We start from the raw sequence: 57,671 nt of genomic DNA on the forward strand, positions 1-57,671 counted from the left end.
TGTCCAGGGATTTTCCTGAAAAATGTGCCTTCCCATTGTACCAAACGCAACACGCCCGGATTATGCCGTGGGCTGACGGCCCATCCGGTGCAGCAACACCATGGTCCTGCGCCAAATGGCACAGTTAGGGCCAGCCAACTGAACCATCTGACGCATATGCACCATGATCCTGCATCATTGGGCACAGTTTGGGCCGGGCATCTGACCCTTTTAACGCAGTATGCCTGTAATCCTGCCGCACATGGGCCAGTTGGACGCCGCGCGCCGCTTCTCCCTACGCACGGCTAGACTGGGGGACATTATGGCAGCGTTTAGTTCTTTGACAGACAGGCTCTCGAATGCCTTCAAGCATCTGAAGAGCAAAGGCAAGCTTTCCGAGGCGGATATCGACGGCACGATCCGCGAGATCCGCCGCGCCCTGCTCGACGCCGACGTGGCGCTCGAGGTGGTGCGCTCCTTCACCGGCCGCATCCGCGAGCGCGCGCTCGGCACCGAGGTCTCCGAGGCGCTCAACCCGGCCCAGCAGGTCGTCAAGATCGTCTATGACGAGCTGACCGGCGTGCTCGGCCAGGGTGTGGACCGTCCGCTAAACTTCGCCAAGAATCCGCCGACGATCATCATGCTCGCCGGCCTGCAGGGTGCCGGTAAGACCACGCTCGCCGGCAAGCTCGGCTATTGGCTCAAGGATGCCGGTCATACGCCGCTGCTGGTGGCGGCCGATCTGCAGCGTCCGAACGCGGTGACGCAGCTGCAGGTAGTAGGCGAGCGCGCCGGCGTGCCGGTGTACGCGCCGGAGAAGGGCGTGCAGTCGGACGGCGGCGACGAGGTCTCCGCCCCGGGCATGACCACCGGCGACCCGGTGAAGGTGGCCCGTGATTCGATTGCGCTGGCCAAGCAGAAGCTGTATGACACGGTGATCATCGATACTGCCGGCCGCTTGGGTGTGGACGAGGTGCTGATGCAGCAGGCGCGCGACATCCGCGATGCCGTGCAGCCCGATGAGATCCTGTTCGTCATCGACGCGATGATCGGCCAGGATGCGGTGCGCACCGCCAAGGCCTTCGACGAGGGCGTGGACTTCACCGGCGTGGTGCTCTCCAAGCTGGATGGCGACGCCCGTGGCGGTGCCGCGCTGTCCGTGGCGAGCGTGACCGGCAAGCCGATCCTGTTCGCCTCGACCGGCGAGGGATTGAAGGATTTCGAGGTCTTCCACCCGGACCGTATGGCCTCGCGCATCCTGGATATGGGCGATATCCTGACCCTGATCGAGCAGGCGCAGAAGCAGTTCGACGAGGAGGAGGCCCGCAAGGCCGCCCAGAAGATGGCCGAGGGCGAGTTCGGTCTGGACGACTTCCTCGAGCAGCTGCAGCAGGTGCGCAAGCTGGGGTCGATGAAGAGCCTGCTCGGCATGATTCCGGGCATGGCACAGCATCGCCAGGCGTTGGAGCAGTTCGACGAGCGCGAGATCGACCGCACCGAGGCGATCATCCGTTCGATGACGCCGGCGGAGCGGCGCAACCCGAAGATCATCGACGGTTCGCGCCGCGCCCGTATCGCCTATGGTTCCGGCGTGACGGTCTCGCAGGTCAACGCGCTGCTGCAGCGTTTCGAGCAGGCCGCCAAGATGATGAAGCGCATGTCGAACAAGGCCGGCATGGGCGGCATCCCCGGTTTCGGCGGTCCTGCGATGGGCGGTAAGAAAGGCAAGAAGGGCGGCAAGAAGAAGGGTTCCAAGTCGGGCAATCCGATGAAGCGCGAGGCCGAGGAGAAGGCCTTGCGCGACCGTCTGGCCGGCAAGGGCGGCGGTTCGGCGTTCGCCAAGAAGCCGCAGAATCCGGCGCTGCCGGCCGGTCTGCAGGAGATGCTCGGCGAGAACGGCGCCCCGGATGTGCCGCCGAATCTCGGCGCCGGTTTGGGTGGTCTGTTCGGCCGCTGATCGATCCGATTGTTCATGTCCCGCAGTCCGCCTTGGATTGCGGGACATTTCGTTCATCTGTTGCGTATAGCGGAAAAGGATTTGCTGTGGGTGTTGCGATTGGCATCGTGCTGGCGATTACCGTGCTGTGGTGGGCGCTGCGGTTCCTGCCCGCCGGCGCGGAGGGGCATCTGCCGCTGCCGTATCTGATTGCGCTGATTCCGTTTCTGTGGATTCCGGCGCTCATACTCGCCGTCGCCGCCATTGCAGTCGGCGACTGGTGGCTCGCCGGCATCGCCGCGGTCCTCGCCATCGTCGTCCTGCTGCGGGTGCCGCTGTATCGACTGCATCATCATCGTGAAACAGCGCGTGGAACATTGCGTGAAACGGCGCGTGAAACAGACCGCACCCTCACCGTGATGACGCTCAACTGCCGGTACGGTCGCGCGGATGCGCGCACGATCGCCGACGCGGTGCGCGATCGTCACGTCGATATCCTCGCTCTGCAGGAACTCACGCAGGGACTCGTCACCGCCCTCGACGATGCGGGTATCCGCGAGACCCTCCCCCACCGTCAGCTCGGCGAAGACCGTCCCACCGACAACGGCGGATTCAACGGCCTGTGGACACGACTTACGCCCGTCTCCTCCGAATCATCCTCCGTCGAGATCCCCGCCGCCGACGTTCCGATGGTCGTCGCCACGCCCGCCGCGGACGCCACCGTCGCGTTCGCCTCGGCACACACCAAGTCCCCGATGCGGGGTTGCCGCGCCTGGTCGCAGGGCATCATCGGACTGGGCCGGCTGGTACGCCGACATCAGAGCGCGGCGGCCCCCGGCGACGCCGTCGTGGTGCTGGGCGACCTTAACTGCGGCATCGACCATCCGAGTTTCCGCAGGCTGCTGGCGTCCGGATTCCGAGACGCCAGCATGAGCGCCACGCGCAAGCCGTCGGTGTCGTTCCCCTCATGGATCGTCTGGCCGCGCATCGAACTCGATCACGTGCTGCTGAGCGGCGGTATCACAGCCGGCCGCATCGAGACCTTCATCGTCCCCGGTACCGATCACCTGGCCACGGTCGCGACGCTCCGCATGCCGTAGCCACTTATGTCGTGGCGGGACCGGAATCCGTATGGCGGCACGCCACCCGACGACACCGGCGACCGATCCCCGCAACACGGCGTGTCGCGGGGATGGGGTTATAATCATCAGGTTATTCATGGGCGCGGTGCCCTCTACTCCCGCGCTGCATGAGGAACGCGTGGGTTCTCGGATTCCGTGCCCCACACCGAAACCGAAAACCCGCACCCCTAGTGATACAAGGAGAGCCATTTTGGCAACCAAGATTCGTCTGAAGCGCATGGGCAAGAAGTTCTACGCCTTCTACCGCGTGGTCATCACCGATTCCCGCAACAAGCGTGACGGCAAGGCCATCGAGGAGATCGGCGTCTACGATCCGAACAAGCAGCCCTCGCTGATCCAGATCGATTCCGAGCGCGCTCAGTATTGGCTGGGTGTCGGCGCGCAGCCGACCGAGCCGGTGCTGAACCTGCTCAAGATCACCGGCGACTGGCAGAAGTTCAAGGGCATCGACGGTGCCGAAGGCACGCTGAAGACCGCCGAGGCCGGCCCGGACGCGCAGGCTCGCGTCGAGGCCGTCGAGGCTCAGGCCCAGAAGCTGAAGGCCGCCAAGTCCGAGGCCGCCGCCAAGGCTGCTGCCGAGGCTGAGGCCCAGGCCGCCGAGGAAGAGGCTCCGGCTGAGGAAGCCCCCGCAGAGGAAGCTGAGTGATCATGCTCGCCCAGGCTGTTGAACATCTCATCAAGAACATCGTCGATTTTCCGGACGATGTGTCCGTCAAGTCGCATGAGAACGCGCGCGGCGAACTGCTGCGCGTGCGCGTGAACCCCGAGGACATCGGCCGCGTGATCGGCCGCAACGGGCGTACGGCAAACGCGATTCGCACCGTGGTGCAGGCGCTGTCCGACCACAAGGTGCGCGTCGATATCATGGACGTGCGTCGGTAAGAGAGTTCCGTAGCGTGGAGCGTCAACAACACTCTGACGACCCGCAGCAGCTCGACCTGCTGCGGGTCTGTCGTATCGGTCGCGCGCAGGGGCTCAAGGGGGAAGTCACCGTGCGCCTGTATACGGACGAACCGGATTACCGGTTCGCTCCCGGTTCCGTGCTGTATGCCCGTGACGGCTCGCAGGAGTATGTCGTCGAACGGTCGCGCACGTTCAAGGATCGTTGGATCATCAAGTTCGAGGGCGTCGACGATCGCGACGCCTCCGAAGCGTTGAACGGGGTGGAGCTGTACGGCGAGGCCGACGACCCCGACCTCATGCTCGAGGAGGACGCCTGGTATCCCCGCGATCTGGTCGGTCTCGAGGCCCGCATGGCCGAGGGCAACGGGCTCGGCGTGCGGCCCGGGTTGGTGATCGGCAAGGTTGTGGACGTGATCGACGGCGCGCAGTCGCTGCTCAAGATCCGGCTGTCCGACACCTATCTGGCGTCGTTGGGTGCGGACGGACAGCCCGCCGATGTCGCGGATGGCGAATCGTCCCCCGCACCCGCTCCGACCGCGAACGACGATGGCGAATCGGACGCGCCGCGCATCGAAAAGACCGCGCTGGTGCCGTTCGTGGAACAGCTGGTGCCCGACATCGACCTTGGCGAGGGATATCTGACCCTCGATCCGCCCGGCGGCCTGATTCCCGGCCTCAACTGACGAAGACGACCCAGGCGTGCCGCCATCCGACAACCCGCTGGGAAGGCGCGATGGCATCGCCGTGACTATGGCATGGAGTGGTTATCCGCATGAAGATCGACATCGTTTCCGTGTTCCCCGAGTACTTCGAAGTGCTGAATCTGAGCCTGTTCGGCAAGGCCCAGGCCAAGGGACTCGTCGAGGTGCACGCGCACAACCTGCGCGATTGGACGCACGACGTGCATCATTCCGTGGATGACACCCCGGTCGGCGGCGGCGCAGGCATGGTGATGAAGCCCGAGGTCTGGGCCGAATGCCTCGACGACCTGCTGGGGCTGGCTCCCGTGGAAGTGGGCACGGATACGCCTGCCACCGCCGCATCGTCTCCTGCCGGGGTTGCCCCCATGTTGTCCGAATCGGGGGATTCTTTCCATTGCAACGTTGCGTATGACGGCAAAACGCAAGAATCCCCCGATTCGGACACGACGGCGGACGCCACCGTGCTCATCTTCCCGAACCCCTCCGCGCCCCTGTTCACCCAGCGCGACGCCACCGAGCTGAGCCGCGCCGGCCGTCTGGTCTTCGGCTGCGGCCGCTATGAGGGATACGACGCGCGCATCCCCGCGTACTACCGCGCCCAGGGTGTGGACGTGCGCGAATATTCAATCGGCGACTACGTGCTCAACGGCGGCGAGGTAGCCGTGTCGGTGATGCTCGAGGCCATCACCCGTCTGCTGCCCGGATTCATGGGCAATCCGGATTCCATCGTGGAGGAGTCCTATACGGGAGGCAACGCGCTGCTCGAACACCGCCAGTACACGAAACCGGCCACCTGGCGGGGCATGGCAGTCCCGGACATCCTGCTGTCCGGCGACCACGGCAAGGTGGACCGCTTCCGCCGCGACGAGGCCCTGGCCCGCACCAATGAAATCCGCCCGGACCTCATTGAGCGTCTCGATTGCAGAGCGCTCGACAAGGCCGACCGCAAGACGCTGATGGCGCTGGGATGGGAGGTCTCCGGCGAGCATCCGCGTCACTTGGGATGACGGGCTAGACGGCCTCGATATAGTGGACCGCGGTTTCGCCGTAATCGCGTCGGTCGGTGATCCGCCATCCCGCGGGAGGCTTCGGCTCGTCGCTGCGGGTCGACCGTTCCAGCACGATCACCGTGCCCGATACCGCCAATCCCGACGTCGCCAGATCCGCAAGCAGACGGTTGCAGGCCTCCGTGGTGAACGCGTAGGGCGGGTCGATGAAGATCACGTCAAAGGGCTGGACCGAACCGGTCTCGCCGACCGCTTCGGGCTGAGGCCCCGGAGCCGCGTCTCCGGGGACCATGGTCTCGTGTCGCGGCAGCCTCGTGTAGCCGGCCACGTACTGTTCGGCGCGTTTGCGCACCAACCGCACGCTCATGCCGGGCTCCCAGGCATTGTTGCGACGCAGCTGCGCGAACGTCCCGGAGATCAGCGATGCCGCCGGCGCCGCCGATTCGATCGAAACCAGTTCCTTCGCACCGCGCGACAACGCCTCGATGCCCAACGCGCCGGTTCCCGCGAACAGATCGAGCACGCGGGCGTCCTCCAACACATTCCAGGATTCCAGCCTGGAGAAGATGGCCTCCTTGGTACGGTCGGTCGTCGGCCGCGTGCCGCTCTTCGCCGCCTTGAGCTCCAAACCTTTGAATCGTCCTGCAATCACACGCATATCTTCCATTATCCATACACGCGCGTCCGTGTTGGCGGCCGAGGCGTCGCTTCCGTGCGACAGCAGATCGCCGCCGTTCTGCGCCGCGGCGCTTTCCATCTGGTTGATGCGCTCGCTCATCGTCAGGATCCGTTTTTCCAACGTGCGCAACCGACTCTCGTACTGCGTCAGTAGCAGTCCGCTGACATCCTGCACCGAACGATTGGAACGCATCCCTCCGGCCCAGCGCTCCGCCCGGTACGGAGCAGGCGTCGCCCCGACCAGTCCGTCCACCACCGAATCGCCGGTTTCATACCCGATATCGAGGCGACCGGCCCGTTCGTCGGCGCGCCACCGCGCGATGCACCGTTCGATGCGCTTGTATCCGATCAACGATGAGTTGAGCCCCGCATCGTTGAAGATCTTCGTCGGCGACTCGCCGGCATGGTAGCGGCGCATGCATTCGGCCTTGAAGCGCTCCGAATAGAAGATGCGCTCCTGCGTCACCGACTCGACCGCCGGCAACGTCATCAGATACGCCCGCTCCTTGGTGGTGAATTTTCCTTGTCTCATTGCGATTCTTTCCTGACCGTGTCCCGGTCCCGTCATATCGGGAAGCCGTCCGCATATCGGTATGCGGCTATCCCATGTCTGTCATTGCATTGTTTCTGTTCGAATCAGACGGCCGTCGCCGCCTCGGACCGGGGGAACAACTCGCCTAGGGGCCGGTCCGCGCATTCTGGGTTCTGTTTCGAAAAACCTCCCGTCCGGTACGGATGGAGGTCGGTTGGTCTCCATTACACGCCGCCGCGGCGCGGGAGTAAAGGGCGTTCAGCCTCGGGCTGAGGTTATTCGTCATTCGGCACGGTTCTGTCCTCCAACATCATCCGGACGCAGCCTCGCTGCTGTCCGACCGACGTCCACGAATCCGGACGTGAGATGCCTCAAGTGTATCGGGGGCGGCACGTGCCAAATCCCAAGGACCGAGGGACCCGTTGCCATCATTGGGAAAAACGATGGGGGGAGGGCACGGGCGGCACCCCGACGTCAATTGCTGGTCAGATACGTCTCGTTGCCCCGGGTGAAGTCCAACACGGCCCCCGCCAACTGCACGTCACCGGAGAGTTCCGGATCGTCCCGCAACAGCGTACGCGCCCTGTTCCGGGCGTCCTCGATCAGCGGCGCATCCTTGACCACACGCAGCAGTTTCAGGCTCGACCTGCCGCCGGATTGCGCATCCCCCAACACATCGCCGGCCCCGCGCAGCAGCAGGTCCGCCTCGGCGATCGCCGCACCGTCGGTCGTGTCGCGAATCACCGTGAGTCTGCGCTCCCCCAAGCTCCCCGGTTGCGCCTGCGAGACCAGAAACGCCCAGCTCGCAGTCCCGCCACGGCCCACGCGACCACGCAGCTGATGCAGCTGGGACAGGCCGAACCGGTCGGCATCGAACACCACCATGCAACTGGCCTGCGGCACGTCCACCCCCACTTCGATCACCGTCGTCGATACCAGTATCGGGGTCTCGCCGTTCGCGAACCCCGCCATCACCTGTTGCTTGGTCGTATCGTCATCACGGCCGGTCAACGTGGCGAACCGGATACCCGCGAACTGGGGCAGCTTCGCCAACCGCTCGGCGATCTGCATCACCGTATGCAACGGGCGCGGGGGGACGCCGCCCGGCGCCGTCGACGAAACAGCCGACACGGAATCCACATCATCCAGCAGATCGCCGTCTGCGGCCTCATCGGATTCGTCGATGCGGGCGCACACCACATACGCGCGCTCCCCCGCGTCGATACGCTGGCGGATATGCGCGAACATCGAGCCCATCAGACGGCCGTCGGATTCCGGAATCACGAACGTGCGGATCGGCTTGCGCCCTCCGGGCAGTTCGGACAGCCAGGAGAGGTCCAGATCACCGAACCAGGTCATCGCGGCGGTGCGGGGAATCGGGGTGGCGGTCATGAACAACAGGTGCGGGGCCTTGCCGGACAGCGATTTGCCGCGCAGGCTCTCACGCTGCTCCACGCCGAACCGGTGCTGTTCGTCGATGACGGCAAGCGCCAGGTTCGGCGCCTGAAAGTGCTTGGAAAACGCGGCATGCGTGGCCACCACGATGCACGGCTCGCCGCTGGCGGCGGCCGCGAGCGCGCGGCGGCGGGCGGCCAGCTTCATGCCACCGGTCAGCAGAATCACGGGCGGGACGGTTTCACCCTCCACGTGTTCGGCCAGACGTCCCATCATGTCGGACAGCGTGCGGTGGTGCTGTTCGGCGAGCACCTGCGTCGGCGCCACCAGCACGGCCTGTCTACCGGAACCGACCGCCTGCAGCATGGCGGCGAGCGCCACCACCGTCTTGCCGGAACCGACCTCGCCCTGCAGCAGACGCTGCATCGGGCGGTCCTTTTCCATATCGGCGGCGATGGTGTCGATGACCTCGCGCTGGCCGTCGGTCAGGTCGAACGGCAGTGAGGCGATCATGGCGTCGCGCAGGGCGGTGTCAGGGCAGGGTTCGGCGGTCGAATGGCTGGCGTGGGCGCGGGCCTGCAGCAAGGCGGTCTGGCAGATGAACGCCTCCTCGTAGCGCAGGGTGGCGATGGCCCGGTGGAAGTCCTCGGTGGAGATCGGGTTGTGGATGTTCAGGAACGCCTCGGCGCGGTGCATGAGGCCCCTGTCCGCTCGGATCGGTTCGGGCAGGATGTCGGGGATGGCGCGGGCCAGGCCGGCCAGCAGGCGGGCGCGGTCCTCCGCGGAATCCAGCGCATTGGTCTCATCCGACGCGGCATCCTTCCCGGAGCCTGACACATTCGGAGCGGCCCCACCCGGCACAGTCACGTTTCCGGACTCTGACACATTCACACCGGCCTCACCCGGTACGGACTCAGACACATTCGGAGCGGGGATCTCGTCGTCACATTCGGCCAGTAATCGCAGAAAACCGAGGATCGAGTCGTGGATGTGCTCGCTGGAGATGCGGGAGCTCGCATGGTAGACCGAGCGGGGGCGGCAGACACGCGTCAGCCCCTCTTCGACGGTTTCCACGTCATGTCTCGCAGACCCCGGTTCGCACAAACTGGCGTTTGCCGAATCGAAGGGTTGATTTTCCGTAAGTACAAATTTGTACCTCGAAGTAGTGCGAACCGCCACCGTCAACACTTCGGGGTGGGTGAACTGCAATTGGTCGTTGAACACGCTCGGAGTGCCGGCGATCACCACAACGGCGCCCTGGTGCAGCCGGCCCTTCATCCATTCCAGGTACTGCTTCTTATGGGAGAAGAACACCAGTCGGGCCACGGCACCGGGTTGGCGGCGTGAGGCGGCGAACGCCGAATCGTCGACGACGACCTCCAGCCGGCCGTTTCCCCGCGCGCCCGACGTGGCCACGCGCACGCCGCGGACCTCCGCCGCGAACGCCATCGGTTCACCGACCTTGGCTTCACGGACCGCGCGCAACGGCACCGGGTCGGTCACACGGAACGGGTAATAGGTCAGCGCGTCACCTACGGTGAGCACGCCGAGCGATTTGAGCGCACCCACACGCCGCTTGTTCGTCATCACCGACGCGATCGGAGTGTTCAGGGTAACGTTCATAACCATCCATTCTCCCCACCCAGGCCGACACCCCGCGCTCCATCCTCCCACCCCGTCCTTCCGGACTCCGGCACATCGTGACCGTGACGCAATTCCCCAAACGTCGAGATTCCGAGGATTCGCAACATCACGGCGAAGGCCGGAAATGTCACTGTCCAGCGGCCAGGCTTCCTAGACTCCGGAACATCGTGACGACCTTTGGGATACCGCCACTCCTGTGAATAGATCAGAGTCACGATGGTTCAGCGTCACAAAACGGGGACGGAACGGGCGTGACCGGACGGGGCGGGATATGCGAAGCCCCGGAGCGCTTGGAGCTGCTCCGGGGCTTCAGAAGCGTTAGCGCGTGATTCACGCGGCGACGCGAGCGACCTTACCGGCCTTCAGGCACTTGGCGCACACGCGGACGCGGACGTTCTCGCCGTCGACCGTGGTGCGAACCGGCTGCAGGTTCGGACGGAAGGTGCGCTTATTGCGGATATGCGAATGCGACACGGTGTAACCGGTCTGCGGTCCCTTGCCGCACACTGCGCAACGAGCTGCCATAATGGACTCCCTTAATACTTGCTTGCAAGTCTTTGTTCAGGCACGTCTGCCAGAACACAACTTCACTAATATAGCCCCTATATCCGACAAATCGCAAACACAGCGTGTATCATGCCCCACCCGCCGAACGGCTCCGGCACGGGCGTCAATCCGCCCGTCATCCCCATCGGTAGCCGGAAAGGCGCGGCATCCGACAAACTCAGCCCTTGGTGAATCAACCTTCAGAACGAGTGCAGTCCGGCAGCGACACGCTAATATCAAAACAACGGCAGCGTCTTTTCAGGGAATATTCATGCAACGGCGATACAACAGATGAAATCAGCGCGAAGGGGTGCCCGGGTAAGGAGGCAACGATGTTCGACATTCGCACGGCGTGGCGGCGACTGGCCACGAAGCTCTCCGACAAGCCTGACGATTCAGGCGTCACGGCGGAGCCCGTCCCTGCCGACGGGCAGACGCCCCCGGACGAGCCCCATGCCGCACGGGTCGTCTCGCTCGGCGAGGTGTGGGTGGACATCATGATGGAGGTCGACACGCTGCCCGTAACCGGCGGGTTCGCCGCGGCGCGCAGCACCGTCCCCACCGTGGACGGCTCATACCGCGCGCTACTCGCCTCGCGCCTGATGGGAACACCGACCGCCCACGCCGGTATCATCGGCGCCGGTCCTTGGGCCTCCATGGTCCGGCACGCCTTCTACGAGCATGACATCACGCATATCGGCCCCGACCTGCTCGACACCGACACCGGGTTCCGCCTGGTGCTCAACGACGCCAACGGCGGCAAGACGTTCATCGCCACGTACGGCGCGGAATCGCAGGGCGGTGCGGACACCTTCGACCACGTGGACCCGCAGTCCGGGGACGTGATCTCGATCAGCAGCAACTCGCTGATGGACGCCACGGCCGAGGGCGTCGACGCGTTCGTCCGCAACGCCGGCAACAACCCCGACCAGCGGCCGTACCAGATCGTGGTCAGCCCGACCAGCGCCCTGGACCGGGTCAACGACCGGCTGCTCGAGGATCTGGTGCTGGCCAGGCCGATCTGGACGTGCAACCGTCAGGCCGCGGCCAAGCTGGCCGAACGGCTGGGCGCGCCGTTGGACGAGGTGCCGGTGACCGTGGGTGGCACGTTCGACAACGAGATGAAGGCGCTGTGCGACAATCTCGGCACGACGCTGCGCGCACCGCTCGTCATCCGCGCGGGAGCCCGCGGCGCCTGGGTGCGCCTGCCCGGCGGCGAGGTGACGCATGTCGACGGATTCCCGACCAAGGCCGTGCATAAGCGGTCGGCCGGCACCGTACATACCGGTGTGATGTGCGCCATGCTCGCGGCGGGCAGGACCCTGGTCGAAGCGACGCGGGTCGCGAACGCGGCGGCATCGCTGTCGATCGAACACAGCGAGAATGGCGTACCCGTCCCGCCGACGCGCGACGAGGTGATGGCGCTCGTCGAACGCGGCGCCGAGTAAGGTGCGCCTGTTGCACCGTTCAACAGTTGAACAGCGTGCGGAAACAGCCCACTTTCCGCCACCTTTGCAACAGGGCCACCGATTCAACAGTTGAACAACGTGCGGAAACAGCCCACTTTCCGCCACCTTTGCAACAGTTGATTACCGTCAACCGCGGCAGAGTGCGGCCGGTTCCACGGCGTCCAAGGATCATCCGGCACGAAGGCTGGCGGCCAGGGAGTCGAAGACGTCGCTGCCACGCAGGTGACGGCCCATGAACCATACCGCCTCATGCGCGAGCATCGGCACACCGGCGTCCGTCAATCCGACCGCGACCTGAGCCAGCACATCCAACGTGCGCTCGGTCGGCGCGACCGGAATGGCGGCGGCGCGCAGCACCTGTTCGGCCTCGCCCACCGCCATCGGCGGGCGCATATCGCCGGTCTGCCGGCGCAGCTCCGCCAATTCGTCGCGGGCGGTCTCTGTCAGGGCGGAGTTCGGATCGCGCGCGGCCATGGTGTAGCAGGCCACCGCCTCGTTCGTCCGCCCGATGCGCCACAGCGGATACGCCAGCCGGTAGTACATGTACGAGATGTCGCCTGGCATCAGCGCCACCTGGAGCCCCCGAGCCAACGTCTCCACCGCCTGCGCGTATTGCTCCCGTTCGGCATGGCACACCGCCACCTCGACGTACGCCCGTGCCGTGGTCGGCGCAAGCGCCAGGCACTGCAACGCCTCGGCTAATCCGCGGTCCGCGTCACCCTCCTGCCTCGCGAACCTCGAGAGCCACAGATGCGCCCCGTACGCCGCATCAGGCGCCTTCCAATACCGGGTGTCGGCCGACCGCAATGGTTCCGTATCCGGCAGGACCGCATCGCCGCCCATGCCGGAATCCAAAGACACAATCAGCCGGTCCAGAGGGGAGGCGCAGTACAACGGCAGCCGCCCCCGCTCATCCAAACCGATCTCGCCGATGCGGCTCAGCACCGCCTCCAACTGCACCGACGCGACCAGCGGCGAGTCCTTGTTCTCCTGCAGGATCGCCCGCACCTCGTCGTTGCCGACGGGCGCATCGTCGTGCATCACATCCAGCTCATCCACCGTGTCGGCGCGTAGCAGTCCCCGCAGCGGCTCGGGCAACGGACGACGGTCGTTCCACACCTCCCCGCGGCGCTCCGCCGATGAGGGATGCGACGGAAGCGGCGTGATATCGCACAACCCGCGATCGTTCCCGAACCGTACCGCATGACGGATGGGTCGCAGCGCGTTCAGCACAGCCAGCGGATCATCGTCGAACGCCGGACGGTCGAGGCGTCCGTCCTTCAACGGCGGCAGCGCCTCCATCATGAACGGGGTGCGGTCGAATCCCAGCGACAGCACCGGCCGCCCCCGCAGGTCCCCTTCGTGCGCGGTCACGTCCACGGCCATCACGCGCACGCTGGAGGCGAATGCGACCTGCGCCATCAGACCGGCCAATCGCACGGCATAGGCCGCCGCACAGGCCGGACGTCCGGCGCGGGCGTCGTACCAGCCCTGTTCCCCCATGCGGGAAGCGGGGAAGACGTTCGGCGATGGTACGGTGAACCGCAGCGTCATCACCCCGGCGTCGAGATCCATATCGAACCGGTATTCCAGCCGGAACGGCAGCTGCAACCGTTCACAAGCGTCAACGAATCGCGTGGAAACATCCCAGATGCCACCGCGGACGCCTTCCGCGTCCCGAATGGTACGGTACGGGTTGTCGGCGCGCCCGCGCTGCGACACCACCCCCGCATTGCGCGAAATCTCGCGCAGCGCCCCTTGGGCGGCCTGCGCGCAGAACCGTTCGTCGAACGCGTGGAGCATGCCGGTGCCGCCGTCGGCCGCCCCCGCCGCCCACTCCACGAACCACAGGCGGTTCAGCGCCGCTTCAACGGCGAGCAGCGTGGCCCGCTGCCCCGGGGATACGTCGTCGTCGAACCGCAACCAGAACAGCGATGTGGAGCCCAGTCGAATCAGCGTCACGTTGTGTTCCGCGGCGATGGCACGCACGTCGGCCGCCCCCGCTTCCACCAGCTGGCGGGCGGCGAATCGCTCGAACCCGCTCGCCTGCCCCTGCTGGGTGGTGCCGCGCCAGATCAACGCGTCGAGCGCGTCGGGCAGCGGACCGTCCAGCAGGTTGAGGATGACCTCGCCGATACGGCCGCCTCCCGTGCCGGCCGCGACGCCCTGCGTCTGCGGGATATGGACGAAGGTGAGCCAGCTGACCGCCAGGAAGTAGCGCAGCTCCCAGTTGCGGGCGAGGAAGAATCGCCCCGGATCACGCGTGGGGTTGACGAAACCGTATCTCATGTCCCATGTCGTCTGGTATTCGCCCACGATCACGGGTTTGCCGCCGCCGTCCGGAGCCGGGACGCGAATGGCACCCTGCCCCTTCCGATCCCGCCATTGGGCCAGTTCCAGCGACGGGCGCAGACCAGCAAGACCGGGCAGCGGACGGTCGCACGAATAGACCTTGCCGCCGGCGGCCAGCCATGCAAGCAGCCGTACGCGACGGCCGGGCAGCAGCTCGGCCACATAGCCGAAGCCGTGCCCGGGATCGCGGCAGGCGTTCCACACCACGCCATAGGTCACGCCTTCGGGCTGGCCGGGGATGGCGGCCAGCTTGCTCGTCCTGGAGAACAACGGCAGTTTGATGACGGCGGGATCCTGGTCCATGACGACCTCCTTGTCCTCGTATGATGTTCCATCCTAGCCAGTTCCAGCCCACTTGGCGGGCGTCCGACCAACCCGCTCGGCCGAAGGCGGACCGGGAATTCATCCGGCGTTCATGTTCGGACATGCGCGGCGTCGGCGCACCATTTAGGATGAGCAGTGACAAAGGAGCGTTATGGAACAGAACACGCAAGGTGCCGGCAATCTGGCCGGTGCCATCAAGGGACAGGATGCGCCCGAGGCCCTGTCGACCGGCGAATTCCCGGTGCAGCCGGCCGGCAAACTCACCCGCCGCGAAAAGCAGTGGATCGTGTATGACGTCGGCAATTCGGCGTTCGTGCTGCTGTCGACCGCGGTGGTGCCGATCTACGCGAACTCGCTGCTGGAGGCCGCCGGCCAGGACAACATCGTGTCGACGTGGGGGTATGCGCAGACGATCGCTTCGCTGGTGATCGCGCTGCTCATGCCGGTCCTGGGGTCGATCGCCGACGTGCAGGGCATGAAGATCAGGTTCTTCCTCGGGTTCTTCCTGACCGGCGTGGTGATGTGCCTGGGCATGTCGCTGCCACTGGGGTGGCTCGCGTTCCTGATCGTGTACGTGCTGGCCACGATCGGCCTGAACGGCTCGCTCACGTTCTACGATTCGATGCTGATCGACACCACATCGAACGATCGGATGGACAAGGTGTCCTCGCACGGGTACGCGTGGGGCTACGTGGGGTCCACGGTCCCGTTCATCGTGTGCATCGCGGTGATCTTCGGCGGTCCGGCGCTGCTGGGACTGGACACGGCCACCTGCACGCGCGTCTCGTTCCTCATCACCGCCGTGTGGTGGGTGGCGTTCACCATACCGCTGCTGCGCAGCTACCGGCAGATCCACTACCGCACGACCGCCGACCACACGGCCGAGGCGGTGCGCGGCACGTTCCGCGAGCTGGCCGGCACGTTCGGCAAAATCGCGCGCAACAAGTCGCTGCTGCTGTTCATGATCGCGTTCTTCTTCTACATCGACGCGGTGAACACCGTCATCTCCATGTCGACCTCGTACGGCACGCAACTGGGCATCGACTCCACACAGCTGGTGGTGGCGTTGCTGGTCACGCAGTTCGTGGCGTTCCCGTGCGCGATCCTGTACGGGCGGCTGGCCGGACGGTTCGGTGCCAAGACGATGATTGTGATCGCGGTGATCGCGTATCTCGGCATCGTGATGTTCGCCGCGTTCTTCCTCAAGTCGGCCGTGGAGTTCTGGATTCTGGCGATTCTGGTCGGCATGTTCCAGGGCGGCATCCAGGCGCTGTCGCGCTCGTACTACGGCAAGATCATTCCGAAGGACCACGCGAACGAGTACTACGGCTTCTACGACATCTTCGGCAAGACCGCCTCGGTGCTGGGCACGTTCCTGGTGGCCACGACCACGGCCGTGACGGGCAACGCGTCGGTCGGCGTGCTGTCGATCGCGGTGCTGCTGGTGGCGGCGCTGGCCCTGCTGCTCATACAGAAGGACCCGACGGCCAAGTAGCCGTGGCAGCCAGCTCAATCCTAGGATGGTGTACCCGCCGTGGCAGCCAGCCGACCAAACCAACCGGCCGCTCACTTTTTGCTTGTCAGATGTCAAGTACTTGACGATCGGCACGTAAAAAGTGGGTGACAGCAAGCACACGGAACCGCACACCCAAAGAAACGTACTTGACAATCGGCAAGTAAACAGTGAGTGGTCGATTCATGCGATATGGACCGGGGTGCCGGCGGGAAGATGATCGTACAGCCACTTGGCATCGCTGACGGTCAGGCGCACGCAGCCGTGCGAGGCCGGCTCGCCCAGCTTGCGGGCCTCGGATTCGATGTAATCCCCCGCGGTTTCGGTGGTGGGGACGGTGTGGAACAGGTACGTGGTGCCGATGAACGCCACCCACCAATCGGCGCCCTGCTTCTCCTCGGCGTTGTAGAAGTGTTCGCCGCGGGTCAGGATCGTGAAATCGCCGGTCGGCGTGCTGTCGTCCATGCCCGTGCTGGCGAGCATGGTGTAGATGGTGTCCTTCCCGGATTTGAGATATACGCGCTGGTCGGCGATGCTCACGGTCACGGCGGTGATCGGGGTGACGGAAGTGTCCGGATACTCCCCGCCGGAAGGCCCGCGCCAGTCCACGATCCGCTGACCGATGACGCCGTCCGCGTCCATGACGCCATGCTCGGAGGTCTCCCAACTGCCGACCGCGTTCGTCGCCACCGCCGCGGTTCGTTCATCCCCCTCCACGTTCCCCGTATTCGGCACGGCCAGCACGGAGGCGACCGCGGCGACGGCGCACAGCACGGACGCAACCGACAACGCACCGACCGCGCGGCGCGTGACGCGGCTGGTCACGGTGGTCAGATCCGTCATACTATGCGGCCTTCCGAATCAACGGTTGAGGGATTGGGGTCTCATCATATCCCACGTCATTGAGAATCCTCGGCCCGCTCCCCAGCTCTCGGCGTAATCCCCGTTTCGGTGGCTTTTTGCGCGTTTTCGGGCCATGATTGATACAGACGAAACCCATCAGGAGACGCTATGACAGACGCAACCTACCGCATCGAACACGACTCGTTGGGCGAGCTGCCCGTGCCCGCCGACGCCTACTGGGGCATCAACACGCAGCGAGCCATCGGCAACTTCCCGGTCTCCGGCGTCACCGATTCGCAACATCCCAGCCTGATCCGCTCCTACGCCACCATCAAGCGCGCCTGCGCCGAAGCCAACGACGAGCTCGGCCTGCTCGACCACGAGCGCGCACGGCTCATCACGGCCGCATGTCTGGAAATCGAGGCGGGCGAACTCGCCGACCAGTTCCCCGTCGACGTGCTGCAGGGCGGCGCCGGCACCTCCACGAACATGAACATCAACGAAGTCATCGCCAATCGCGCGCTCGAACTAGCCGGCCACCCGCGCGGCGACTACGCGTTCATCCACCCCAACGACCACGTCAACCACTCGCAGTCCACGAACGACACGTATCCGGCGGCCTGCAAACTGGCGATCATCGACGCGCTCGGCCCGCTGACCGAGCAGTGCCGCAAACTGGCCCGCGCCTTCCACGACCTGGCCGACAAACACATCCACGACGTCACCATCGGCCGCACCCAACTGCAGGATGCGGTGCCGATGACCTTCGGCCAGGAGTTCCACACCTTCGCCACGTTCCTGAAGATGGACGTGGCCGCGCTCGAATCACTGGTGCCGCAGCTGGCCGTGCTCAATCTGGGCGGCACCGCCATCGGCACCGGCATCTGCGCCGACCTGCGGTTCCGAGAGGCCTCCATCGCCCATCTGGCGCGCATCACCGGACTGCCGGTGACCGCCGCACCCGACCCGCTGGCCGCCGTGACCGACATGAGCGCGTACATCGCCGCGTCGGCCGCACTGAAGAACCTGGCGATCCACCTGAAGAAGGCGGCGGACGACCTGCGTCTGCTCAACTCGGGCCCGCGCTCCGGCTTCGGCGACCTGCGCGTGCCGCCACGGCAGGCCGGTTCCAGCATCATGCCCGCTAAGGTGAACCCGGTGATCCCCGAATGCGTGGACCAGTGCTGCTTCGTGATCTTCGGCATGGACGTGACCGTGAACTGGGCGGCGGCCGAAGGGCAGCTGCAGCTCAACGCGTTCGACCCGGTGATGACGCACGAAATTCTGACCGGCATGGAGCTGATGGACAACGCGATGCGCATCTTCCGCGAGAACTGCGTGGAGGGCATCGAGGTGAACCTGGAGACCGGACGCCGGTACGCGGAGGGCTCGCCGTCCATCTCGGCGGCGCTGAACGACGCAATCGGCTACGAACGCGCGTCGGCAATCGCCAAGGAGGCCGTGGCGACGAATCGCACGGTGCGCGAGGTGGCCGGTAAGCGCACGGATCTGCCGGCGGAGCAGTTGGACGCCCTGTTGGACCCGATTGCTCTTTCCCGCCGCCTGGGCCAAACCTGCCGCGAGCGCCGCGGCTGAGGCCGGCGGACGGATGGCCGACCTCACCTGTTCAACCGTTGACTTACGCGCTTAGCCGGGCCTTCTGACGCCACCTTTTCAACAGGACCACCATTCAACCGTTGACTTACGCGCTTAACGGCCCCTCTGACGCCACCTTTTCAACGGTAACGGTTTTCAGCTGTTGACTTACGCGCTTAGCCGGACCTTTTGGCACCACCTTTTCAACAGGACCACCATTCAACCGTTGACTTACGCGCTTAACGGCCCCTCCTGGCGCCAACTCTTCAACTGTTGAAAAGTTGGCGGCTCAGGCGGCCAGCTTCAGCCCGACCACACAGCCGACAAGTCCGAGAATCAGCAGCATCTTGACCCACGAGAACGATTCCGCCCCCGTGATCATGCTGTAGCACACCGTAATCGTGGCCCCGATACCGACCCACACGGCGTAGGACGTGCCGACGCCGATGTCGCGCATCGCATAGGACAGCCCGCCCATGCTCAGCACCAGCGCAACCACGAACACAATGACCGGAACAGGCTTGGTGAATCCTTCGGAATGGTCCAACGCGATGGCCCACACCGATTCGAACACTCCAGACACCACCAGCACAATCCATGACATGGCACACACTCCTGGCAAGTCTTGTCGCACACCGGGTACTTGACCATCGTCCGGGAGCCAGAAAAGCTCTGTCCACAGAGTAACACGGTTACGCTGCGAGCGCCCTCGACAGCCGCCACAGACGCGGGGAACCCGAATGCATCAGGGGCTGGAAACGACCGGACACGCGCGCGAATCCGTGCGCACACGGAAGCGCCGCCACTAAGATGGTGGGTTGGAAGGAGGCCGCCATGGCAGGTCAGCCCGGCAACATCATCGACTACGTGCGCACGCGCACGGGGTCGTTCGACGAGCGCCCGTTCAACGACGTGGACGCACTGGTGCTGGCCTCGCTGGCCTACCAGACGATGCCGGACGTGGTGCCCACGCTGGTCGATTGGGAGCGCCGCTACGGCACGCTCTCCGCACGCCTGCATACGCTGACGGCCGACATGTCACATGCCCTGACCGCTCCATTCGCCTCGCTGCGCACGCTCCGGCACCCTCCGTTCCCGGACGCGACGCTGGCCGACGCGGCCGCTGCGCTCAGCCCGCAGGATTTCGACTACAACGCGGGCTATACCGGCCTGGCCGATCCGAAACTGACCGAGATGCTGTTCGCGCAAGCGGCGCGCAACCCCCGGTTCTCGTCGATCCGCGTGGGGGCGGTCGACGAGCAGTTCAGCCGCGAGCATCAGACGCAGTTCGCGGCGATGACGTTCCTCCTGCCCGACGGTACGCTGGCGGTGGCGTTCCGCGGCACCGACACCTCGTTCGTCGGCTGGAAGGAGGACTTCAACATGGCCTTCCAGTACCCGGTGCCGGCCCAGCGGCTCGCGGCCGAGTACGTGGCGCGCGTGGCGCGGCTGTGGCGGGGAGATCTGATGCTGTTGGGACATTCGAAGGGCGGGAATCTGGCCGTGTATGCGGCCGTGGAGTCCGATGACGCCGTGCGCGACAGGATCCGCCGCATCTATTCGTTGGATGGACCGGGATTCCCCGCCGAGGTGGTGCAGGGTGACCGGTATCGCGCCATGGCCGACCGGATCGTCAAGATCATTCCGGATTCGTCGATCGTGGGCATGATCCTGGATTCGCCGGAGGATTGCGTGGTGGTCAAGTCGAGCGAGTACGGCCCGATGCAGCATCTGGCGTTCTCATGGCAGGTGGACCGCGACGGGTTCGTGACCGTGCCGGAGGTTTCGGTGACGTCCCGCGAGTTCAAACGTTCGCTCGACGCGATGCTGGCCGATATGACGCCCGAGCAGTGCGAACGTGCGGTGGACGCGATGTTCAAGGTGCTGGCCGCCAGCGACGAGCACGGTCTGATCGGCCTGGTGGAGGCCGGTCCGAAGACGATCCCAGCCATGTTCGGCGCATTCGTGGATCTGAGCGACGAGGAGCGGCAGCATATCCTGGAGGCCGCCGGTATCCTGCTCAAGGCGTCCTTCCCTCTGCCCTGGCAGTCCGCCTGACGGCCCCGCGGGGCCTACACCTCCCGAGGCCCGAACGGCGCGTTGATCACACGGTCACGCCAGTAATACATGTCGTCATGCTCGCCGATTTCACGGGCCACCCGGCACGGGCTGCCGTAGGCCACAACATTCGCCGGGATGTCCTTGGTGACGACCGACCCTGCGCCGATCACACTGTTCTCGCCGATGGTCACGCCGGGCAGGATCGTCACGTTCGCCCCGATCCACACGCCATTGCCGATGGTGACGGGCAGCGAGTACTGGGTGACGGTCGGCGCCTTGCGCAGGTCGGGGCGGACCGGATGCCCGGTGGTCACAATCGTCACGTTCGGGCCGATCATCACGTCATCGCCGATGATCACAACGCCATCGTCGACCAGGGTCAGATTGAAGTTCGCATAGAACCGTTCGCCGATGAACGTGTTGCACCCCCAGTTCGCGCGCAGCGGCGGCTCGATGTAGGAGCCCTCGCCGATGCCGCCGAGCAGCCGCTGCAGCAGGGTGGCGCGGCGACCGGCCTCGCCCGGGCGGGTGGCGTTGAAGTCGTACAGGAGTTCCAGCTGGGCGCGCTGGGCGTCGAGCATCTCCTCGTCATCGCACAGGTACACATCTCCGGACTGCATGATGTCCAGCACTCGTTGCGGAACCGCCATGGCAACCTCCTTGTCAGCGGGATTGTGCCCATCTTACCCCGCACGACGCCGGGCGGGTTCGCCGTCAGCCGAGCGAAGCCGACGGCTTCGGATATCATATAGACAGCGCGTCTAATTAATATCCAGGTTGGAGATGATGCCATGTCACGACCACGTCACGATTCCGAACTGCTGCCCGCCAAGGAAAGGGTGGAGAACGCGTTCTGGGCGTTGCTGGAGAATCGGGAGTATCGAAAAATCACCGTTACGGACATCGTGCGCGAGGCGCAGGTGAACCGCAACTCGTTCTACTACCATTTCGGCAGCCTCGCCGAGCTCGCCGACGCGGCCATCCTGCGGGAGGTGGAAAACACCTCGATCGCCCAGCTGGTCGACGAAACCATCGACGATGACGGCACCCCCGTCATGAACGACGACGCAGTGCGCGAGCACTGGAGCAAACGCATCAGCGCAGCCCTGAACTCGCCCGAGCACCGCACCAGGCTCAACCATCTGGCGCTACTGGCCGGCCCGCACAGTTCCCCCGAACTCATGGAATCCCTGCGCGACTTCACACGCATGACGCTGATCAGCGCGCTGAAACTCACGCCAGAGGAACTCACGCTGCGCAGCGACCTGACCATCGACTTCGCCGTGGGCGGGATTCTGGCGATTCTCCGCCGATGGCCGGAACTGCGCATGATGAACGTGGCACAGACCCTGTATGACGACGACATCGCCGCCATGGCCATCGGGCTGTACCTGTCGATGTCGGGTGAAGAGGTCCGCGAATCCTGGAAGCGCATCTTCCGACCGGCGAACCGGTAGGGACACGCGCCGGCACAGAGCCAGGCCCGTCCGCCACCTTTCAACACCAGGCAGGCGAGACTGTTGAAAAGGTGGCGCCAGAAGGCCCGGCTAAGCGCGTAAGTCAACGGTTAAATAGTGAGTCCTGTTGAAAAGGTGGCGCCACAAGGCCCGGCTAAGCGCGTAAGCCAACAGTTGAAAACCGTTACCGTTGAAAAGGTTGCGCCAGAGGGGTTGGTTAAGCGCGTAAGTCAACGGTTGAAAAGTGGTCCTGTTGAAAAGGTGGCGCCACAAGGCCCGGCTAAGCGCGTAAGCCAACAGTTGAAAAGTGGTCCTGTTGAAAAGGTGGCGCCACAAGGCCCGGCTACGCGCGTAAGTCAACGGTTGAAAAGTGGTCCTGTTGAAAAGGTTGCGACAGAAGGGCCGGCTAAGCGCGTAAGTCAACAGTTGAACGCGTGAGGCCGGCCGCCGTTGCTTGGGAGCGGAACAACGCCCCGATCACCGCCGACCACGGCGGCACCGTTGCAGCCACGACCATACCCGCCGCCCGATCACCCTGCCGGATTCAAACTGTCGCCAAAGGAACACCGGCACGGGAGAGTTTGGCGAACAGGCCGGAACCTTGGCGCACCTCACGGTAGTCGGTGCGCAGGATCACGGTCACACCGGCCTTCTTCAACGACTCCTCGCGTCGACGCTCATCCAGCACCACCCGCTGCACATCACGGCCATTCGTCATCGACGGATCCACATACTTCCGCATCCCGTCGAATTCCAACACAATCATCCCGCCATCCGGCGTGCGCCACAGGAAGTCGACGCGAATCACATTCGCCGGCGCGTCCGGGTCACGGAACTCCACCTGCAACTGCGGCGGTTCGAACCCCAATTCGATGATCACCGCACGGCAGTAGGATTCGCCGCCATTCTCGCTGGCCGGATCCGCATATTCAAGCAGCTTACGCACCGGCGTGCAGTCCTGACGTAAGGCGTTGCAAATCGCCTCGACCTCCTCTTTGGTCACCAGCTGCTTGCGCAAGGCCGAGTCGAAGATGGCCAGCGCATCCACGAACGACAGCCGCAATCCGCAATCGACCAACGTGCGGGCGGGCGAAGTCACGCGGATGCCGCCCTGATCCCTGACATCCGCCCAATCCGACTCGCGGACATAGATACGCTGCAGTTTCCCGTAGGTGTGGCCGCCGGTGGTGTTGCGGGTGGCGATGGTGACCATGCCATTGCTGTGCAGCGACCACGAATGTTCCAAGTCATACACCGTGGCCGCGCTCAATCCCGCGAACACGCGATGGGGCTTGCGTTTGGCCAGCGTGCGAATGACGTGCATCGCCTGCTCGGTGAGGTTCAGCTTGCGCCAATACTCCGCTTCCGCATACATGCCGCGGAAGGGATTGGCCAGGCTGCCTTCCTTCACGCGGCGACGGATGGCATACAAGTCCGCCGGTTCGTCCACATAGACGCACCGCCGTTCCTGTTCGGCCAGCTCAATCAGCCTGGCCAACCCGTCATGCCTTCTCATGGAGCCGACGCTAGTTGATAGCGAGCCGCGGGGGAACCGATTTCGGGGAATGTGGTCGAAGGCTTGCCGATTCGGGCGTGTCTGTGGATAACTTGGCGGGAACGGTACGGCTAGTGCCAACTATTTAACAGCTGAAAAAGCAGCATCCGAACGCCCAGCTAAGCGCGTAAGTCAACAGTTGAACAGGGATACTGTAGAAAAGGTGGCGGCAAAAGGTCCGGCTAAGCGCGTAACGCAACAGTTGAAAAGCGGAACTGTTGAAAACCTTGCACCCAAAAGCCCATTTGCGCGCGTAAGTCAACAGTTGAAAAAGGATACTGTTAAAAAGGTGACGCCAGAAGGCCCAGCTAAGCGCGTAAACCAACAGTTGAAAAGTGAGACTGTTGAAAAGGTGGCGCCAAGAGGCCAGCTAAGCGTGTAAGTCAACAGTTGAATCCGGCAGAGTCCCCGGCGACCGGTCAGGCCAGTAGGATGTGAATAGGAGAACCGACGGAAATGGGGCATGCGATGGATATGGTGACGAACTGGCTGCAACAGCACGCGGGCAAAGTCATCCTGCTGCTGATCGTAATGGCGGTCGCGGTGGTGGCCACCAAGGTCGTGGCCCGCATCACCGAGGAGGTGCTGGACCGGGCGAATGTGCCGAACGCGTCGATCTTCGTGAACATCCTGCGCGTCGTCATCTGGGCGGCTGCCATCGCCATCGTATTGCAGCCGGTATTCGGCATCAACCCCACCACCATCCTGGCGGCGCTCGGCGTCGGCGGCGTCGCGATCTCCCTCGGCATGCAGGACACGATCGCCAACATCATCAGCGGTTTCGGCCTCATGCTCGGCAAGGTGATCCAACCCGGCGACCTGGTGCGCATCCAGGGCACCACCGGCGTGGTGCAGGACATCACCTGGCGGCAGACCGTGATCCTGGAACGCGGCGGCAGCCAGATGGTCATCCCCAACTCCGTGCTCAACACGTCGTCCCTGGAAAAACTGACGCCGACGGCCGAAGGCTACGTGCCCGTGCCGTTCACGGTGGCCGCGGGCAGCGATCTCAAAGAGGTCGAACGGCGGGCGCTGGAAGTGGTCAATAAGGCGACCGAAGGCATGCGGTTGGAGAATGCGCCCACGCTCGTGAAGTTCACCGGGTTCACGCCTTACGGCATCACCGCAGAGGTGCAGGTGTACGCACGGTTCGACGTCTTCCCCTCCACCGCGGCCGACGCGGCGGCGCGGGCGCTGGCCGGCGCCGATTTCATCGAGCAGCACGCGGCGCTGGGCACGGTGGAATAGCGCGGCCAGCCGCCATCATCGGGGTTGCACCGCCTCCTAGAACAGGCCGTACACCGACAGGGCCATCAGTACGACGCATACGGCGATGTAGACCACCATGCCAGGGTTGCCGAACGCCACCTGACCACCCAGCCCCTTCGGCAGCTGCTCGGGTGTGACATAGAACTCGAACGCACGCCGCTTGGCGATCAGCAATACCACGCCGGCAATCGTCAAACCGATCAGCAGCAGCCCATAGCCGGTCACCAGCATCATGCCGGCGCCGTTCTGCGCCAACAGCGCCTGGGCCGCCGCCGGATCGGTGGGGTCGGCGTTGGCGAGCGCCTCCAGATCCACCTGCGAGATGACCCATGGGGCCAGCACGGAACCGTTGAAGTTGACAATCATGTGCATCGCGATCGAGTACCGCAGCTGGCTTGTGCGCATATACACATAGCCGAACATCAGCCCCAGCCCGAACGCATAGAAGAACTGGAACAGATTCAGGTGGAACAGGCCGAACATCAGGGCCGACAACAGGATCGACAGCTTCTCGCCGTAGCGCCGGGTGCGGCTGATGATCTGCTTGCGGAACATCCACTCCTCGAAGATCGGCGCCAGAATCACGCCGAAAACGAGCATCGCCGGATCATTGGCCATGGCCAAGTTGGCCACGCTGTTCTCCGCCGCGCCTCCGGACAGGACCGCCGACAGCACGGTGCCGATGATATTGCCTCCGTACATGATCGGCAGACACATCAGCAGCAACGTCACGAACCTGCCCGGGGTCATGCCGAACCTGCGGGTCGGCAGCTCCGGCACCGCCCGCATCAGCATCAGTCCCGCTGGCATGGCGATTAGATACAACGGACCGCTCGAGATGAGGAACATCAGCCACAGCGGCGCATTCGCCGCCCCCTCGCCCATTATCCGCACCAGTATCACGCTCAACGCCACGTTCAGCACCACCCACGCGGCCAGCATCACGCATGCGCCCGCGCCGATGCGGCCGAACCGCCACCGCGCCTGAGTCAGCCAATCCATTGCCGTTCCTTTCCCCAAAACGGTCCAGTCCAGCCCTAGTCTAACCTACGTCCCCTAAGCCGGCGTCCCTCCTTAAGTCAACAGTTGAGAAGGTGGCGGAAACCACCCCGGTTACGCGCGTAAGTCAACAGTTGGATAGTGGGACTGTTGAAAACCTTGCGCCCACGGCCCCATCTGCGCGCGTAAACCAACAGTTGAAAAGCGGCCCTGTAGAAAAGGTTGCGGAAACAGGCATGGTTACGCGCGTAAGTCAACAGTTGAACAGTGGGACTGTAGGAAACCTTGCGCAAAGGACCCCATCTGCGCGCATAAGTCAACAGTTGAATAGTGAGGCTGTAGGAAACCTTGCGTCCAAAAGCACGCTTACGCGCGTAAGTCAACAGTTGAATAGTGGATGGCGGACCCGTCACCAGACCCCGGCCACCGGGGTGCCGCAATCCGGACAGACGCCAACCGTTTCGTCACCGCCATGGTTCCGGGACAACCGGTCCAGCTCGATCCGGTACCAGTCGCGTTGGATCAGCACGGCATGGCAGTCCGGGTTCGGGCAGACCGTCGCATCACCCTCACGATGGTGCACATTGCCGGTGTACACGTACCGCAGCCCTTCCTCCATCGCGATCCGCCGCGCCCGGATCAGCGTGTCCAGCGGCGTCGCCGGCACGTCCATCATCCGGTACGCCGGATGGAACGCGGAGAAGTGCAGCGGCACGTCCACGCCGCAGTGCTCGCGGATCCACACGCATTCGGCGTGCAACTGCGCATCGTCGTCATTGTGGCCCGGAATCAGCAGCGTCGTCAGTTCCACCCACGCCGGAGTCTCGACCACCGCATACTCGATCGTGTCCAGCACGTCCCGCAGGTGGGTGCCGGTCACCGACCAGTAGAACGACTCCGTGAACCCCTTCAGGTCGATGTTCGCCGCGTCCATCGCCGCATAGAAGTCGGGGCGGGCCGCGGCGGACATGTACCCGGCCGTCACTGCGATCGGATGGAGGCCCAGCTCCCGGCAGGCCGCGGCCGTGTCGATCGCGTACTCGGCGAACACAATCGAGTCGTTATAGGTGAACGCCACCGACTCCACACCGTAGTCGGCCGCCACCTGCGCTATCCGCTCGGGCGGGGCCTGAACGCCGACGCGGTCCCAGTCGCGGGCGCGCGAGATGTCCCAGTTCTGGCAGAACCGGCAGGCCGAATTGCAACCCGCCGTGCCGAAGCTCAGCACGCGCGAACCGGGCAGGAAATGGTTGAGCGGCTTCTTCTCGACCGGGTCGATGGCGAAGCCTGAGCTGCGGCCGTACGTGTCGAGGACGATGCGGCCGCCGTGATTCGCGCGCACGAAGCAGAAACCGCGTTGTCCTTCGCGCAGTCGGCAGGCGCGCGGGCACAGGTCGCATTGGACACGGCCGTCGGGGAGGGCGTGCTGCCAGCGGCCGACCGCGGGGTCGGACGCGGACGGCTGAGACGTGGGGATGCCGTCGGACGCGACGGCCGACGGCCGCGGGGACAGTGCGGCGGCAAACGATTGCGACGACGCTGCCGTACTCATGCGTCGGCCCTGCCACGATACGCGGTGACCGTGTACCGGCTGCAGCGGATCTCACCGTCGTGCCAGTCGGTCGATGCGGGCAGACCGGCCTTGACGAGCAGGTGCGCGACGAACCGATGCGGATCGGGCAGATCCTCCCACACCTGTGGCAGGAACGTGGCACGATACCGGCCGGACCGGTCCTCGATGACCAGCCCGTCCTCGTCCGGGCGCAACGCCCGTTCCAGTTCGACGCGCGAACGGACCGGATGCGCCGCGCCGCCAGCCGGAACGACCATGATGGGCTCGGGTTCGGACAGGACGGAAACCTCGATGTCGAGACTGGGGTATTCGTCCGGGGTGACGGGCGGGAATCGCGGGTCGCGGGCGGCGGCGTCGACCGCGTGTTCGGCCACGTCGCGGCCGAGCGGTCGGTACGCTTCGAGTGTGCCGATGCAGCCGCGCAGGTCGCCGTGTTCGTTGAGCGTCACGAAGCTCGCACCGGGCTCGTTCAGCCACGGATGCGCGGCCACAATGTCGGCGGGCGTCCGTCCGACCGGCAGTCCCAGATGCGCGCGCAGGGAGGCTCGCACCAGGTCCAGCAACACATCGCCACAGGACTCTGCCATACGCGGCCCGGCACCATCCCCGGCACTGCCCCCTAACGAGGAATGTCCCGTACCCCGCGAAGCAGAGGACGAAGCCCTCCGAACACCATGCCCCTTCTCCGACGAGACATCTGCCATACGTGGCCCGGCACCATCCTCGACGATTTCTCCTGACGAGGGGGACGTCGCCCCCTGCTCGACGGAGGGAGGGACAGCCGGAGCACCGGCGCTTTCCTCCCACACGGCCCACGCCGCGTATCCGACCACGCGGTCGTCCGGATCGGCCATCGCGGGACGCTTCTGTCCGGCGAGCGCCACCACCCCGTCGTCGCCGGAGGTGCTGCATCCCAGGAATTCGAGTCGCAGCGCGGCGTCAGACGCGCCCGACCGGAGCACAGGTACGGAATCGGCAGCGGACGACACCGTACCCGTCGCCGTCCGTTTCACGACAGCGGCACTAGAGTCGCGCGATGATGAACGCGCGACGCCGCGTGCGATGACGTCGAGGATGCCGTTGATCGGGTACGCGCCGCACGCGAGATCGGGGTCGATCGGATAGTCGAGGGCAGTGATGCGGCGGATCGTTTCGTCGTCGATGTGGCGGGCGATGCGTTCGCGGTGGTAGTGCGACAGGTCGGAGCTGATGACGATGACGGTTTCCGGTCCGCCCCAGAACGCGCGCAGCACGTCGCCCACCTGCCGCGACGTGGCGAGGCCGGCGTTGAGCGGGACGATTTCGATGTCGCCGAGCACGCGCTGGAGGAACGGGATCTGCACTTCGACCGCATGCTCCTGCGCGTGCGTCGGGTCGTTGACGATCAGCGCCGGGGCGCCGGGAGCGGCGGTCATGCCGGAGCGGAGCGGTGGAACGGCTGCGGGGACATCGCGACCGCCGGCGTCAGGGAGTGTGGCCGCGGTATTGCGGCTTGGCGAGACAAGACCTAACGCACGACATTCGGAAGCCACGTCCACCGGCACCACCCCGAGCGGGGTGCGGAACGCGTCATAGGTAGCGCAGGCGACGCCACGAACGGCGACGCGATGGGTCGGGCCGACGATGACCGCGCGGCGGATCGTGCCGCGGCCCGGCGCCAACAGCGCGTAGGCGAGCGCGGCCGTGGTTCCGGAGTAGACGTAGCCGGCGTGCGGCACGATGATGGCCTTCGGCCATGGGCGGACGGAACGTTCCGGCGGAGGCGCAGTAGTCCCGCAGGTCCCACACATCGGTCTGGAACATTGCGATGCTTCGGCTTTGCCGGCTTCCCCCATGCCGTCAGGTCGGTCGCCGCTCCTGTTCCCCGGCAGCGTGCGGGCGTAGACGAGCTGTGCGTCGATCATGTCGGCGAGCTCGCGCGGATCGGCGGGATAGAATGCGCCCGCCACAGCGGGCGGGCGCAGGTTGCGGAACGGACCACTCATGTCGATCGCCTCTTTACGATGGAGTTTCCCTACGTTCCATCATACGAGGATCGACATGAGCGCGGTATTCAGCGCAGGACGCCTTCGATCAGGGTGGTGATCAGGTCGGTGTAGTTGAGGCCGGTGGCCTCCCACGCCTTGGGGTACATGGAGATCGGGGTGAAGCCGGGCATCGTGTTGATCTCGTTAATCATGATCCGGCCGTCGGCGGTCACGAACGAATCCACGCGGCTCAGACCCATGCCGTCCACGGCCTTGAACGCCTTGATCGCGGTTTCACGCACGCGCTGCAGCGTCTCCTCCGGCAGGTTCGCCGGCACTTCCACGTGCGAGGCGGAGGAGTCCATGTACTTGCTGTCGAAGTCGTAGAACTGGTCGCCGCCGTCCTCGCGACGGTCGAGCACGATTTCGCCCGGCCAGCTGGCCTTCGGCTCGTCGCCCGGCTTGGCGCACAGCACCGCGCACTCGATCTCACGCGCGTCGATGCCCTGTTCGATCAGCACGCGCCAATCGTGCTCGGCGGCCTCGGTCAGAGCGGCGGCAAGCTCGGCCACGTCGCCTTCGCGCTCCACCTTGGTCACGCCGAAGCTGGAGCCGGCACGCGACGGCTTGACGAACAGCGGGTACTGCAGTCCGGCCTGTTCGACCTGCGCCATCACGTCGGAGGCCTCGATATTGCGCGCGTCGACCGTGACGCCAGGTGCCGTGGCGATACCGGCGGCGTTCAGCAGCACCTTGGTGTAATGCTTATCCATGCACGCGGCGGAGGCGAGCACGCCACAGCCGACGTACGGCACGTTCATCATCTCGAGCAGGCCCTGGATGGTGCCGTCCTCGCCGTACGGGCCATGCAGCACCGGCAGCACCGCGTCGATGTGGCCGAGGGACTCGACGGCGTCGCCGCCGACCAGGAACCCGTCGCAGCCGCGGCTCACGTCCAGCAGCACCGGGCGCGACTCCGGGGTGACCTTGACCTCGGGCAGGGCATCACCGCTCAGGTCCCAGCCGCGCGGATCCTCGCCATTGACAATCCACTGGCCGTCCTTGGTGATGCCGACGGGAATCGGCTCGAAACGCTCGGCGTCCATCGCCTTCAAGACGCCGGCGGTCGAGATGCAGGAGATCGGATGCTCATCCGCCTTGCCGCCGTACAACACCACAATGCGCTTCTTAGCCATGCTGCCCATTCCTTTGCTTCACGTGTTCATCCGGTTGTCCGCTCGACACGCTGGCCTAGGCGTACAACCGCACACCAGACTACCTGCAGGCATACACCGAACACGATGGCCGGCGCGCAAAGGATGACCTTATGGAGCATCGCTAAAGCACCATTTGACGCACTGGCACGATACCCCTGCAACAAAGGGACCTTTTATCCCCCGACAAAAGAATCATTTGTCGCACAAGCACGACAGTACTGCAGCAAAAGGGCTTTAGCCCGTCCGCATAAGCGGAATCATTGGCCTTCCTGAAAATGCCCATGATTGGGTCTTTCTCGTGCACGGGATTATGAGACCGGGCGTTCCGTGCCGTGCGGCTCAATCAATGACGCCATGCACTCTGCATCTGCGGAGCTCCTCACCAAACGAATACGGGTCAAAGTAGGGGTCCTGCCAGTAGGTGTACCACCCCAGCTTCTCCATGATCGCCGCATCTTGTTCGGCCAGACCGAACTCGTCCTTACTGTGAGCATGCCTGTTCCGGAAAGAGCCCAGCATGAACTGCGCAGCCACAAACCACAGCACGCAAAGCACAACGGCAGCACCCGTGACGATGGCGAACAGGCTCGGCTCGGCGAGATTACCGTTACCGAACCACACAGATGCAGCAAACAGCACCATGCAGATGACGCCGCAGACCATACTCCGCCAGCGTCGATCCCTCCATTCCTTGACCTGGCACTTGAGCTTCCACGTTGCTTCGTAGAGCTCCTTGTACCGTTCCAACAGCTCCGCCTGCGACATCCCTTCAATGCGAGACAGGTTCGCCTCGCCGCCTGCAATCTCGACCCGCTCGGCATGCTTAGCCTTGTTGTAGGCATCCTTATACCCGTTGAAGGTCTTTTCCAAACGCGGCTTCTCAACGGCCGGCGCGAGTTGCATGGCACGATTGGCCCATTCCTCGACATCCCCCTTCTCGTATTCACGCAGGCCCACAACGTTGGTGTAATCGCAGGTCTTGGCCCGCGCCATACCCCACCAGGAACGCCACTCGTAAGCATGGTCATCGGCAAGCGCCTTGAATGATTTGAACGCCTTGACATAGTCGCGCAATTCCATCAACGTCTCGGCGCTCCTGAGCTGGGACTCCACCGAGCGCGCGCCCTCAACATGCAGATGCTCAACCGCGCCAATGTTGGTGGTGTTGGTGACGTTGTAGTTGTTGATGGCCTTCTCAACCACAAACGGCGTATTGCAGAACGAGCAGATGGCTGCATCCTGCGCCGAATCGATGGACAGCGTCGCACCGCACTGAGTGCATTTCGCAGGTACCAGCGGCATACGTACTCCCTTGTTCACCACATGCACGCATCTACGCCGATGCGGCGCAGTCAAGCAATTGCCATGTAAGCAGCAGTATACCGCTCAGGACGGCACAGCCTCATGCCACTGTCACCCGCCGGAGGCGGAAGCCGCTACTCCTCGGTGATATCGGGACCGAACAGCTCGGCCAACATCTCGCCACAGCTGATGCCGCGATCCAGCACGTGGCTCATCGCCGTGGCCAGCGGCGTCGGCACGCCCAGCCGCGCGCCCAACGCCACCACGGCGTCGGTGGTCGGCACACCCTCAGCCACGCCGTTGCTCACGCGCGTCGCCTCCTCCACGCTCAGCCCCTTGCCCAGGTTCGCGCCGAACGTGTAGTTGCGGCTCAACGGCGAGCCGCAGGTGGCGATCAGATCGCCAACACCCGCGAGCCCGCAGAACGTCTTGGGATCGGCACCGGCCGCCTTGCCCAAGGCGGTCATCTCGGACAGGCCGCGCGTCTCGATCATCGCGGCCGTGTTCTCGCCATACCCCGCGCCTCGCGCCATGCCAACGGCGAGCGCGATCACGTTCTTCAACGACCCGCACATCTCCAATCCGATGACGTCGGTGGTCACGAACGCCTTGAAGTAATGCGTGGTGCAGGCGTGAGCCACACGGCGCGCGTTATCGATGTTCGCACAGGCGACGACGGTGGCGGCCGGTTCGCGCGCGGCGATCTCCTTGCTCAGGTTCGGCCCGGACACGGCGGCGAACCGGTCCTCCGGCAGACCGAGGGCTTCGGTGACGACCTCATCCATGCGCTTGCCGGTGGTGCGTTCGATGCCCTTCATCAGTGAGACGACGATGGCGTCGCCAGGGATCAGGTCGCGGAACGGTTCAAGGGCGACGCGGGCGGCCTGCGCGGCGATGGAGACGATAATGATCTCCGCGTCCCTGACGGCTTCTGCGCGGTCGCCGGTGGCGGTCATATTCTCGGGGAGACGTTCGACGCTGGGCAGGCGGACGGCGTTGTGGTGACGGTCGCGGATGCCTTCGACGATTTCGGGTTCGATGGCCCACATCGTCACATCGTTGCCCGCATCGGCCAGCACCTGGCCGAATGCCGTGCCCCACGCGCCTGCGCCCAGTACCGTGATCTTCATCGTTCCGCTCCTTCGCTTGCCTGTACACGCATCGTCTTGCGCCATCCTACACGTTCGCGCGGTGGTTCACCATGCTTTGCGGCGCATGTTGCGGTAATCCCAATACCCTTCGGCGGGCATGCTCTCGCCGCGGATCTCCTCCATGACCTCGTTCATGCGACGGAAGACGCGCATCGTCAGCTCCGACACCTTGTCGGCGGGCGGATCCTCGCCCCAGGAGTCCATGTCGGCGAGCAGGTCGGCGTAGTCGAGCTGACCGTCATAGCACATGACCACGTTCTTGCGCGGCCAGGGCCACCACTGGTTGATGCTGGCGGCGCCCCAGGTGACGGCGCAGAAGATCGGCACCTGCCGGCCCAGGCGGCGGGAGGATTCAAGTGCGATGTAGCCGATGCCGGGCTTGAGGCTCATGACCCATTTCTGCGGGTCGCGGGTCACGGTGCCTTCCGGCCAGATGGTCAGCGGACGGCCGGAGGTGATGATCTTGATCGACTCCTCCTCGATGGCCTTGGCCTGACCGCTGCGGCGCGGGACCGGCTGCATGCCGACGAGCTGGAACCACTTGCCGATCAGCGGCCACTTGGCCATTTCGGCCTTGGCCATGTAGCGGGGGCGGCGGCCCATGTGGAACAGGCTCATCATCGGCACGAACACGTCGTACATGGTCACATGCGAGGCGGCGGTGATGAACGTGCCGGTTTCGGGAACGTGCTCCAGACCCCAGGCGCGCACCTTGCTGCGATTGCGCAGCACCTTGGAGACGCCTTCGAGCAGGCGCTCGGTGGCTTTGGGGTTCTGAGCGTTGATTTCCGCGGTGTTGGGCGTGCGCGGGCCGGTCGGATAGTAGCGGGTCGGATCCACGAGGTGATGCTTCGCGTCGAGGCGCGCGACCTGCTCATCGCTGAGCGGCTTGACGGCTGAACGCGGCGAGGGTTTTCCTTTCGATGCCATGGTTCCATTGTGCATCACTCCCCAGAATTCGGCATGCGGTGGCATGCATATATCCGAGCAGAGCAGCCGCGGGAGGCCCACACCGACTGCAATCGGCGTGAGACATATTCGAGCTGAGCAGTGCAGCCGTGGGGAGGCCGTTGGCCCGTCCCTTCGTCATTTGTAGGCAGACCGCAGCTTAAGTAGGCACCTCGCCGTAGAGCCATTCGAACCGGAATGGCTTAGTTCCGCCATTGTTGTTCCGCAGGCGCCCAAGGCGCCTGCCTACTTAAGCGATAGCCTGCCTACAACAGCTCACGCCACCAACTACTCTCGAAACACGCCGTGGCGCTGCGGAAAGACTGCGACCCACATACAGTTGACATATGTTGGGGGCACATCACTTCTTCACGCTCGATGAAGCGCAGAATATAGCGCGCGAGACCCGTGCCGCCTGTAGGCAGGCGGCACGGCGAACCAAACGTGTGCTGGTGTTCAGTCACATCACCGCGTTACGACTGGCCGGTATGACGGTGGAGCTGGACACCACGCTGGACACCACGCTGCTCCACATCACTATCGCTTCGACCAAACAGCGATCACATCTCGTTGGGGTCCAGGAACACGTGTGGTCTCATGACATGACCTATTCCGCCGACACCGACGAACTGGTCACCGCCGTCACACCACAACAGGCACTCTGTCAAATGGCGCCATATACCAGTCAGGATTCCCTAACCGTGGCCATGGATTGGCTCACCTGCCATAACGACGAATTGCGCCAATGCACGCACACTGAGCTCAGCGATTACATTAATGAAGTCGGGCGTTTCCGCGGCGTCACCCGATGCAGAAAAGCGCTGGCTCGAAGCGTCGAAGGAACCGATTCCCCGCGCGAATCCGAGCTTCGGCTCGGCTTGGTTGATTTCGGACTGCCGACGCCCGAGGTCAACCATCCGATCTCCGATATCGAGGAAGGCACGGAATGGCTCTGTGACATCGTTTATGTCGACGAGCACGTTGTCATCGAGTATGACGGCGAATATCATTACGACAAAAACCGCTGGCGTCAGGACCTTCACAAGCGCAACAGGCTTCAGCATCTCGGTTGGAAGGTACTGGTCGCCACCAAGCAGGATTTCGCATCACCCCGGGCATTGGAGGATTTCATCGCCATGGTGGCCAGAGCGCTTGGGCAAGGTCGCCGCGACATCCTTATCTATGGGCACACGAACTGGTAAGGAGACGCAGCACAGTGACAATACGCGTCGCCGATGTACATTCCATTCCTGGCAGGCCATGCAAAGCAGGCGGCTGATAGGCCAGATTGTGTGGCGTTGTTGTCCGTGTGGGGTCTTGTTTTATTTGGGTTCCGGCTGGTCGAATGTGTCGGCTCGGGGCTGCCGGCTCGCGGGCGGCGGGAAGCCGGCACGAACCAGCCACACACCCGCGCCTTCCGAACGCGGTGCGTCGGCTACGGGCAGTGCCGGCACGAACCAGATTCCACACACCCGCGCCTTCCGATGCATGTGCGCGGGCGGCAGTAGAGCCGCGATGCCTCATAGATGCCGATGCCGGGCACCCCCACCAAGCCGAATGCCACAAATGCTATAGCTGTCAGTTCATGGGTATCGGCGCGGGAACGACGCTTCTGATCGAACTGCGCTTTATGCGGCATGCATACCGTCGTCCCGCTCCAGGTCGGGAGCCAACGATTGTGGAGGCTCGTCTGTGTTGCGCCCTGTAACGCCCATGATGTAGGCAGATTATCGCCGATGTAGGCAGCCACATTCAACGCCTCTGGACACAACACTGGCGGTATCAAGCCGTTTTTGAATAATTAGGGACGTCAATGACCTGCCTACTTAAGCGGCAATCTGCCTACAGTTACGCCGTCGTCTCATTCTCACCGATACATGAGTATGAGACGACGGCGTTCCACGTCATAGAAAACGGGCATACACGCAGGTGTTCGCCCGTTACCGGCCGCCGATCAGTCCACGTCGGCGCCGAGGGCGGCGAGCTTGCCGCGGAAGTCGGCGTAGCCGCGATCGATCAGCGAGATGCCGCGCACGTTCGACGGGCCGGAGGCCGCAAGCGCCGCGATCAGGTGGCTGAAGCCGCCGCGCAGATCCGGCACGTCGATGTCGCGACCGGTCAGCGGGGTGGGTCCGAAGATCACGGCTGAATGCTTGTAGTTGCGCTGCTGGAAACGGCAGGGCAGCGAGCCGAGGCATTCGCGGTACAGCTGCACGGTCGCGCCCATCTGCACAAGCGGCTTGGTGAAGCCGAAACGGTTCTCGTACACGGTTTCGTGCACGATCGACAGGCCCTTGGCCTGCGTCAACGCCACGACCAGCGGCTGCTGCCAGTCGGTCATGAAGCCGGGGTGCACGTCGGTTTCGATGGCCACCGGGTTCAGGTCGCCGCCCGGATGCCAGAAGCGGATGCCCTTGTCGGTGATGTCGAATTCGCCACCGATCTTACGGAACACGTTGAGGAAGGTCATCATCTCCGGCTGGGTGGCGCCCTTGACGAAGATGTCACCGTGGGTGGCGAGCGCGGCGGACGCCCAGCTGGCGGCCTCGATGCGGTCGGTCAGCGAGGTGTGCGTGTAGCCCTTGAGCTCCTTGACGCCTTCGATGCGGAAGGTGCGGTCCACGTCCACCGAGATGATGGCGCCCATCTTCTGCAGCACGGCCACGAGGTCCATGATCTCGGGCTCGGTGGCGGCGCCGGACAGTTCGGTCTTGCCCTCGGCCAGCACGGCGGCCAGCAGGGTCTGCTCGGTGGCGCCGACCGACGGGTACGGCAGGTGGATCTTCGCGCCCTTCAGGCCGTTCGGCGCGGTGATGTGGATGCCGTCGGCATGCTCCTTGTCGACGTCCGCGCCGAGCTTGCGCAGGGTTTCGAGATGGAAGTCGATGGGGCGGCCGCCGATGTTGCAGCCGCCGAGCGCGGGGATGAAGGCCTCGCCGAGACGGTGCAGCAGCGGGCCGGAGAAGAGGATCGGGATGCGGGAGGAGCCGGCGAGGGTGTCGACGTCGGCCACGGACGGCATCTCCACATGGGAGGCGTTGATGGTGACGATGCCCTTGTCTCCGTTGACGTCCACGTCCACGCCGTGCAGGCGCAGCAGGTCGGAGACGACGTGCACGTCGCGGATTTCCGGCACGTTCTTGAGCACCGACGTGCCCGGTGCGAGCAGCGCGGCGACCATCGCCTTGCTGACGAAGTTCTTTGCGCCGCGCACCTTGATGGTGCCGTTCAGCGGCTTGCCGCCTTCAACGTGCAGGACGTCTTCCTTGTTCTCGGCCACAGTCAACCCTCTTTTCCTCTTCTGTCGGCATGACGAAAACACACTATTTCCAGTGTGCCACAACCCATGTGGCGACGCGGTGAAATGAGCCGTAAGCCGCATCCACCCCAGCCGCGATGTCCCCTTTGGGGTATATGCGCTAACGTTCCTTGATGCGCCGGGCGAGGCGTGCGTCCCACATGGCGCCGGTGGCGCTCATCACGGCATCGGCCCCGGCCGCGCGGTAGTCGTCGTAGTCGGACGGCTCCACCACGCCGCCCACGCCGATGATCGCGAAGTCCAGCCCGAGCCGTTCGCGGATCGCGGCCAGACGCGCCACCATGTCGAGTCCGGCATAGCGGATCGCGTGCCCGCACACGCCGCTGCGCTCGCGCCCCGCGCCCGGCAGCGCCTGGTTGCCGTTCGCGTCGACGAGCCGCGCGGAGATGGTGTTGATGGCGGCGATGCCCTGCACATTGCCGCGGGCCACGGTCTGCCGCACCATCAGTTCCAGCGCCGAGTCGTCGGTCACGCGCGCGTAGGTGTACCGCCCGGCGTCCGTGCCGTCCGCCCACGGCTCCGAGGCCACCGGCGGGATGTAGGCGAGCTTGATGACGAGCGGACGGTCGCCGATCTCGTTCTTAACGGCCTCGGTGATACGCCCGACCAGATGCGGGTCGTGGCACAGCAGACGGTTGTGTCCCTCGTTCGGACAGCTGGTGTTCATGGCCATCAGTCCCGCACCCGTCTCGCAGACGAGCCGCGCGGTGGTCACATGGTCGGCGATGTAGTCGTCCGTGGTCATGCCCTCGACGCGCGAGCCCTGGAAGCTGGGCACCAGCAGCTGGCCGGGACCGGCCGCCGCGATGGCGTTGCGCATGTCCGGCTGCCAGATGTCCGGGTCGCGCGAGGGCACGCCGAAGGAGTTGGAGATGGAGATCGGCGTCTCGTAGCGGGTGTCGGCGAGCACGCCCTCGTCCAGTTCGGCGCTGCCGGGGGTCAGCAGTCCGTCGGCCGACCGGGGGTGCACGGCGAGCACGTTCGGGAACGCGTTGCAGCCCCAGGCGCGCGAGCGCACGGTTTTGTACACGGCCAGATCGAAGCCCATGCGGAATGCGGCCGTGGTGAATCGTTCGTTGAGCAGTGGGCCGGCGGGAATACCGAACGGCAGGTTCACGGGGAAGCCGAGGAACGATTCGGACGGCGACCGCCCGTCGGCGACGCCACCGCTCGTCTCCGACTGCGTCAGCGCCTGCGCGAACGCGCCGAAGGGGCCTTGCGCATAGTTGTCCTCGTACGTGCGGTTGACGTCATAGAATGGCTCGAAATTCTGGCTCATGGTCCCATCTTGTCACAAGCCGGCCCCGGAACGCGGCGGTGGCGGGCAGCCTCCCCAAGGCTGTCCGCCACCGCGGTCAAAGTGTCCGGCCAATCCGGCAACGCCGGGGCGCCCGGTCGTATGCCGAGCGCCGCTGCGACGACTGTCGCTCCCGTCAGTCGGTCAGATCGTGGCCGGTGCGACGTGCGCGGCGGAAACGCGCCACGCCGATGATGCCGACCAGGACGAGCGCGGCCGCCGCGACGATTGCGGCAGGCACGACGGCGGAGCCGGTCTGCGGCGGGGTTTCCGGCGGCACGGGCGCCTTCTCCAGTTCCAGCTTCGGGCTGGCGTCCACGTCGTACAGGTATGCCTCGCCGTCGTTCATCGGCAGGCTCACCAGGAACGGGTTGATCGGCTCGTATCCGTCGGCCGGTTCGCCTTGGACCACCAGGTACAGGCCGATCTCGAGATCGGGGAAGGTCACGTGGCCTTCACCGTCGACGGCCACGGTGACGCCTTCCGGCTTCGCGGTTTCGGCGTAGTCGGCCAGAGCCTCCGCGGTTTCGGCCGATTCCACGTCGTCCAGGGACACTTCGCTGCCTGCGAATGCCTCGGTCAGTGCGAACCCGTAGTTGCCGTCGTCCGAGACCACGTCGCCCACGCGATACAGTGTGAGCGAGCCGCCCGGCACCGCGGCCCCGTCATAGGTCATCACGGCGCTGATCGTCCCCAATCGCGAGGCATCCGGCACCTCGTGGGCGCACGCGATGCCGCTGGGGACGAACATCAGCAGTACTGCGAGCACCAACGCCCGCAACCCCTTGTGCTTTGTCATCCGACGTCCTTCCTTGTCCTTCTGCGGGCCCGCGCCCACACCGCAAGCCCCGCCGCTGCCGCGATCACGACGATGACGGCGGCGACGGCGATAGCCGTCGTGCCGACCTGCGGCGTGCGGGTCGTCTCTTCCATGGTCCGGTTCGGTACGCGATGTCCGCGCACCAGCAACCGATGCGTATTGATGCCGTACGGCGTGCACGTGACCAGCGTGCAGTAGTCCTGATCCGGGTCGATGGCCAGATCGTCCATGTCGTACGGGTCCACAACCGAGATCTTGTCGACCTCGTAGGTCAGTGTTTCGTCAAGTACGTGGAGCATGAAGATGTCGCCTTCCTCGAGATCGTCAAGGTCGGTGAACAGCTTCGAGCTCGGCAGTCCGCGATGTCCGGACAGCACGGTGTGCGTGCCTTTGCCGCCGACGGGCAGCGAGCTGCCTTCCAGGTGGCCGGCGCCCACCTGCAGCACCGATGTTTCGGTGCCGTGGTAGATGGGCATCGAAACCCCCAGCGAGGGGATTTCCAGATAGCCCATCATGCCGGTGTCGGACACGGCGAGCAGGTTGTTGTACTCGGTGGTGTCCGCGGGGGTGGGAGTGAACCGGTCCGCGTCGGCCGCCAGCCCGGCGTTGTATTCGCGGGCGGCGTCGAGCATTTCGGTCACTCGCGCCTCATCCATGGCGGAGGTCTCCTCTGAATAGGCCACGATGGCCTGCGACTGATGGTAGGAGTTCCACAGGTTGCTGACGGTCGGGTACAGCAGCAGTCCCAGTCCGATCAGGAACACCAGCGCCAGCGCGATGCTGGACGGGCTGATGCGCCTGCTGCGGGACCGCCGCGACCGGCCGCCAGCGGGGCGTGCCCCGCTCCGGTGCCGTCCGGCTGGGGAACGGGACACGTCATGTTTCATCGGTTCAGCTCACCGCTCACTTCGCACGCTTGCGGGCCAGGAACACGGCGATGACGCCGAGCACCAGCGCGCCGCCCAGCGCGTAGAAGATCGTGGTGCCGATGCCGCCGGTGGACGGCAGCAGGGAGCCGGTCTTGTTGACGACGTGGATGCCGCCTTCATGCCAGATGCCGCCATCGACGGTCGCGTCGAGGTTGGCTTCCTTGACGGCGATCTCAACGCGCTCGGGGAGCTTGTTGTAGCCGTCCGGGGCTTTGGTCTCCTCGAGGTAGTAGTTGGTGTTGGCGTCGAAGCCCTTGATCTCGAGCTGGCCGTTGACGGTGGTGATGTACCCGACACCGGTCTCGCCGTCCTTCGCCAGGCGGTACACGCCGTCGGACACCTTGACCAAGGCGATCTCATTGCCGTCGGTCTTGGCGTCAAAGAGCTTGAACTGGGCGCCGTCGAGCACCTTGTTGTCACCGTCGGTCTTCACAACGTCGACCTTATAGGTGTAGGTCTTGGTCTCGTCCCACGTGGTCTCGTAATCGCTATCCTCGCCGAACTTGAGCTGGGTCTTGTTGGAATTACCGTCACCAGCGATGACCGCGTTCTCGTTCAACACGGCGCTGTAGGTCACAACGATGTCGGTGTTCTCAGTGATGGTGTCGAGGTAGGACTGGTGGAAAACGACTTCAAAGGTGCAGCCATCGTTAAGGCCGGTGGTGACGACGTGATAGTGACCAGAGTTCGCGTCCTGGCCCTTGCTGAGGCCGGCAGCCTCGATGGAATCGGGATCGAGCGTAAGGCCGGCAGACATGACGTCGTGAAGGACGTAGCTCTCGGCGCCAGGCTTGGCACCGATGGTGGTCTTGAACTCAACGGTCTGGCCAATCTCGGCGGTGTTCTTATCGCCCCAACCGGCAGAGTCCTCCTTGACCTCCTTCTTCACAGGAGGCTGCTCGTTCTTCTCGAACATCTCGACGTCAGGAGTGGTGGTGTCGAGCGAGCAGAGCGTGCCGAGCGAGGTGTCAACCAGGTAGTAGCCGAGGTTCAGACCCGTGAACTCGACGGTCGTACCGTCGGCGGTAACGGTCTCGTCGGGCTGGATGCCGGCCTCCTTGGCGTGGGCGATCGCGGCCTTGGCAAAGGCGGCGGCGTCAGCGTTCTCGACCCAGGTCACATAGCCCTGGGCGTCGATGGAGACGTACTCGGCCTGGGTCTGGCTCTCCAGCCAAGTCTTCCAGTCGGCGTTCGCCTTGTAGGCGTATGCATCCTTTTCCTCGTTGTAGCTCTCGAGCACGAGGACCTGGTACGCGTTGTACGTATGGCCCGACACGGCGTCATTGATGGTGATGGAGCCGCTGTTGTCATTGGTTCCGTTCGCCGCGTACGCGCTGGTGGGCAGCAGCATGGCGACGGACGCGAGGATCGCGAAGATCAACGCGACCAGTTTGTTTGGTTTCCTCATGGGTGTTGTCCTTTCTTGCATTGTTCCCCATTAGGTATGTGTGCAGCCCGTTCAGGACCGCGCCAGATTGATTGCCTGATTCCTGCGGCGCACGCCGTACACCACGGCGAACGTCATCAGCGTGAGTCCGCCGATACTCAGCGCCCAGACGCCGGAACCACCGGTGTTGGGCAACATCGGCCGGAACGTGTTGGTGAACACGACATAGCCGTTCTGGCCATCCAGAATCTCGCCTTTGGCAGTCACGCCATAAACGACCTCCGCACCGTCCACCTGGTTACTGACCGTGTAACCGTCTGGATCGCCGGTTTCCTCGATGGTGTACTTGGTGCCATACGGCAGGTAGTCGATAATCACGTATTCGTCTGCCTTGAGCTCGAAGGAGCCCTGGCCACCTTGAATCAGCTCGGCACCCAACGGGCTGCCATCCGCGGTATAGCGCATGATCGAATACTTATCGATAAGCGGGTTTTCGTCGGCATCGGTCAGCTTGACATCGAACGAGAACTTCAGGTTCTCATTTTCGGTGCCGACGACCTGCTTCAGAATTTTCAGCTGACCGGTGTCGTGTTTGACCGGCACCGAGGAGACCGACGGCAGCGTGAACTGCATGTAGCAGGTGGAGCCGGACAGACCGCGCTCGGTATAGTAGAACTTGAGCGTGTGCTTGCCAGCGTTGCCCTTCTTGATGTAGTCCCACAGGTTGACGTACTCGCCGATGGAGCTGTGCACGCCGCCGATATCGCAGACAAGCCTGCCATCAAGGAAGACCCACATATCGTCGTCGCCGAAGAAGTAGTACTCCAGCGGACCGACGTAGTCCTCGGTCAGCTCGAACTCGACCGTATACTGCATGCCGAACATGTTGTTGTGGGCGTGGCCGTCGTCGCTGGTCGGGTATTGATTGTTGCCGCCGAATCCGACGTAGTCCCCCTCGCCTCGGTAATCTCCCGTAAGACCGTCTTTACCGGCGTGTCCATCCATAGGCCAGAAGTTGTTGGTCCAGATATGGTCATAGGGAGCCTGGCCGGGAGTTTGAGGATTGTTGAAGTACTCCAGCCCGGTCAGTTCGGTACCATTCACCGCGGTAAGCGTATAGGTGTCACCAGAGCGATTGAAGCCCAGAGACAAATCGTCATAAATAGTCTTGCCCGTCGCATTGCCGTCGTCGAACAGGTTGGGCGCATTGACACCGTCAGCATATTGAATATGGCCTTCGGAGTCGAGACCGGTCACCAAGCCGAACGTAGCACCGTTCTTACCACCTCCGAGATGGTTATACTGGTTGAGATAATTGCTTTTCCCGTCTTTATCCGTCCACTCCACTCCCCAGACCTGACCGGTGCTATAGTTCTTACCTTCGAGACCGATGCCCGTGTTGGCATTGCCGAAGAGCAGCTTGGCACCACTGCCCGTGTAGTTGCCGGGGCTATTGATACCATGTTGTTGGCTCACTTCATCCCACGTGTGCCTGCCGTCATCAGTGATGTCATAGTCATAGAACGTGGCGGCGTTGTTGTACGTGTCCGTCGTGGTGTTCGCGACAAGACGAATCACCGTGTTGTCATCAATAACAATGGCATTTTCACCAGCCGAACTCTCACTGTTGGTAAAAGTAAGACCGTCGGGATCGTCGTAAATACTCCAATCCTCACGATTAGTGCTGTTTGCGTTCTTGCCGTGCTTGAGTACCCAGACCTCGTTGACCGTATAGTTGTCGTTATCACTGAAGATATTCATGTACGGCAGGCTCGGCGCTTCAAAGTATTTGTACTTGTTGGCGGTGTATAGCTCGGTGAGTTTCGTTTCGGTTTCGATTTTGTACCTGCCATTGCCGGCATCCGCAAGACTCAAGCTAGTAGTCGACACACCAGCGCCCTCAGCATTAGTGGGGAGCTTTCCGCCTAGGCTGTTGCCGCCATTGTCGGTATTGATAATCTCCAGAACGCCACCATTGTCTCTCGTGGCCACGTCAAGGTACGCGTAGTACTGCACGGTGAAGTGCGGGTTGGACGCCGAGTTGGCGGTCAGGCCCAGCACCGGCGCGGCGCTGTCCAACGTCACGTCCAGCGTCTTCGTCTCGTCCTCGTTCTGCGCCACCATCACGGTGCCGAGTTCCTCGGTCGCGCCGTTCAGCGCGGTGACCTCCACGCCGGTCTCCGCTTCGGCGGCCGCCTTCGGAGCGGCACCGGCGGCGACCAGCGCGGCGGTCGGAGCGACCGTGGCGCTGAGCTCGCAGCCCGACACGTCCAGGGCCTGTCCCTGGTAGGTGAATCCGAAGTCCAGCGCGGTCACGTTGAGCACGTCGCCGGCATCATCCTTGGATTCGGCGTAGTCCTCGACGGCCTGCCACTCCGGCTGGCTTTCGTCGAGCACGTCCACGGTCATCGCCAGATCGCCGGAGGCGTCGGAGATCACCGCGTCGGCGGCGGGTGCCTCGGCGTCCGAGACCACGGCGTCGCCGCGCACCGTCACGTCGACGGTGTACTCGTCGTTCGCGTAGGTCAGCGTCTGGTCGAGCGTCACCGTGCCGTCGGGCTGCTCCTCCACCACGTCGGCGTCCTGCTTCGGCGTCTCGTCGACGGTCTCGGCGGGCGTCTCGTCGGTCGCCTGATCCGGCGTTTCTGCGTCGCCGGCAACCTCCTCGTCACCGGTCGGCGTCTCGGTCTGGTCCTCCGTCTGCGTCGGCGCAACCACCGCCGGCGGCACCGGGTCCGACGTCGAAGCCGGTTCCGCCGCCGCGGACGGCACATACAGGCAGGCCACCGCCGCCAACGCCGCGACTACTGAGCGTAGCTTCCTCATATTCTCTCCTTAGCGTTCCGACGGCACCGGTTGCGCCGCCGTGATGGTTCCCCTGGTCGTAGTGTCAAGCCCGTATGGCTCCGCGCCCTCCCCGCCGAGTCGGTCCAGACGGGATTCGATGCAGGCGAGACGTTCCTCGATGCGCTGTATGCAGGCCGCCATATCCGTCAGCGTCGGTTCGGCGACGGCCGTCGTGTGACGTGGGCTGATGCGTCCCCGATCCTCCCCGCCGGGAACGGATTTGTTCCAGCGGGCGATCGACCGTTCGATGCGCTTCTGCCCGATCAACTGCGACGGCATGCCCGCCTCATCGAAGATGTGGGTGGCGGACTCGCCGGCACGGTACCGACGGACGCACTCCTGCTTGAAGGCGTCGTTGTAGTAGATACGTCCTTCGGTCACGCGTTCGACCGCAGGCAGCGAGGCCAGGTACGACCTCTCCCTGCGGCTGAACAGTTCAGCGTGACCGGTTTCAGCCATCGCGGCTCCCCTTCATCGAAACTGTGGTTGATGTACATACCGTTTTACATACCCCCCTCGACCACCCTAACACCCCCGACATTATGTCGACACGAGGGTTCCGCGCGGGCCCATCCCCCATTGCTCCATCGCAACAACACCGCTAAATTCCTTGAATACGGCGGTCTCGACACACACGCGGAACCCGCCCACACCCCCGTAACCCCCGTACTATGCCATTCGGCATCCGCTCCCACCACATACCCCGAAGTGGAACGTCATCCTCCGCCCAACACAAAACCGCGCCGCGACCACAGACCCGCCTCAGGCGAATCCGCAGTCACGACGCGGTCACGTCAATGCCGGCCCGGCCGGCCCGATCATACCGATCAGCGAGCGCTCAGCGGCCCCTGCCAGTCCGGATACTCCACGTCACGCGCGGATTCGACTGGCTCCTCCGGCAGATGCTTGGCCGGAATCGTCTTGGGCTTGAACGGGAACTTCTCGGCGCGCATCTTCTCGTACGCGGCGATCTCGTCCTCGTGCTGCAGCGTCAGGTCGATGTCGTCGTAGCCGTTCATCAGACGCCAACGGGTGTAGTCGTTGACCTCGAACGGCAGCGTCACATCACCGCAGGTCACGGTGCGCTCGCCCAGATCCACGTTCATCTCGCGGCCGGGCTCCTCCTCGAGCAGCTTCCACAGCAGCTCCACGGACTCCTGCGGCATGATGGCCGCCAGCACGCCGTTCTTGGCGGTGTTGCCGTAGAAGATGTCCGCGAAGCGCGGGGAGATGACCACGCGGAAACCGTAGTCGTGCAGGGCCCACACCGCGTGCTCGCGGGAGGAGCCGATGCCGAAGTCCGGCCCGGCCACCAGGATGCGGCCCTTGCCCGCATACTCGGGCTTGTTCAGAATGAAGTCCGGATCGCGGCGCCACGCGTAGAACAGGGCGTCGTCGAAGCCGGTCTTGGTCACGCGCTTCAGGAACACGGCGGGGATGATCTGGTCGGTGTCCACGTTCGAACGGCGCAGCGGCACGCCCACGCCGGTAACAACAGTCAGCTTTTCCATCAGTCTTTATCCTTTACAGATCGGCGGGGCAGGAGATGGTGCCGCGGATGGCGGTGGCGGCGGCCACGGCGGGAGACGCCAGATGCGTGCGGCCGCCCTTGCCCTGCCGGCCTTCGAAGTTGCGGTTCGAGGTGGAGATGCAGCGTTCGCCCGGCACCAGCTTGTCCGGGTTCATGCCCAGGCACATCGAGCAGCCGGCGTTGCGCCACTCGGCGCCGAAGTCCTTGAAGATCCGGTCCAGCCCTTCCTTCTCCGCCTGCAGGCGCACGCGGGAGGAGGCCGGTACCACCAGCACACGGTGGATCGACTCGGCCTTGTGATGGCCCTTCATGATCGCGGCGGCCTCGCGCAGGTCCTCGATGCGGCCGTTCGTGCACGATCCGATGAACACCGTGTCCACCGGGATGTCCTTGATCGGCGTGCCTGGTTCCAGCCCCATGTACTTGAGCGCGGAGGCGGCTGCGTTGCGCGCGGTCTCGTCGGCGATCTGTTCCGGAACCGGCACCGTGGCGGTGATCGGCGCGCCCTGGCCCGGGTTCGTGCCCCAGGTCACGAACGGCTGCAGGTCGGCGGCGTTCAGCGTCACCTCCTTGTCGAACACGGCGTCGTCGTCGGTTTTCAGCGTCTTCCAGTATTCGACGGCCTTGTCCCACATCTCACCCTCCGGCGCGTGCGGACGGCCCTTCAGGTACTCGAAGGTCACCTCGTCGGGGGCGATCATGCCGGCGCGGGCGCCCGCCTCGATCGACATGTTGCAGATCGTCATGCGCGCGTCCATCGAGAGTTTGCGGATGGCCTCGCCACGGTATTCGATCACGTGGCCCTGGCCGCCGCCGGTGCCGATCTTGGCGATGATGGCCAGGATGATGTCCTTGGCGGTCACGCCTTCGGGCAGCTCGCCCTCCACGTTCACGGCCATGGTCTTGAACGGCTTGAGGCTCAGGGTCTGCGTGGCCATCACGTGCTCGACCTCGGAGGTGCCGATGCCGAACGCGAGCGCGCCGAACGCGCCGTGCGTGGAGGTGTGCGAGTCGCCGCATACGATGGTCATGCCCGGCTGGGTCAGGCCCAGGATCGGGGCGAAGGCGTGCACGATGCCCTGGTCGGCGTCTCCCAGCGGGTGCAGGCGCACGCCGAATTCCTCGCAGTTGCGTTCCAGCGTGGTCAGCTGCGTGGCGCTCGTCTCGTCCGGGTTCGGACGGTCGATGTCCACGGTGGGCGTGTTGTGGTCCTCGGTGGCGATCAACTGATCGACGTGGCGCGGCTTGCGTCCGGCCAGACGCAGTCCCTCGAACGCCTGCGGGCTGGTGACTTCGTGCATCAGCATCAGGTCGATGTACAGCAGATCGGGCGCGCCATCGTCACCCTTGCGTACCAGATGGTCGGCCCAGACCTTTTCGGCCAACGTACTTCCCATATTCCAAGTCTCCTTTGGTGTCAACCGTTTTGGGTTTCTCACCGTAAAAAAACTTCAGCCATGCGGTATCCACATGGCCTCTCCTGTACGAGTATGGAGCCTGAACGGGGGCGCGAACTTTTGCGTTTCGAAATATGAGATGGCATAATCCAATGTATGACTGCTTCCAACACCACTGACCAGATTGCGGATCAGACCGCCGAGTCCGCGCTCAATGTTGTCCCGGATAACGAGATCCACTCCGGCGTCGGCGTGCTCGATAAAACCGTCAAGATCCTGGATGCGCTGGAATCCGGCCCCGCCACGCTGGCGCAGCTGGTCTCCGCAACCGGTTTGGCGCGGCCGACCGCACACCGTCTGGCGATTGCGTTGGAGCGGCATCGTTTCGTCCTGCGCGACCAGCACGGGCGGTTCACGCTCGGCTCGCGGTTCGCCGAGCTGGCCGCGGCCGCCGGCGAGGATCGCCTGCTCACCGCCGCCGGTCCGATGCTGCAGACCCTGCTGGACCGCACCGGCGAGTCGGCGCAGATCTACCGTCGTCAGGGCGACCAGCGCGTGTGCATCGCCGCCGTGGAACGCGCCTCCGGCCTGAGGGATTCGATTCCGGTGGGCGCCATGCTGTCGATGGAGGCCGGCTCGGCCGCGCAGATCCTGCTGGCCTGGGAGGATTCGGAACGGCTGCACCAGGGCCTGCGCCACGCCAAGTTCACCGCCGCCAAGCTCGCCGCCGTGCGCAAGCGCGGATGGGCCGAATCGATCAACGAACGCGACGAGGGCGTGTGCTCGGTGTCCGCGCCGATCCGCAACGCCTCCGGACAGGTCATCGCCGCCATCTCCATCTCCGGCCCCAACAGCCGTATGGGCGCCGCACCCGGGCGTCGCTACGCACCGCTGGTCATGGCCGCAGGCAAGTATCTGACCGACGCACTGGTCAAGGCCAGCACCAGCCGCTGACCCTTACTGATTCCATGTATTTCGGAAGGCCCTGGTTGACTCCGACCGGGGCCTTCCGGCTACCTTGCCGGTCCCGGCCAATCCCGGCCGGTTTTGGTCACGCTCAGCGCGCCTTACGGCGACGGACGATTCCCGCCAGCCAGGACCATATGCCCGGCTTATGCAGCAGATCCATGCCTTCGGCATCCGGCTTGACGCTGGTCATGCCGTACACATACGCCTTCTTGGAGTTCGGCTTGCCCACCAGGTCGCCGAATTCCAGCAGCTGCGTGCGCGGCTCATGCGGATGCCGGATATCGAACTCGAACAGACGGGCGGCACGTTTCTCCGGCACCGGACCATACGAGCCGAACCCGCAGGTCGGCGTGGCCACCAGCATGATGCCGTTATGCGCGCCGACGAACCCGTTGCGATGATCATGGCCGACCGCCACGGCGAAGTATCCGCGGGTCTCCTTCAGCAGCGCGAACTCGCCGTAATCATGGTCCGGGCAGCTGATGCCCTCGCCCAGGTAGCTGCCGGGCTCGGTTTTCGTCTCATCCAGCACGTAGCTGTGTCCATCAAACGCACGGTAGCCTTGAATCGCGTTCGCCGCGTTCGCGGGAACCTCGCGCAGCAGATCGTAATACTGCGGCATCGCCATATGCTGAAACAGCATCGACTGCTCCCCCAACAGCTCCGGCACCCTGCGCAGGAACGAGAACCCCTTGCCGGACGGCGCACCGTACCCCCCGGAGCGCGCGTAGTCGCCCGAATCCAGCAACACCAGCCCCAACACCGTATGGGTGTGGTCCACATCCGACACCGGCAGGGCGAACGTGCCCGGCTCGCACGGGTACACCAACTGGTCAGGCAGACCGGACCCCGGCATCGTACGCGGATGGTCCGCGCTGGCGGCCGTGGATTCCGGGTTCAGACATCCGGGGAATTCCCGGTAGATCGCATCCAATTCGGCATTGTCCAAGCCGCACTGGAAATCATGGTTGCCGTAGGTCACCGCCCACGGGATGCCGCGCTCCGCGAGCGGCGCCGTAAACTGGCCGATCATGCCGCGCACCTTCTCGCGCGTACGCTCCAGATCGGCGGCACGGCGCTCCGCGGCGCGACGGTCGGCGGACTTGACCGCCGCGAATCCGCCCGACCAGCGGCGCTTACGGAAGGTATCGGCATAGGCCGTGTCATACCCGGCGACCTGGTTGCCGGTGAAGATCACGACATCGGGCCGCGTGGCGTCCAACGAGGCCTCGATCAGGCGGATCGTGTCGGACGAGACCTTCGGACCGTCCTGGATGTCGGCGAACTGCAACACGCGGAATTTACCGGACTCGTGAAACTGCAGCCGGCCCAATCGCGCGGACACGGAGACCGGACGCCCATCGGCGGCATCGGCCGGGCGGATACGCGGGCGCGAGGACTGCGTGGCTTTCTCACCGTGCTGTTGTTCGCTCATGCTTACAGGGTAGACCACTCGCACGGCAATGTGCAGTCCGCCGCGCCTCACGGTGGATAACAAAAAACCCTCGCTACTGCGAGGGTCCTTGGCTGGGGTGCCTGGACTCGAACCAAGAATGGCTGAACCAGAATCAGCTGTGTTGCCAATTACACCACACCCCAATGGGAGGCGACTGCAACTAACAGCTGCGTCGTCTTCGTACCCCCAACCGGATTTGAACCGGTGTTGGCGCCGTGAGAGGGCGTAGTCCTAGACCGCTAGACGATGGGGGCTCTGTTCTGTTTTCTTGCTGCTCGCTGAGCGGCAACAGATGTTTAATATACAGAGGTTTCCGCACCTGCGCAACTTACGGCGTGTCGCCTTATTTTCCAACGATTTGCACCAATCCTTCGAGACAGTGCCCGCAACCTTCTGACAACACGCCGCCGGACGTGATGGTGGGGCGCACCAACCAACCATCCAGTCACCTTTTGCTTGACAATCGACAAGCAAAAGGTGACTACCGGAACGCAGCGTCTCCGCAGGACGTGCCACGAGCAGACACCGCAGCGGAACCACGGATACAGAAAAACCCGCCGCAGCCGGACTATGCCGGAGCGGCGGGCGCGCGTCAATCACAGGTGGGCGCGCAGGCCCTCCAGACGGGCGATGGACACGGCCTTGCCGACGATCTCCATCGACTCGAACAGCGGCGGGGACACGCGACGGCCGGACATCGCCACGCGCACCGGGCCGTACGCCAGACGCGGCTTGTAGCCGCCCTCCTCCACCAGCGCCTTGTCGAGCAGCTCATGCAGCGGCTCGGCCTTCCAATCGGCCTCATCCACGCCGCGCAGCGCCTCGATCGCCTTGTCGAGCACGTCGCCGGCGGAATCCTTCAGCTGCTTGCGGGCGTCCGCATCCGGCTCGATGTACCCCTCGGTCGACAGCAGCGAACCGGCCATGCCGGACACCTCACCCAGCAGGCGCACGCGCGGCTGGACCAGCGGGGCGGCGGCGGTCAGCACCTCGCGCTCACGGTCGGTCAGCGCATCCCATGCATCGGCCGAAACCACGCCGTCGCGGTGCAGGTACGGCACGGAGCGGCGCAGGAAATCATCGGCGTCGAGCATGCGGATGTGCTCCGCGTTGATCGAGATCGCCTTATCCAGGTCGAAGTGGGCGGGATTGGCCTTCACGTCGCGCACGTCGAACTTCTCGATCATCTCCTGCATCGAGAACACGTCGCGGTCCGGAGCGATGGACCAGCCCAGAAGCGCCAGATAGTTGAGCAGACCCTCGGGGATGAAGCCGTTCTCGCGGTGCAGGAACAGGTTCGACTCCGGGTCGCGCTTGGAGAGCTTCTTCTTGCCCTCGCCCATCACGTACGGCATGTGGCCGAACACCGGCATCTCCTTGGCCACACCCAGCTCCATCAGGTACCGGTAGAGCACGATCTGGCGCGGGGTGGAGCTCAGCAGGTCCTCACCGCGCAGCACCACGTTCACGTCCATCATCGCGTCATCGACCGGGTTGGTCAGCGTGTACAGCGGGTCGCCGTTCGGGCGGACGATCACGTAATCCGGCACCGAACCGGCCTTGAACTCGATGCGGCCGCGGATCAGGTCGTCGAACACGATGTCCTCATCGGGCATGCGGATGCGCAGCGCGGGCTGGCGGCCCTCCGCGCGGAACGCGGCCTTCTGCTCCTCGCTCAGGTCGCGATCGAAGCCGTCATAGCCGAACTCGGCCGGACGGCCGGCGGCGATATTGCGCTCCTTAATCTCGTCCGGCGTCGAGTACGACTCGTAGGCGTACCCGGCCTCGAGCAGGCGTGCGGCCACGTCCTTGTAGATGGCGGAACGCTCGGACTGGCGGTACGGGCCGTGCGGGCCGCCGACCTCCACGCCCTCGTCCCAGTCCAGGCCGAGCCAGCGCAGCGCGTCGAGGATCTGGTTGTAGCTCTCCTCGGAGTCGCGGGCGGCATCGGTGTCCTCGATGCGGAACACGAAGGTGCCGCCGGTGTGGCGGGCCTCCGCCCAGTTGAACAGGGCGGTGCGGACCATGCCCACATGCGGGGTGCCGGTCGGAGAGGGGCAGAACCGCACACGGACGTTCTCGGGCAGTTCGGGCTTGTCGTCGCGCTTGTCGACGGTCGGTTCAGTGGTTGCAGCTTCAGTCATAGCCCCTATTGTGCCGCGCGTGCGGGACGCGGGGCGTCCGCCGCCTTCATGTGTTGCGGCCGTGGCCGGCAAGGGGGTTCACTCCATTAGTCAACAGTTGAAAAAGTGGCGAAAACCGAGCCGGCTCCGCACACCAATCAACAGTTGAGAACATGGCCCAGTAGAAAAGATGGCGGAAAAGGCCCATCCCGCGCACAGTATCCAACAGTTGAAACTCGACACTGTAGAAAACCTGGCGGAAAACGGGCCGGCCCCGCACACCAGTCAACAGTTGAGAAGGTGGCTCCGCCGGACAGGCCGGAAATCCTTAGGGCGGATATACTGGGAGGGTTCGCGCGGTTGGTGGCAGCAACCGTGCCACACATCGACAATTCACGCACCTTTGGTGGTGATCTGCGTCCGACGCCCGGCCTGTGCCGCGTCCGACGGCAGGAACCATGGCAGGTGCCGGTTCGATGCGACGCGCGGGCTCCTCACCTTCCCGCCTCCATCGCCTCGGGCCGTAGGTATCGCGTAACCGCGCGGAAGGCAAGGTGATGACATGAGGTTGAGGACGACAACAACACGGGACACCATGCGAACGGAAGCCTTAAGGCAACCGTCCGCTACACGCCAGCCGGCAACCACAGCCCAGTCCGCTACACGCCAGCCGGCAACCACAGCCCAGTCCGATACACGCCAGCCGGCAACCACAAGACGATCGTCATTCACACAAGCGACGCTGCGTGCCGTGCGTCGTCATTTCTTGGGTTCCTGGGTGAAGCGATTGTCCGCCACACATGCGCTGCGGCGCGCTGCGGCGCTGCTTTCGGGGCTCGCGCTGGTCATGGGGGCGGGGGCCTGTTCGGCTGGAACCACGGCGACCAATGGGGGTTCGGACGCCTACGCGGAGATCTCGTTCATGCTGGATTGGACGCCGAACACCAACCATATCGGCCTGTATGTGGCGCAGGAGCTCGGCTATTTCAAGGATGCGGGCGTGGACGTGACCATCCTGCCGACAGCGCAGGCCGGGGCGGAAACCTCGGTGGAGAACGGCGTGGCGAACGTGGGGTTTACCACGTTGAGCAACGTGGCCGCATTCAACGCGCAGGGTGCGGACCTGAAGATGGTGTTCGACCTGACGCAGCAGCCGGTGGCTCGCTGGTGCTCGCTCGCCTCGCGCGCCGACATCTCCACGCCGAAGGATTTCGATGGCAAGACCTTCGTGAGCTTCGGCTCGGCCGAGCAGACCGCCGTGCTGCGGCAGATGATCCGCACCGCCGGCGGTTCGGGCGAGTTCGAGACCGCCACGGCCGGCACGAACACGTTCCAGGCGCTGACCAACGGCCAGGGCGATTTCGGCGGGTTCTACGTGACGTGGGAGAACGTGGAAAGCGAGCTGAACGGACCTGCGCTGCAGTGCTTCGTGGCGTCCGATTGGGGCGTGCCGGGCAATCCGGACCAGCTCGGGTTCGCCGTGAACGATTCCTGGCTTCAGGATGCCGGCCACGCCGACGCGCTGGAACGGTTCCTCGGCGCGGCACGTCGTGGTTACGACTACGCCTTGACGCACCCGGATGAGGCGTCGGACATCCTGGTCGAGCAGGCCGGCGAGGCGCAGCTCGATCCGGAACTCGTCCGCGCTTCGATGCGGGAGATCGTGGACGGCGGCTATTGGACCGTCGATGACCCGGACTCCGTGCCGGGCACCGTGGATCTCGACGCCGCGCAGGACTACATCGACTTCCTCTACGAGAACGGCACCTACACGGATGCCGACGGCTCGCCGCTGCCGGCCGCCCCTCAGGCCGCCGACCTGGCCACCAACGAGTATCTGGGCTGATTGCCCTGCACTCACGGCCGGCCGCGAGGCCCTTTTGACGCATAAACAGCAAGCCCGTGCAACAAAAGGGCCTCAAAGCCTCCCCCAAAAAGGCTCATTTGATGCAGGATCACCACACAGCTGCAACACAAGGGCTCCAAACACCTCGGCAAACAACACATTTGCGGCAGCGGTACCGTGAACCTGCAACACAAGGCACATAATCAGGAGACACAACATGCATGAGCATCGCACCGAACCATGGTGGGCCAAGACACTGCCCCCCGTGCTGACCGTCGGCGGGTTGCTGGCGGTATGGGAGCTGTGCGTGCGCGTCGGCGGCGTCTCCGAGCGCACGCTGGCCGCCCCCAGCCAGATCGCCGCCTCGATGGTCCGCACCTGGCCCGACCTGATGGATGCCGCCGCAGTGACCACGCTGGAGGCGGTCGTCGGATTCCTGATCGCCGTGGCGGCGGGCGTGCTGATCGGCATCGGGCTGTATCTGTCGAAGATGTTGAACCGCGCGGTCAGCCCATTGCTGGTGGCTGCACAGACCATTCCGCTGATCACAATCGCCCCGTTGTTCGTCATCTGGTTCGGGTTCGAACCGTTCGGCAAGATCGTGCTCGTGGCCGTGCTGGGCGTGTTCCCGATCGCCGTGCAGACCACGCGCGGGCTCGACGCCGTGCCGCGGTTCTACGAGGATGTGGCACTGACCTGCGGCGCCACCCGCGCCTGGACGCTCTGGCATGTCAAGCTGCGCGTGGCCGCACGCCAGATCTTCGGCGGCATCCGCATCTCCGCCGCCTATGTGTTCGGCACGGCCGTGACCGCCGAATACCTCGGCGCCGTCAACGGTCTGGGCATCTGGCTGCAGGCCGCGTTCAACTCGTTTCGCACGCCGCTGATCTTCTCCGCCGCCGTGGTGGTGGTGGCTGAGACCGCGATTCTGCTGGGGCTGGTGGCCCTGACCGAACGACTGCTGCTGGGCGTGGATGATACGACGAGCCTCGTCGACGAAGGACACTGACCCGTCTCCACTCAGTAGGGGGATTATCCATTCAGTTGGAAACTTTTCCGGGCGGCCCCGCCCGAGGGAGTCCGAAAAGCCGGCATTTCGACGCAGGAATCCCCCACTGGTTCCCAACTGAGCGGATAATCCCCCTACTGAGTGAGCGGAACGCCCCCGAACACCCCGAAATCTGAGAGAATGGTGGTGGAAAGCGTCTGCCAATGAAAGGGGAACCATGACCGATCCCAACCAGTTCGGAGCCACGCCCGAAAACAATCAGCAAAACCCGCAACCGGAACAGCCCACCCAGCCTATACCGTCACCCACCACGGAATTCCCGAACTCTTACACCGCCAGTGCGGATACGCCGACCACACCGATTCACGCGCAGCCGGATGCAACACAGACCCCGGCTTATACGCCAGCGCCGGAATACGGGGCCTATGCCACACCGACCTCGTCTGCGCAGCAGTCCGCGCCGACTCCCGAATACGGGCAGTACGCCCAGCAGACTCCCCAGCAGGCCACCCCGCAGTACGGCCAGTATGCCGGCACGACCAATGCGGCGACCGGCCAACAGCCCGCCCACCCCTATGACGGCGGCCAGGCCGGCGCCCCATACGTCCAGCAGCAAGGCGCGCCTTACGCCGGACAGCCACCGACCGGCAACCCCTACGCCCAGCCGCAGGGAGCTCCGTACGCCAACCCGTATCAGGGCCAGTACGCCAACCCGTACGGTCAGGCGCCGCAGTACGGCGCCCCGCTGCCCCAAGGCGTTCCCGGATACATGCCGGGCGACGCCTCGATCGGCATGGTGCCGCTCGACCAGCCCGATTACCGCTGCACATTCGGCAATGCGGTCAAGCGCTTCTTCAAGAAGTACACCGTGTTCTCCGGCCGCGCCTCGCACCGCGAGTTCTGGTGGGTCATCCTGTTCTTCGTCCTGTGCAATATCGCCATCGGCTTCGTCGGCGGCATGTTCATGCTTGTTTCCGCGGCCATCCCCACCGTGCTGAGCGTGCTGTGGACGCTGGCGACCATCGTGCCGTATCTGGCCGTGGCCGTACGCCGTCTGCACGACTCGAACAAGTCCGGCTGGTGGGTGCTGTTGCCCGGCATCCCCTACGTGATTTCCGAGATCATCAACTACACGGTCCTTGTCCCCGCCACCGACCAGCTCACCAACACGATGATGGATGTGGCCTCCGGACTCGACGAGGATGTGGCCACCCAGATGTTCGTCAACCAGTTGGGAGCGATGGCCGGCCCGTCCGTGTTCGGTTCGCTTTGCGGCCTGATTTTCCTGGTCTCCGGCCTGGTGCTCATGTGCGCCGCCCCGAAGCCGGAAGGTGCACGCTTCGATGCCCCGCACGCCGATTCCGCGAATCCGCAGATGCAAGGCCCCGGCTACAACGCCGGCGCCCAGTCGGGAAGCAACCCGTACGCCACAGGCGGCAACCCCTTCGCGCCGCAGAACCAATAGCCGGCAACCAACGACTAGCGGAGGCCACTCATGCGCGACCAGTATCAGGTGCCGTTCGACGATCCGTCCGACAACGATCGACCCTCGTGTGAATCCCGACACGACGCCGACGCCGGTTCGTATGGGGCCGAGACGCCGGACCGGGGCAATACCGCCATTGCCCCGGTCTCCGGACGGCCGGCCGCTGCCACATATCCCCTCGACCTCCCGTATCCCGGCTGTCCGCCGATCCAGGCCGTCGAGCGGTTCTTCCGCAACTACGCCACGTTCTCCGGGCGTGCCTCACGCAGCGAGTTCTGGTGGCCCACGCTGATGATGGGCATCGCCGAAACCGTTTTGGGAGCGCTCACCGCGGCGTCCGATATCGGCATAGTCGGCACCGTGCAGGGCATTCTGTCCTTCGCGCTGCTGGTTCCCTCGCTGGCGGTCAGCGTGCGCCGATTGCATGACATCAATCTCAATGGGACATGGCTGATCCCGTTTGCGGGATTGACCGTGCTGGGTTCGGCCCTATCCGTCATGGGTGCGATGGCGGCGGTATTCGTGCTGTTCCTTGTGCCGGACATTGTGGAGCAAGGGGTCAATCTCATCCTGCTGGGGTCGATCATCGCCACCGTCGCCGGCGTCGCCTACGCCGTCTGCATGGCCTGGCCCAGCAACCCAGCCGGTGCCCGCTTCGACAAACGCCGCTGACGCGGCAGGCCCATCGCCTACAGTTCGACCGTCTCCTTGGTCGGGTCATCCTTGACGTGCGCGAACTTGGCGGCAAGCGCCTCCTTGCTTTTGCGCTCGTCCTCCTCCTTGGCGCGCTTCTTGGCCTCCTCCGGATCCCAGAGCACGTCTTCGCGATGCTTCGTCCACTCGGCGGCCGCCAACGGCGCGACCGTCTCGGCCAGCACCATCGCCGCTGCCTCGGCGTCCTCCGCCTCCGACACCGCATCCAGCAATCCGCGGAACTCGTCCGTATCCATGCACACGCGTGGGATCGCCAGGCGCTCCCCCAGTTCGTTGGCGTACAGAATCACCGGTAGGGCGTGCGCCGCCTCGGCGGCACCCTCCCCCGCCAACGCGCGGAACAGCGCGTCGCAGGCCACGATGACGATCGCGAACCGGTGCGCGATCTCATCCTCCTCGCCGCTCGGCGGCACATGCCCCTCGTCGGTGGCCTTCGGGGCGATCAGCGCCTCCACGGCCTCCAGCACGGCGTTCACGCCGCC

At 64.4% G+C, this 57,671-nt stretch carries 45 protein-coding genes, 2 tRNA genes and 1 riboswitch (1 of these 48 only partly in view); of the genes, 18 read left to right on the plus strand and 29 right to left on the minus strand.

Annotated features, from left to right (window positions below; all coding sequences use genetic code 11):
* Window positions 1-301 precede the first annotated feature (301 nt).
* The 6 genes from ffh to trmD all read left to right on the plus strand — a co-directional run bounded on the left by ffh (window position 302) and on the right by trmD (window position 5,668).
* Window positions 302-1,936 (plus strand): signal recognition particle protein, encoded by a 1,635-nt coding sequence (gene ffh / locus OU11_RS02715; RefSeq protein ID WP_033514373.1) that lies wholly within the window; start codon window positions 302-304, stop codon window positions 1,934-1,936.
* A gap of 86 nt (window positions 1,937-2,022) precedes the next feature.
* Entirely contained in the window at window positions 2,023-3,015 is a 993-nt protein-coding gene (locus tag OU11_RS02720; RefSeq protein ID WP_033514374.1) for an endonuclease/exonuclease/phosphatase family protein, read from the plus strand.
* Between the two features lie 232 nt (window positions 3,016-3,247).
* Window positions 3,248-3,703 (plus strand): 30S ribosomal protein S16, encoded by a 456-nt coding sequence (gene rpsP, locus OU11_RS02725; RefSeq protein ID WP_033514375.1) that lies wholly within the window; start codon window positions 3,248-3,250, stop codon window positions 3,701-3,703.
* 2 nt (window positions 3,704-3,705) lie between these two features.
* Entirely contained in the window at window positions 3,706-3,939 is a 234-nt protein-coding gene (locus tag OU11_RS02730) for an RNA-binding protein (protein WP_033514465.1), read from the plus strand.
* 14 nt (window positions 3,940-3,953) lie between these two features.
* Entirely contained in the window at window positions 3,954-4,643 is a 690-nt protein-coding gene (gene rimM, locus OU11_RS02735) for a ribosome maturation factor RimM (RefSeq protein WP_033514376.1), read from the plus strand.
* An 89-nt stretch (window positions 4,644-4,732) separates the two neighbouring features.
* On the plus strand, window positions 4,733-5,668 hold the full coding sequence (gene trmD, locus OU11_RS02740) for a tRNA (guanosine(37)-N1)-methyltransferase TrmD (protein WP_033514377.1): 936 nt from the start codon (window positions 4,733-4,735) through the stop codon (window positions 5,666-5,668).
* Window positions 5,669-5,672: 4 nt separating this feature from the next.
* Here trmD and OU11_RS02745 read toward each other — a convergent pair whose 3' ends face one another.
* From OU11_RS02745 to rpmB, 3 genes are all read right to left on the minus strand, one after another.
* On the minus strand, window positions 5,673-6,326 hold the full coding sequence (locus tag OU11_RS02745; RefSeq protein WP_033514466.1) for an RsmD family RNA methyltransferase: 654 nt from the start codon (window positions 6,324-6,326) through the stop codon (window positions 5,673-5,675).
* Between the two features lie 1,026 nt (window positions 6,327-7,352).
* Window positions 7,353-9,896 carry an ATP-dependent DNA helicase RecG gene (locus tag OU11_RS02750; protein WP_033514378.1) on the minus strand — a complete coding sequence of 848 codons (2,544 nt, stop codon included), beginning with the start codon at window positions 9,894-9,896 and terminating at the stop codon, window positions 7,353-7,355.
* A 351-nt stretch (window positions 9,897-10,247) separates the two neighbouring features.
* Window positions 10,248-10,442, minus strand: coding sequence for a 50S ribosomal protein L28 (gene rpmB / locus OU11_RS02755; RefSeq protein ID WP_033505414.1), 195 nt, complete (start codon window positions 10,440-10,442; stop codon window positions 10,248-10,250).
* 353 nt (window positions 10,443-10,795) lie between these two features.
* On the opposite strand from rpmB, the gene OU11_RS02760 reads away from it, so the two are divergent.
* On the plus strand, window positions 10,796-11,911 hold the full coding sequence (locus tag OU11_RS02760; RefSeq protein ID WP_081963407.1) for a PfkB family carbohydrate kinase: 1,116 nt from the start codon (window positions 10,796-10,798) through the stop codon (window positions 11,909-11,911).
* Between the two features lie 189 nt (window positions 11,912-12,100).
* On the opposite strand, the gene OU11_RS02765 is transcribed toward OU11_RS02760, so the two are convergent.
* The gene (locus tag OU11_RS02765; protein ID WP_052122570.1) at window positions 12,101-14,587 is read right to left on the minus strand and encodes a tetratricopeptide repeat protein; all 2,487 of its coding nucleotides are present in this window, start codon (window positions 14,585-14,587) and stop codon (window positions 12,101-12,103) included.
* Between the two features lie 172 nt (window positions 14,588-14,759).
* On the opposite strand from OU11_RS02765, the gene OU11_RS02770 reads away from it, so the two are divergent.
* The gene (locus OU11_RS02770) at window positions 14,760-16,103 is read left to right on the plus strand and encodes an MFS transporter (protein WP_081963408.1); all 1,344 of its coding nucleotides are present in this window, start codon (window positions 14,760-14,762) and stop codon (window positions 16,101-16,103) included.
* 201 nt (window positions 16,104-16,304) lie between these two features.
* Here OU11_RS02770 and OU11_RS08760 read toward each other — a convergent pair whose 3' ends face one another.
* On the minus strand, window positions 16,305-16,964 hold the full coding sequence (locus tag OU11_RS08760) for a L,D-transpeptidase (protein ID WP_052122571.1): 660 nt from the start codon (window positions 16,962-16,964) through the stop codon (window positions 16,305-16,307).
* A gap of 168 nt (window positions 16,965-17,132) precedes the next feature.
* Between OU11_RS08760 and OU11_RS02780 the strand changes: the two genes are divergently transcribed.
* The gene (locus OU11_RS02780; protein ID WP_033514379.1) at window positions 17,133-18,560 is read left to right on the plus strand and encodes an aspartate ammonia-lyase; all 1,428 of its coding nucleotides are present in this window, start codon (window positions 17,133-17,135) and stop codon (window positions 18,558-18,560) included.
* 289 nt (window positions 18,561-18,849) lie between these two features.
* Here the strand turns inward: OU11_RS02780 and OU11_RS02785 are convergent, their stop codons facing one another.
* On the minus strand, window positions 18,850-19,164 hold the full coding sequence (locus OU11_RS02785; protein WP_033514380.1) for a DMT family transporter: 315 nt from the start codon (window positions 19,162-19,164) through the stop codon (window positions 18,850-18,852).
* Window positions 19,165-19,174: 10 nt separating this feature from the next.
* Window positions 19,175-19,238, minus strand: a riboswitch (guanidine-III (ykkC-III) riboswitch).
* A gap of 156 nt (window positions 19,239-19,394) precedes the next feature.
* Here OU11_RS02785 and OU11_RS02790 point away from each other — a divergent pair.
* Entirely contained in the window at window positions 19,395-20,618 is a 1,224-nt protein-coding gene (locus OU11_RS02790) for a DUF2974 domain-containing protein (protein ID WP_033514381.1), read from the plus strand.
* A 14-nt stretch (window positions 20,619-20,632) separates the two neighbouring features.
* Here OU11_RS02790 and OU11_RS02795 read toward each other — a convergent pair whose 3' ends face one another.
* On the minus strand, window positions 20,633-21,271 hold the full coding sequence (locus tag OU11_RS02795; RefSeq protein WP_033514382.1) for a sugar O-acetyltransferase: 639 nt from the start codon (window positions 21,269-21,271) through the stop codon (window positions 20,633-20,635).
* A gap of 141 nt (window positions 21,272-21,412) precedes the next feature.
* Here OU11_RS02795 and OU11_RS02800 point away from each other — a divergent pair, with 141 nt between their 5' ends.
* Window positions 21,413-22,078, plus strand: coding sequence for a TetR/AcrR family transcriptional regulator (locus OU11_RS02800; protein ID WP_033514383.1), 666 nt, complete (start codon window positions 21,413-21,415; stop codon window positions 22,076-22,078).
* Between the two features lie 544 nt (window positions 22,079-22,622).
* Here OU11_RS02800 and OU11_RS02805 read toward each other — a convergent pair.
* The gene (locus OU11_RS02805; RefSeq protein ID WP_033514384.1) at window positions 22,623-23,594 is read right to left on the minus strand and encodes a type IV toxin-antitoxin system AbiEi family antitoxin domain-containing protein; all 972 of its coding nucleotides are present in this window, start codon (window positions 23,592-23,594) and stop codon (window positions 22,623-22,625) included.
* A 507-nt stretch (window positions 23,595-24,101) separates the two neighbouring features.
* Between OU11_RS02805 and OU11_RS02810 the strand changes: the two genes are divergently transcribed.
* Entirely contained in the window at window positions 24,102-24,881 is a 780-nt protein-coding gene (locus tag OU11_RS02810) for a mechanosensitive ion channel family protein (RefSeq protein WP_033514385.1), read from the plus strand.
* Between the two features lie 36 nt (window positions 24,882-24,917).
* On the opposite strand, the gene OU11_RS02815 is transcribed toward OU11_RS02810, so the two are convergent.
* From OU11_RS02815 to OU11_RS02850, 7 genes are all read right to left on the minus strand, one after another.
* Window positions 24,918-25,904: a CPBP family intramembrane glutamic endopeptidase gene (locus tag OU11_RS02815; RefSeq protein WP_052122572.1), complete on the minus strand. Its 987-nt coding sequence runs from the start codon at window positions 25,902-25,904 to the stop codon at window positions 24,918-24,920.
* 406 nt (window positions 25,905-26,310) lie between these two features.
* Entirely contained in the window at window positions 26,311-27,453 is a 1,143-nt protein-coding gene (gene amrS, locus OU11_RS02820) for an AmmeMemoRadiSam system radical SAM enzyme (protein WP_081963409.1), read from the minus strand.
* Entirely contained in the window at window positions 27,450-29,459 is a 2,010-nt protein-coding gene (gene amrB / locus OU11_RS09465) for an AmmeMemoRadiSam system protein B (protein WP_223224080.1), read from the minus strand. Before amrB ends, amrS begins: the two co-directional genes overlap by 4 nt.
* A 68-nt stretch (window positions 29,460-29,527) precedes the next feature.
* Window positions 29,528-30,637: a D-alanine--D-alanine ligase family protein gene (locus OU11_RS02835; protein ID WP_033514387.1), complete on the minus strand. Its 1,110-nt coding sequence runs from the start codon at window positions 30,635-30,637 to the stop codon at window positions 29,528-29,530.
* Between the two features lie 360 nt (window positions 30,638-30,997).
* Window positions 30,998-31,960: a hypothetical protein gene (locus OU11_RS02840; RefSeq protein WP_033514389.1), complete on the minus strand. Its 963-nt coding sequence runs from the start codon at window positions 31,958-31,960 to the stop codon at window positions 30,998-31,000.
* Between the two features lie 134 nt (window positions 31,961-32,094).
* A complete protein-coding gene (locus OU11_RS02845) occupies window positions 32,095-33,090 on the minus strand; it encodes an NAD(P)H-dependent glycerol-3-phosphate dehydrogenase (protein WP_033514390.1) in 996 nt (331 codons plus the stop codon).
* A gap of 66 nt (window positions 33,091-33,156) precedes the next feature.
* Window positions 33,157-34,041, minus strand: a complete 885-nt coding sequence (locus OU11_RS02850; protein WP_033514391.1) for a lysophospholipid acyltransferase family protein — start codon at window positions 34,039-34,041, stop codon at window positions 33,157-33,159.
* Window positions 34,042-34,406: 365 nt separating this feature from the next.
* Between OU11_RS02850 and OU11_RS02855 the strand changes: the two genes are divergently transcribed.
* Window positions 34,407-35,261 carry a PDDEXK family nuclease gene (locus OU11_RS02855; protein ID WP_052122573.1) on the plus strand — a complete coding sequence of 285 codons (855 nt, stop codon included), beginning with the start codon at window positions 34,407-34,409 and terminating at the stop codon, window positions 35,259-35,261.
* 752 nt (window positions 35,262-36,013) lie between these two features.
* Here the strand turns inward: OU11_RS02855 and murA are convergent.
* The 9 genes from murA to leuC form a co-directional block, all read right to left on the minus strand.
* Window positions 36,014-37,339 (minus strand): UDP-N-acetylglucosamine 1-carboxyvinyltransferase, encoded by a 1,326-nt coding sequence (murA, locus tag OU11_RS02860; RefSeq protein ID WP_033514392.1) that lies wholly within the window; start codon window positions 37,337-37,339, stop codon window positions 36,014-36,016.
* A 139-nt stretch (window positions 37,340-37,478) separates the two neighbouring features.
* The gene (locus tag OU11_RS02865; RefSeq protein ID WP_033514393.1) at window positions 37,479-38,657 is read right to left on the minus strand and encodes a beta/alpha barrel domain-containing protein; all 1,179 of its coding nucleotides are present in this window, start codon (window positions 38,655-38,657) and stop codon (window positions 37,479-37,481) included.
* Between the two features lie 154 nt (window positions 38,658-38,811).
* Window positions 38,812-39,474 carry an isopeptide-forming domain-containing protein gene (locus tag OU11_RS02870; protein ID WP_052122574.1) on the minus strand — a complete coding sequence of 221 codons (663 nt, stop codon included), beginning with the start codon at window positions 39,472-39,474 and terminating at the stop codon, window positions 38,812-38,814.
* On the minus strand, window positions 39,471-40,370 hold the full coding sequence (locus OU11_RS02875) for a class C sortase (protein ID WP_206538219.1): 900 nt from the start codon (window positions 40,368-40,370) through the stop codon (window positions 39,471-39,473). Before OU11_RS02875 ends, OU11_RS02870 begins: the two co-directional genes overlap by 4 nt.
* Before the next feature lie 28 nt (window positions 40,371-40,398).
* Window positions 40,399-41,832 carry a SpaH/EbpB family LPXTG-anchored major pilin gene (locus OU11_RS02880; protein ID WP_033514394.1) on the minus strand — a complete coding sequence of 478 codons (1,434 nt, stop codon included), beginning with the start codon at window positions 41,830-41,832 and terminating at the stop codon, window positions 40,399-40,401.
* Between the two features lie 51 nt (window positions 41,833-41,883).
* Entirely contained in the window at window positions 41,884-44,598 is a 2,715-nt protein-coding gene (locus OU11_RS08765; RefSeq protein WP_223224086.1) for a DUF7601 domain-containing protein, read from the minus strand.
* A 48-nt stretch (window positions 44,599-44,646) separates the two neighbouring features.
* The gene (locus OU11_RS08770; protein ID WP_052122576.1) at window positions 44,647-45,117 is read right to left on the minus strand and encodes a hypothetical protein; all 471 of its coding nucleotides are present in this window, start codon (window positions 45,115-45,117) and stop codon (window positions 44,647-44,649) included.
* A gap of 368 nt (window positions 45,118-45,485) precedes the next feature.
* Window positions 45,486-46,169, minus strand: a complete 684-nt coding sequence (leuD, locus tag OU11_RS02895) for a 3-isopropylmalate dehydratase small subunit (RefSeq protein WP_033514395.1) — start codon at window positions 46,167-46,169, stop codon at window positions 45,486-45,488.
* Between the two features lie 13 nt (window positions 46,170-46,182).
* Window positions 46,183-47,586 carry a 3-isopropylmalate dehydratase large subunit gene (gene leuC, locus OU11_RS02900; RefSeq protein ID WP_033514396.1) on the minus strand — a complete coding sequence of 468 codons (1,404 nt, stop codon included), beginning with the start codon at window positions 47,584-47,586 and terminating at the stop codon, window positions 46,183-46,185.
* A 156-nt stretch (window positions 47,587-47,742) separates the two neighbouring features.
* Here leuC and OU11_RS02905 point away from each other — a divergent pair, with 156 nt between their 5' ends.
* Entirely contained in the window at window positions 47,743-48,540 is a 798-nt protein-coding gene (locus OU11_RS02905) for an IclR family transcriptional regulator (protein ID WP_033514397.1), read from the plus strand.
* 103 nt (window positions 48,541-48,643) lie between these two features.
* Here the strand turns inward: OU11_RS02905 and OU11_RS02910 are convergent, their stop codons facing one another.
* The 4 genes from OU11_RS02910 to gltX all read right to left on the minus strand — a co-directional run bounded on the left by OU11_RS02910 (window position 48,644) and on the right by gltX (window position 52,155).
* Window positions 48,644-49,990 carry a metallophosphoesterase family protein gene (locus OU11_RS02910; protein ID WP_033514398.1) on the minus strand — a complete coding sequence of 449 codons (1,347 nt, stop codon included), beginning with the start codon at window positions 49,988-49,990 and terminating at the stop codon, window positions 48,644-48,646.
* Window positions 49,991-50,079: 89 nt separating this feature from the next.
* Window positions 50,080-50,154 (minus strand) — tRNA-Gln (locus OU11_RS02915).
* Window positions 50,155-50,192: 38 nt separating this feature from the next.
* Window positions 50,193-50,265, minus strand: a tRNA-Glu gene (locus tag OU11_RS02920).
* Window positions 50,266-50,607: 342 nt separating this feature from the next.
* Window positions 50,608-52,155, minus strand: coding sequence for a glutamate--tRNA ligase (gene gltX, locus OU11_RS02925; RefSeq protein WP_033514399.1), 1,548 nt, complete (start codon window positions 52,153-52,155; stop codon window positions 50,608-50,610).
* A gap of 730 nt (window positions 52,156-52,885) precedes the next feature.
* Between gltX and OU11_RS02930 the strand changes: the two genes are divergently transcribed.
* From OU11_RS02930 to OU11_RS08615, 4 genes are all read left to right on the plus strand, one after another.
* A complete protein-coding gene (locus OU11_RS02930) occupies window positions 52,886-53,980 on the plus strand; it encodes an ABC transporter substrate-binding protein (protein ID WP_223224081.1) in 1,095 nt (364 codons plus the stop codon).
* 217 nt (window positions 53,981-54,197) lie between these two features.
* Window positions 54,198-54,989: an ABC transporter permease gene (locus OU11_RS02935; RefSeq protein WP_033514401.1), complete on the plus strand. Its 792-nt coding sequence runs from the start codon at window positions 54,198-54,200 to the stop codon at window positions 54,987-54,989.
* A gap of 217 nt (window positions 54,990-55,206) precedes the next feature.
* Window positions 55,207-56,454: a DUF805 domain-containing protein gene (locus tag OU11_RS08775; protein ID WP_052122577.1), complete on the plus strand. Its 1,248-nt coding sequence runs from the start codon at window positions 55,207-55,209 to the stop codon at window positions 56,452-56,454.
* 30 nt (window positions 56,455-56,484) lie between these two features.
* Window positions 56,485-57,147, plus strand: a complete 663-nt coding sequence (locus tag OU11_RS08615) for a DUF805 domain-containing protein (protein ID WP_034887814.1) — start codon at window positions 56,485-56,487, stop codon at window positions 57,145-57,147.
* 17 nt (window positions 57,148-57,164) lie between these two features.
* Here the strand turns inward: OU11_RS08615 and OU11_RS02950 are convergent, their stop codons facing one another.
* On the minus strand, window positions 57,165-57,671 hold the 3' portion of the coding sequence (locus tag OU11_RS02950) for a hypothetical protein (RefSeq protein WP_033514402.1). It continues 399 nt past the right edge of the window; only the last 507 of its 906 coding nucleotides appear in the window; the start codon falls outside the window, past its right edge; the stop codon is at window positions 57,165-57,167.

Origin of the sequence: Bifidobacterium pullorum DSM 20433, assembly GCF_000771405.1 — a bacterium.
Classification (GTDB): Bacteria; Actinomycetota; Actinomycetes; order Actinomycetales; family Bifidobacteriaceae; genus Bifidobacterium; species Bifidobacterium pullorum.

What these genes read in the sequence shown, in the direction of transcription:
- OU11_RS02845 (WP_033514390.1), bottom strand. Translation starts at nt 33,090, where the DNA reads ATGAAGATCACGGTACTGGGCGCAGGCGCGTGGGGCACGGCATTCGGC.
- OU11_RS02800 (WP_033514383.1), top strand. Translation starts at nt 21,413, where the DNA reads ATGTCACGACCACGTCACGATTCCGAACTGCTGCCCGCCAAGGAAAGG.
- OU11_RS02770 (WP_081963408.1), top strand. Translation starts at nt 14,760, where the DNA reads ATGGAACAGAACACGCAAGGTGCCGGCAATCTGGCCGGTGCCATCAAG.
- OU11_RS02910 (WP_033514398.1), bottom strand. Translation starts at nt 49,990, where the DNA reads ATGAGCGAACAACAGCACGGTGAGAAAGCCACGCAGTCCTCGCGCCCG.
- OU11_RS02765 (WP_052122570.1), bottom strand. Translation starts at nt 14,587, where the DNA reads ATGGACCAGGATCCCGCCGTCATCAAACTGCCGTTGTTCTCCAGGACG.
- rpmB (WP_033505414.1), bottom strand. Translation starts at nt 10,442, where the DNA reads ATGGCAGCTCGTTGCGCAGTGTGCGGCAAGGGACCGCAGACCGGTTAC.
- OU11_RS02840 (WP_033514389.1), bottom strand. Translation starts at nt 31,960, where the DNA reads ATGCCGCTGGTACCTGCGAAATGCACTCAGTGCGGTGCGACGCTGTCC.
- OU11_RS02795 (WP_033514382.1), bottom strand. Translation starts at nt 21,271, where the DNA reads ATGGCGGTTCCGCAACGAGTGCTGGACATCATGCAGTCCGGAGATGTG.
- ffh (WP_033514373.1), top strand. Translation starts at nt 302, where the DNA reads ATGGCAGCGTTTAGTTCTTTGACAGACAGGCTCTCGAATGCCTTCAAG.
- OU11_RS02750 (WP_033514378.1), bottom strand. Translation starts at nt 9,896, where the DNA reads ATGAACGTTACCCTGAACACTCCGATCGCGTCGGTGATGACGAACAAG.
- OU11_RS02760 (WP_081963407.1), top strand. Translation starts at nt 10,796, where the DNA reads ATGTTCGACATTCGCACGGCGTGGCGGCGACTGGCCACGAAGCTCTCC.
- OU11_RS02730 (WP_033514465.1), top strand. Translation starts at nt 3,706, where the DNA reads ATGCTCGCCCAGGCTGTTGAACATCTCATCAAGAACATCGTCGATTTT.
- OU11_RS02905 (WP_033514397.1), top strand. Translation starts at nt 47,743, where the DNA reads ATGACTGCTTCCAACACCACTGACCAGATTGCGGATCAGACCGCCGAG.
- leuD (WP_033514395.1), bottom strand. Translation starts at nt 46,169, where the DNA reads ATGGAAAAGCTGACTGTTGTTACCGGCGTGGGCGTGCCGCTGCGCCGT.
- OU11_RS02805 (WP_033514384.1), bottom strand. Translation starts at nt 23,594, where the DNA reads ATGAGAAGGCATGACGGGTTGGCCAGGCTGATTGAGCTGGCCGAACAG.
- OU11_RS02780 (WP_033514379.1), top strand. Translation starts at nt 17,133, where the DNA reads ATGACAGACGCAACCTACCGCATCGAACACGACTCGTTGGGCGAGCTG.
- OU11_RS02835 (WP_033514387.1), bottom strand. Translation starts at nt 30,637, where the DNA reads ATGGCTAAGAAGCGCATTGTGGTGTTGTACGGCGGCAAGGCGGATGAG.
- OU11_RS02785 (WP_033514380.1), bottom strand. Translation starts at nt 19,164, where the DNA reads ATGTCATGGATTGTGCTGGTGGTGTCTGGAGTGTTCGAATCGGTGTGG.
- amrS (WP_081963409.1), bottom strand. Translation starts at nt 27,453, where the DNA reads ATGAGTACGGCAGCGTCGTCGCAATCGTTTGCCGCCGCACTGTCCCCG.
- OU11_RS02880 (WP_033514394.1), bottom strand. Translation starts at nt 41,832, where the DNA reads ATGAGGAAACCAAACAAACTGGTCGCGTTGATCTTCGCGATCCTCGCG.
- OU11_RS02745 (WP_033514466.1), bottom strand. Translation starts at nt 6,326, where the DNA reads ATGCGTGTGATTGCAGGACGATTCAAAGGTTTGGAGCTCAAGGCGGCG.
- OU11_RS02810 (WP_033514385.1), top strand. Translation starts at nt 24,102, where the DNA reads ATGGATATGGTGACGAACTGGCTGCAACAGCACGCGGGCAAAGTCATC.
- OU11_RS08615 (WP_034887814.1), top strand. Translation starts at nt 56,485, where the DNA reads ATGCGCGACCAGTATCAGGTGCCGTTCGACGATCCGTCCGACAACGAT.
- OU11_RS02870 (WP_052122574.1), bottom strand. Translation starts at nt 39,474, where the DNA reads ATGACAAAGCACAAGGGGTTGCGGGCGTTGGTGCTCGCAGTACTGCTG.
- OU11_RS02850 (WP_033514391.1), bottom strand. Translation starts at nt 34,041, where the DNA reads ATGGCATCGAAAGGAAAACCCTCGCCGCGTTCAGCCGTCAAGCCGCTC.
- leuC (WP_033514396.1), bottom strand. Translation starts at nt 47,586, where the DNA reads ATGGGAAGTACGTTGGCCGAAAAGGTCTGGGCCGACCATCTGGTACGC.
- OU11_RS08770 (WP_052122576.1), bottom strand. Translation starts at nt 45,117, where the DNA reads ATGGCTGAAACCGGTCACGCTGAACTGTTCAGCCGCAGGGAGAGGTCG.
- gltX (WP_033514399.1), bottom strand. Translation starts at nt 52,155, where the DNA reads ATGACTGAAGCTGCAACCACTGAACCGACCGTCGACAAGCGCGACGAC.
- OU11_RS02790 (WP_033514381.1), top strand. Translation starts at nt 19,395, where the DNA reads ATGGCAGGTCAGCCCGGCAACATCATCGACTACGTGCGCACGCGCACG.
- OU11_RS02865 (WP_033514393.1), bottom strand. Translation starts at nt 38,657, where the DNA reads ATGAGCCAGAATTTCGAGCCATTCTATGACGTCAACCGCACGTACGAG.
- OU11_RS02815 (WP_052122572.1), bottom strand. Translation starts at nt 25,904, where the DNA reads ATGGATTGGCTGACTCAGGCGCGGTGGCGGTTCGGCCGCATCGGCGCG.
- trmD (WP_033514377.1), top strand. Translation starts at nt 4,733, where the DNA reads ATGAAGATCGACATCGTTTCCGTGTTCCCCGAGTACTTCGAAGTGCTG.
- OU11_RS08775 (WP_052122577.1), top strand. Translation starts at nt 55,207, where the DNA reads ATGACCGATCCCAACCAGTTCGGAGCCACGCCCGAAAACAATCAGCAA.
- OU11_RS08760 (WP_052122571.1), bottom strand. Translation starts at nt 16,964, where the DNA reads ATGACGGATCTGACCACCGTGACCAGCCGCGTCACGCGCCGCGCGGTC.
- amrB (WP_223224080.1), bottom strand. Translation starts at nt 29,459, where the DNA reads ATGAGTGGTCCGTTCCGCAACCTGCGCCCGCCCGCTGTGGCGGGCGCA.
- OU11_RS02935 (WP_033514401.1), top strand. Translation starts at nt 54,198, where the DNA reads ATGCATGAGCATCGCACCGAACCATGGTGGGCCAAGACACTGCCCCCC.
- OU11_RS02855 (WP_052122573.1), top strand. Translation starts at nt 34,407, where the DNA reads ATGTTGGGGGCACATCACTTCTTCACGCTCGATGAAGCGCAGAATATA.